Source organism: Micromonospora sp. CV4, from assembly GCF_003667455.1.
Taxonomy (GTDB): domain Bacteria; phylum Actinomycetota; class Actinomycetes; order Mycobacteriales; family Micromonosporaceae; genus Micromonospora.
Window position 1 is genome coordinate 56,868 of record NZ_RCVI01000140.1, and the last position, 53,407, is coordinate 110,274.

At 72.4% G+C, this 53,407-nt stretch carries 61 protein-coding genes, 3 tRNA genes and 2 pseudogenes (1 of these 66 running past the window's edge); 36 read left to right on the top strand and 30 right to left on the bottom strand.

The window, feature by feature from the left end; all coding sequences use genetic code 11:
• From EAD98_RS01980 to EAD98_RS01990, 3 genes are all read left to right on the top strand, one after another.
• Positions 1-220: the end of a class I SAM-dependent methyltransferase gene (locus EAD98_RS01980; protein WP_121652368.1), read on the top strand. The gene continues 614 nt to the left of window position 1, outside the view; only the last 220 of its 834 coding nucleotides appear in the window; its start codon lies off the left edge, out of view; the stop codon is at positions 218-220.
• A 4-nt stretch (positions 221-224) separates the two neighbouring features.
• A complete protein-coding gene (locus tag EAD98_RS01985; protein WP_121652369.1) occupies positions 225-1,043 on the top strand; it encodes an MOSC domain-containing protein in 819 nt (272 codons plus the stop codon).
• Between the two features lie 111 nt (positions 1,044-1,154).
• Positions 1,155-2,165 (top strand): expansin EXLX1 family cellulose-binding protein, encoded by a 1,011-nt coding sequence (locus EAD98_RS01990; RefSeq protein WP_233583680.1) that lies wholly within the window; start codon positions 1,155-1,157, stop codon positions 2,163-2,165.
• Positions 2,166-2,169: 4 nt separating this feature from the next.
• Here the strand turns inward: EAD98_RS01990 and EAD98_RS01995 are convergent, their stop codons facing one another.
• From EAD98_RS01995 to bcp, 4 genes are all read right to left on the bottom strand, one after another.
• Positions 2,170-2,706, bottom strand: coding sequence for a GNAT family N-acetyltransferase (locus EAD98_RS01995; protein ID WP_121652370.1), 537 nt, complete (start codon positions 2,704-2,706; stop codon positions 2,170-2,172).
• Between the two features lie 93 nt (positions 2,707-2,799).
• A tRNA-Leu gene (locus tag EAD98_RS02000) sits at positions 2,800-2,873 on the bottom strand.
• Positions 2,864-3,460, bottom strand: coding sequence for an HNH endonuclease (locus EAD98_RS02005; protein WP_199723233.1), 597 nt, complete (start codon positions 3,458-3,460; stop codon positions 2,864-2,866). Before EAD98_RS02005 ends, EAD98_RS02000 begins: the two co-directional genes overlap by 10 nt.
• Before the next feature lie 30 nt (positions 3,461-3,490).
• The gene (gene bcp, locus EAD98_RS02010; protein ID WP_121652371.1) at positions 3,491-3,967 is read right to left on the bottom strand and encodes a thioredoxin-dependent thiol peroxidase; all 477 of its coding nucleotides are present in this window, start codon (positions 3,965-3,967) and stop codon (positions 3,491-3,493) included.
• A 196-nt stretch (positions 3,968-4,163) separates the two neighbouring features.
• Between bcp and EAD98_RS02015 the strand changes: the two genes are divergently transcribed.
• The 4 genes from EAD98_RS02015 to EAD98_RS02030 are packed head-to-tail and all read left to right on the top strand — an operon-like array spanning position 4,164 to position 6,821.
• Positions 4,164-4,880: an energy-coupling factor ABC transporter permease gene (locus EAD98_RS02015; RefSeq protein WP_121652372.1), complete on the top strand. Its 717-nt coding sequence runs from the start codon at positions 4,164-4,166 to the stop codon at positions 4,878-4,880.
• On the top strand, positions 4,877-5,281 hold the full coding sequence (locus EAD98_RS02020) for a PDGLE domain-containing protein (protein WP_121652373.1): 405 nt from the start codon (positions 4,877-4,879) through the stop codon (positions 5,279-5,281). Before EAD98_RS02015 ends, EAD98_RS02020 begins: the two co-directional genes overlap by 4 nt.
• A 14-nt stretch (positions 5,282-5,295) precedes the next feature.
• Positions 5,296-6,066 (top strand): cobalt ECF transporter T component CbiQ, encoded by a 771-nt coding sequence (gene cbiQ, locus EAD98_RS02025; protein WP_121652374.1) that lies wholly within the window; start codon positions 5,296-5,298, stop codon positions 6,064-6,066.
• Complete coding sequence (locus EAD98_RS02030; protein ID WP_121652375.1) at positions 6,063-6,821, top strand: energy-coupling factor ABC transporter ATP-binding protein; 759 nt, start codon at positions 6,063-6,065, stop codon at positions 6,819-6,821. Before cbiQ ends, EAD98_RS02030 begins: the two co-directional genes overlap by 4 nt.
• 10 nt (positions 6,822-6,831) lie before the next feature.
• Here the strand turns inward: EAD98_RS02030 and EAD98_RS02035 are convergent, their stop codons facing one another.
• Genes EAD98_RS02035 through EAD98_RS02050 form a run of 4 tightly spaced genes read right to left on the bottom strand, consistent with a single transcriptional unit; the run spans position 6,832 to position 9,760 of the window.
• On the bottom strand, positions 6,832-7,908 hold the full coding sequence (locus EAD98_RS02035) for a hypothetical protein (RefSeq protein ID WP_121652376.1): 1,077 nt from the start codon (positions 7,906-7,908) through the stop codon (positions 6,832-6,834).
• Positions 7,905-8,621, bottom strand: a complete 717-nt coding sequence (locus tag EAD98_RS02040; protein ID WP_121652377.1) for a thioredoxin domain-containing protein — start codon at positions 8,619-8,621, stop codon at positions 7,905-7,907. The genes EAD98_RS02035 and EAD98_RS02040 overlap by 4 nt, the downstream gene beginning before the upstream one ends.
• Entirely contained in the window at positions 8,614-9,138 is a 525-nt protein-coding gene (locus EAD98_RS02045) for a MauE/DoxX family redox-associated membrane protein (protein WP_121652378.1), read from the bottom strand. Before EAD98_RS02045 ends, EAD98_RS02040 begins: the two co-directional genes overlap by 8 nt.
• Before the next feature lie 31 nt (positions 9,139-9,169).
• On the bottom strand, positions 9,170-9,760 hold the full coding sequence (locus tag EAD98_RS02050) for a sigma-70 family RNA polymerase sigma factor (RefSeq protein WP_121652379.1): 591 nt from the start codon (positions 9,758-9,760) through the stop codon (positions 9,170-9,172).
• A 107-nt stretch (positions 9,761-9,867) separates the two neighbouring features.
• Here EAD98_RS02050 and EAD98_RS02055 point away from each other — a divergent pair, with 107 nt between their 5' ends.
• From EAD98_RS02055 to EAD98_RS31425, 4 genes and pseudogenes are all read left to right on the top strand, one after another.
• Positions 9,868-10,503: a zf-HC2 domain-containing protein gene (locus tag EAD98_RS02055; RefSeq protein ID WP_158609759.1), complete on the top strand. Its 636-nt coding sequence runs from the start codon at positions 9,868-9,870 to the stop codon at positions 10,501-10,503.
• A 47-nt stretch (positions 10,504-10,550) separates the two neighbouring features.
• Positions 10,551-12,215, top strand: a complete 1,665-nt coding sequence (locus EAD98_RS02060) for a copper resistance CopC/CopD family protein (RefSeq protein WP_121652381.1) — start codon at positions 10,551-10,553, stop codon at positions 12,213-12,215.
• 17 nt (positions 12,216-12,232) lie between these two features.
• Complete coding sequence (locus EAD98_RS02065) at positions 12,233-12,973, top strand: YcnI family protein (protein ID WP_121652382.1); 741 nt, start codon at positions 12,233-12,235, stop codon at positions 12,971-12,973.
• A gap of 679 nt (positions 12,974-13,652) precedes the next feature.
• Positions 13,653-13,964, top strand: a pseudogene (locus EAD98_RS31425) (hypothetical protein); the annotation flags it as partial.
• A 260-nt stretch (positions 13,965-14,224) separates the two neighbouring features.
• Here the strand turns inward: EAD98_RS31425 and EAD98_RS02075 are convergent.
• A complete protein-coding gene (locus EAD98_RS02075; protein WP_121652383.1) occupies positions 14,225-15,493 on the bottom strand; it encodes a glycosyltransferase 87 family protein in 1,269 nt (422 codons plus the stop codon).
• Positions 15,494-15,565: 72 nt separating this feature from the next.
• On the opposite strand from EAD98_RS02075, the gene orn reads away from it, so the two are divergent.
• A complete protein-coding gene (gene orn, locus EAD98_RS02080) occupies positions 15,566-16,156 on the top strand; it encodes an oligoribonuclease (protein ID WP_121652384.1) in 591 nt (196 codons plus the stop codon).
• Positions 16,157-16,262: 106 nt separating this feature from the next.
• Positions 16,263-16,335, top strand: a tRNA-His gene (locus EAD98_RS02085).
• Positions 16,336-16,475: 140 nt separating this feature from the next.
• On the opposite strand, the gene EAD98_RS02090 is transcribed toward EAD98_RS02085, so the two are convergent.
• Together EAD98_RS02090 and EAD98_RS02095 are read right to left on the bottom strand one after the other, a co-directional pair.
• Positions 16,476-17,762: an Ig-like domain-containing protein gene (locus tag EAD98_RS02090; RefSeq protein ID WP_121652385.1), complete on the bottom strand. Its 1,287-nt coding sequence runs from the start codon at positions 17,760-17,762 to the stop codon at positions 16,476-16,478.
• Between the two features lie 253 nt (positions 17,763-18,015).
• On the bottom strand, positions 18,016-19,284 hold the full coding sequence (locus EAD98_RS02095; protein WP_121652386.1) for an Ig-like domain-containing protein: 1,269 nt from the start codon (positions 19,282-19,284) through the stop codon (positions 18,016-18,018).
• A gap of 187 nt (positions 19,285-19,471) precedes the next feature.
• On the opposite strand from EAD98_RS02095, the gene EAD98_RS02100 reads away from it, so the two are divergent.
• Together EAD98_RS02100 and EAD98_RS02105 are read left to right on the top strand one after the other, a co-directional pair.
• A tRNA-Lys gene (locus EAD98_RS02100) sits at positions 19,472-19,547 on the top strand.
• 241 nt (positions 19,548-19,788) lie between these two features.
• Positions 19,789-20,343, top strand: a complete 555-nt coding sequence (locus EAD98_RS02105) for a kinase (RefSeq protein WP_121652387.1) — start codon at positions 19,789-19,791, stop codon at positions 20,341-20,343.
• 32 nt (positions 20,344-20,375) lie between these two features.
• Here the strand turns inward: EAD98_RS02105 and EAD98_RS02110 are convergent, their stop codons facing one another.
• On the bottom strand, positions 20,376-21,392 hold the full coding sequence (locus tag EAD98_RS02110) for a J domain-containing protein (protein ID WP_121652388.1): 1,017 nt from the start codon (positions 21,390-21,392) through the stop codon (positions 20,376-20,378).
• 167 nt (positions 21,393-21,559) lie between these two features.
• Between EAD98_RS02110 and EAD98_RS02115 the strand changes: the two genes are divergently transcribed.
• Positions 21,560-22,774 carry an aromatic acid exporter family protein gene (locus EAD98_RS02115; RefSeq protein ID WP_121652389.1) on the top strand — a complete coding sequence of 405 codons (1,215 nt, stop codon included), beginning with the start codon at positions 21,560-21,562 and terminating at the stop codon, positions 22,772-22,774.
• Here EAD98_RS02115 and EAD98_RS02120 read toward each other — a convergent pair.
• From EAD98_RS02120 to EAD98_RS02145, 5 genes are all read right to left on the bottom strand, one after another.
• Positions 22,756-23,184 (bottom strand): nuclear transport factor 2 family protein, encoded by a 429-nt coding sequence (locus tag EAD98_RS02120; protein WP_158609760.1) that lies wholly within the window; start codon positions 23,182-23,184, stop codon positions 22,756-22,758. The two genes, EAD98_RS02115 and EAD98_RS02120, sit on opposite strands and share 19 nt — an antisense overlap.
• Before the next feature lie 46 nt (positions 23,185-23,230).
• Positions 23,231-23,353 (bottom strand): hypothetical protein, encoded by a 123-nt coding sequence (locus tag EAD98_RS02125; protein ID WP_233583681.1) that lies wholly within the window; start codon positions 23,351-23,353, stop codon positions 23,231-23,233.
• A gap of 141 nt (positions 23,354-23,494) precedes the next feature.
• The gene (locus tag EAD98_RS02135; RefSeq protein WP_121652391.1) at positions 23,495-23,917 is read right to left on the bottom strand and encodes a VOC family protein; all 423 of its coding nucleotides are present in this window, start codon (positions 23,915-23,917) and stop codon (positions 23,495-23,497) included.
• A gap of 78 nt (positions 23,918-23,995) precedes the next feature.
• On the bottom strand, positions 23,996-24,823 hold the full coding sequence (locus EAD98_RS02140; RefSeq protein WP_199723253.1) for a DUF72 domain-containing protein: 828 nt from the start codon (positions 24,821-24,823) through the stop codon (positions 23,996-23,998).
• Positions 24,824-24,852: 29 nt separating this feature from the next.
• Positions 24,853-25,719: a sigma-70 family RNA polymerase sigma factor gene (locus tag EAD98_RS02145; protein WP_121652393.1), complete on the bottom strand. Its 867-nt coding sequence runs from the start codon at positions 25,717-25,719 to the stop codon at positions 24,853-24,855.
• Positions 25,720-25,870: 151 nt separating this feature from the next.
• Here EAD98_RS02145 and EAD98_RS02150 point away from each other — a divergent pair, with 151 nt between their 5' ends.
• Complete coding sequence (locus EAD98_RS02150) at positions 25,871-26,335, top strand: carboxymuconolactone decarboxylase family protein (protein WP_199723235.1); 465 nt, start codon at positions 25,871-25,873, stop codon at positions 26,333-26,335.
• A 112-nt stretch (positions 26,336-26,447) separates the two neighbouring features.
• Positions 26,448-27,179 carry a Clp protease N-terminal domain-containing protein gene (locus EAD98_RS02155; RefSeq protein WP_121652394.1) on the top strand — a complete coding sequence of 244 codons (732 nt, stop codon included), beginning with the start codon at positions 26,448-26,450 and terminating at the stop codon, positions 27,177-27,179.
• A 10-nt stretch (positions 27,180-27,189) separates the two neighbouring features.
• On the opposite strand, the gene EAD98_RS02160 is transcribed toward EAD98_RS02155, so the two are convergent.
• Positions 27,190-27,705, bottom strand: coding sequence for a hypothetical protein (locus EAD98_RS02160; RefSeq protein ID WP_121652395.1), 516 nt, complete (start codon positions 27,703-27,705; stop codon positions 27,190-27,192).
• A 447-nt stretch (positions 27,706-28,152) separates the two neighbouring features.
• On the opposite strand from EAD98_RS02160, the gene EAD98_RS02170 reads away from it, so the two are divergent.
• Both EAD98_RS02170 and EAD98_RS02175 read left to right on the top strand, forming a co-directional pair.
• On the top strand, positions 28,153-28,635 hold the full coding sequence (locus tag EAD98_RS02170) for a DUF4396 domain-containing protein (protein WP_121652396.1): 483 nt from the start codon (positions 28,153-28,155) through the stop codon (positions 28,633-28,635).
• 88 nt (positions 28,636-28,723) lie between these two features.
• A complete protein-coding gene (locus tag EAD98_RS02175; protein ID WP_121652429.1) occupies positions 28,724-29,386 on the top strand; it encodes a GNAT family N-acetyltransferase in 663 nt (220 codons plus the stop codon).
• 252 nt (positions 29,387-29,638) lie between these two features.
• Here the strand turns inward: EAD98_RS02175 and EAD98_RS02180 are convergent, their stop codons facing one another.
• A complete protein-coding gene (locus EAD98_RS02180) occupies positions 29,639-31,093 on the bottom strand; it encodes a glycoside hydrolase family 3 N-terminal domain-containing protein (protein WP_121652397.1) in 1,455 nt (484 codons plus the stop codon).
• A 166-nt stretch (positions 31,094-31,259) separates the two neighbouring features.
• Between EAD98_RS02180 and EAD98_RS02185 the strand changes: the two genes are divergently transcribed.
• Complete coding sequence (locus EAD98_RS02185; RefSeq protein ID WP_121652398.1) at positions 31,260-32,435, top strand: ROK family transcriptional regulator; 1,176 nt, start codon at positions 31,260-31,262, stop codon at positions 32,433-32,435.
• A gap of 121 nt (positions 32,436-32,556) precedes the next feature.
• On the opposite strand, the gene EAD98_RS02190 is transcribed toward EAD98_RS02185, so the two are convergent.
• Both EAD98_RS02190 and EAD98_RS02195 read right to left on the bottom strand, forming a co-directional pair.
• A complete protein-coding gene (locus EAD98_RS02190; RefSeq protein ID WP_121652399.1) occupies positions 32,557-33,573 on the bottom strand; it encodes an ABC transporter permease subunit in 1,017 nt (338 codons plus the stop codon).
• Positions 33,570-34,577, bottom strand: coding sequence for an ABC transporter ATP-binding protein (locus tag EAD98_RS02195; RefSeq protein ID WP_121652400.1), 1,008 nt, complete (start codon positions 34,575-34,577; stop codon positions 33,570-33,572). The genes EAD98_RS02190 and EAD98_RS02195 overlap by 4 nt, the downstream gene beginning before the upstream one ends.
• A 131-nt stretch (positions 34,578-34,708) precedes the next feature.
• On the opposite strand from EAD98_RS02195, the gene EAD98_RS02200 reads away from it, so the two are divergent.
• Both EAD98_RS02200 and EAD98_RS02205 read left to right on the top strand, forming a co-directional pair.
• The gene (locus EAD98_RS02200) at positions 34,709-35,551 is read left to right on the top strand and encodes an ABC transporter ATP-binding protein (protein WP_121652401.1); all 843 of its coding nucleotides are present in this window, start codon (positions 34,709-34,711) and stop codon (positions 35,549-35,551) included.
• A 25-nt stretch (positions 35,552-35,576) separates the two neighbouring features.
• Positions 35,577-36,473 (top strand): ribokinase, encoded by an 897-nt coding sequence (locus EAD98_RS02205; protein ID WP_121652430.1) that lies wholly within the window; start codon positions 35,577-35,579, stop codon positions 36,471-36,473.
• A 10-nt stretch (positions 36,474-36,483) separates the two neighbouring features.
• Here the strand turns inward: EAD98_RS02205 and ftrA are convergent, their stop codons facing one another.
• The gene (ftrA, locus tag EAD98_RS02210) at positions 36,484-37,518 is read right to left on the bottom strand and encodes a transcriptional regulator FtrA (protein ID WP_121652402.1); all 1,035 of its coding nucleotides are present in this window, start codon (positions 37,516-37,518) and stop codon (positions 36,484-36,486) included.
• 70 nt (positions 37,519-37,588) lie between these two features.
• Between ftrA and EAD98_RS02215 the strand changes: the two genes are divergently transcribed.
• On the top strand, positions 37,589-38,047 hold the full coding sequence (locus EAD98_RS02215) for a rhodanese-like domain-containing protein (protein WP_121652403.1): 459 nt from the start codon (positions 37,589-37,591) through the stop codon (positions 38,045-38,047).
• Positions 38,048-38,086: 39 nt separating this feature from the next.
• On the opposite strand, the gene EAD98_RS02220 is transcribed toward EAD98_RS02215, so the two are convergent.
• Positions 38,087-38,815 (bottom strand): hypothetical protein, encoded by a 729-nt coding sequence (locus tag EAD98_RS02220; RefSeq protein ID WP_121652404.1) that lies wholly within the window; start codon positions 38,813-38,815, stop codon positions 38,087-38,089.
• Positions 38,816-38,893: 78 nt separating this feature from the next.
• Complete coding sequence (locus EAD98_RS02225; protein WP_121652405.1) at positions 38,894-39,376, bottom strand: DUF6232 family protein; 483 nt, start codon at positions 39,374-39,376, stop codon at positions 38,894-38,896.
• A gap of 115 nt (positions 39,377-39,491) precedes the next feature.
• On the opposite strand from EAD98_RS02225, the gene EAD98_RS02230 reads away from it, so the two are divergent.
• The gene (locus EAD98_RS02230; RefSeq protein ID WP_233583682.1) at positions 39,492-39,716 is read left to right on the top strand and encodes a hypothetical protein; all 225 of its coding nucleotides are present in this window, start codon (positions 39,492-39,494) and stop codon (positions 39,714-39,716) included.
• Positions 39,717-39,726: 10 nt separating this feature from the next.
• Here EAD98_RS02230 and EAD98_RS02235 read toward each other — a convergent pair whose 3' ends face one another.
• On the bottom strand, positions 39,727-40,206 hold the full coding sequence (locus EAD98_RS02235) for a DUF6232 family protein (RefSeq protein ID WP_121652406.1): 480 nt from the start codon (positions 40,204-40,206) through the stop codon (positions 39,727-39,729).
• Positions 40,207-40,304: 98 nt separating this feature from the next.
• On the opposite strand from EAD98_RS02235, the gene EAD98_RS02240 reads away from it, so the two are divergent.
• From EAD98_RS02240 to EAD98_RS02255, 4 genes are all read left to right on the top strand, one after another.
• Entirely contained in the window at positions 40,305-41,078 is a 774-nt protein-coding gene (locus tag EAD98_RS02240) for an enoyl-CoA hydratase/isomerase family protein (RefSeq protein WP_121652407.1), read from the top strand.
• Positions 41,079-41,194: 116 nt separating this feature from the next.
• The gene (locus EAD98_RS02245; protein ID WP_121652408.1) at positions 41,195-42,817 is read left to right on the top strand and encodes an acetolactate synthase; all 1,623 of its coding nucleotides are present in this window, start codon (positions 41,195-41,197) and stop codon (positions 42,815-42,817) included.
• Positions 42,818-42,988: 171 nt separating this feature from the next.
• A complete protein-coding gene (locus EAD98_RS02250; RefSeq protein WP_121652409.1) occupies positions 42,989-43,960 on the top strand; it encodes an ATP-binding cassette domain-containing protein in 972 nt (323 codons plus the stop codon).
• The gene (locus EAD98_RS02255) at positions 43,957-44,766 is read left to right on the top strand and encodes an ABC transporter permease (protein WP_121652410.1); all 810 of its coding nucleotides are present in this window, start codon (positions 43,957-43,959) and stop codon (positions 44,764-44,766) included. Before EAD98_RS02250 ends, EAD98_RS02255 begins: the two co-directional genes overlap by 4 nt.
• 14 nt (positions 44,767-44,780) lie before the next feature.
• Here EAD98_RS02255 and EAD98_RS02260 read toward each other — a convergent pair whose 3' ends face one another.
• The 3 genes from EAD98_RS02260 to EAD98_RS02270 are packed head-to-tail and all read right to left on the bottom strand — an operon-like array spanning position 44,781 to position 45,937.
• A complete protein-coding gene (locus EAD98_RS02260) occupies positions 44,781-45,191 on the bottom strand; it encodes a PLD nuclease N-terminal domain-containing protein (RefSeq protein ID WP_121652411.1) in 411 nt (136 codons plus the stop codon).
• A 27-nt stretch (positions 45,192-45,218) separates the two neighbouring features.
• Positions 45,219-45,548: a DUF202 domain-containing protein gene (locus tag EAD98_RS02265; RefSeq protein ID WP_121652412.1), complete on the bottom strand. Its 330-nt coding sequence runs from the start codon at positions 45,546-45,548 to the stop codon at positions 45,219-45,221.
• Positions 45,545-45,937: a YidH family protein gene (locus EAD98_RS02270; RefSeq protein ID WP_121652413.1), complete on the bottom strand. Its 393-nt coding sequence runs from the start codon at positions 45,935-45,937 to the stop codon at positions 45,545-45,547. Before EAD98_RS02270 ends, EAD98_RS02265 begins: the two co-directional genes overlap by 4 nt.
• A gap of 41 nt (positions 45,938-45,978) precedes the next feature.
• On the opposite strand from EAD98_RS02270, the gene EAD98_RS02275 reads away from it, so the two are divergent.
• From EAD98_RS02275 to EAD98_RS02290, 4 genes are all read left to right on the top strand, one after another.
• Positions 45,979-46,776 (top strand): GNAT family N-acetyltransferase, encoded by a 798-nt coding sequence (locus EAD98_RS02275; protein WP_121652414.1) that lies wholly within the window; start codon positions 45,979-45,981, stop codon positions 46,774-46,776.
• Entirely contained in the window at positions 46,773-47,186 is a 414-nt protein-coding gene (locus EAD98_RS02280; protein WP_121652415.1) for a hypothetical protein, read from the top strand. The genes EAD98_RS02275 and EAD98_RS02280 overlap by 4 nt, the downstream gene beginning before the upstream one ends.
• A 199-nt stretch (positions 47,187-47,385) precedes the next feature.
• Complete coding sequence (locus tag EAD98_RS02285; protein WP_121652416.1) at positions 47,386-48,165, top strand: electron transfer flavoprotein subunit beta/FixA family protein; 780 nt, start codon at positions 47,386-47,388, stop codon at positions 48,163-48,165.
• Positions 48,166-48,180: 15 nt separating this feature from the next.
• Entirely contained in the window at positions 48,181-49,140 is a 960-nt protein-coding gene (locus EAD98_RS02290; protein WP_121652417.1) for an electron transfer flavoprotein subunit alpha/FixB family protein, read from the top strand.
• A 104-nt stretch (positions 49,141-49,244) separates the two neighbouring features.
• Here EAD98_RS02290 and EAD98_RS02295 read toward each other — a convergent pair.
• Positions 49,245-49,816, bottom strand: a pseudogene (locus tag EAD98_RS02295) (anti-sigma factor).
• Positions 49,770-50,372 carry an RNA polymerase sigma factor gene (locus EAD98_RS02300; protein WP_121652418.1) on the bottom strand — a complete coding sequence of 201 codons (603 nt, stop codon included), beginning with the start codon at positions 50,370-50,372 and terminating at the stop codon, positions 49,770-49,772. The pseudogene EAD98_RS02295 and the gene EAD98_RS02300 overlap by 47 nt, the downstream one beginning before the upstream one ends.
• A gap of 230 nt (positions 50,373-50,602) precedes the next feature.
• Between EAD98_RS02300 and EAD98_RS02305 the strand changes: the two genes are divergently transcribed.
• From EAD98_RS02305 to EAD98_RS02315, 3 genes are all read left to right on the top strand, one after another.
• Complete coding sequence (locus EAD98_RS02305; protein WP_121652419.1) at positions 50,603-51,433, top strand: DUF4397 domain-containing protein; 831 nt, start codon at positions 50,603-50,605, stop codon at positions 51,431-51,433.
• Positions 51,430-52,092: a class F sortase gene (locus EAD98_RS02310; protein ID WP_121652420.1), complete on the top strand. Its 663-nt coding sequence runs from the start codon at positions 51,430-51,432 to the stop codon at positions 52,090-52,092. Before EAD98_RS02305 ends, EAD98_RS02310 begins: the two co-directional genes overlap by 4 nt.
• 154 nt (positions 52,093-52,246) lie before the next feature.
• Positions 52,247-53,407 (top strand): cysteine desulfurase family protein (locus EAD98_RS02315; protein ID WP_147457317.1); only part of this gene is annotated, 1,161 nt, incomplete at its 3' end.

Consider the following 53,407-nt stretch of genomic DNA (forward strand, 5'->3'; position numbering starts at 1 on the left):
CTTCCTGCACGACAGCGACCACAGCCGGGCACACGAGAAGCGCGAGTTCGACGCGGTGGAGCCGAAGCTCGCCCCCGGCGCGATCCTGCTCACCGACAACGTCACCAGCACCAATGTGCTCGCCGAACACGCCGAGCGCACCGGCCGGCGGTTCCTCGCCTACCGGGAGAGCCCCGCCAACCACTGGTACCCCGGCGACGGCATCGGCGTGGCATGGTAGCCCCGTGCGGCTGACCTCGATCCACACGTACCCCGTCAAGGGCTGCCACCGGCTCGACCACGACGACGCCCTCGTGCGGCCGTGGGGCCTGGCCGGCGACCGCCGCTGGATGGTGGTGGACGCCGACGGCGTCGGCGTCACCCAGCGGGAGACCACCCGGCTGGTCGGCCTGCGCGCCACCGTGCGCCCCGGTGGTCTCACGCTGCGCGCCGACGGTCAGCCCGACCTCGACGTGCCCGAGCCGGCCGACGGTGACCCGGTGGACGTGCGCACCTTCCGCAACCGGAAGCTTCCGGTGCCCGCGCTGCCCGCCGGCCCGGCGGCCGACGCCTGGCTCGGCGCGCTGCTCGGCCGGCCGGTCCGACTGGTCTGGTTCGCCCGGCCGACCCGACACCTCGCCGCCGCGGATCGCGAACACGACACCGGCGACCAGGTCAACTTCGCGGACGCCTACCCGCTGCTGCTGACGAACTCCGCCTCCCTCGACGCGCTCAACGACTGGCTCGCCGAGGCCGGGGAGGAACCGGTGCCGATGGCCCGGTTCCGGCCCAACCTGGTCATCGGCGGGGCCGCCGCGTGGGCCGAGGACGGCTGGGTCGGCCGGTCGCTGCGCATCGGTGACCTGCAGTTCCGTGCCGCCGGGCCATGCGACCGCTGCGTGGTGACCACGACCGACCAGGAGACCGGGGTACGCACGAAGGAGCCGCTGCGCACGCTCGGCCGGCACCGCAACGTCCACCAGAAACTCCTCTTCGGACTGCACCTCGTGCCCGTGCACGGCGGGCCCGTGGCCGTGGGCGCCCCGGTCGTCCCGGAGGTGTGACCGGTCCAGGGCTCGCCCGGGGTGAGCACGGCGATCACCGTCCGTCGACACTGTCTTAGCTTTCGCTTAGCCGGCTTGTCCGGTCGATGGCGGTTCGGGCAGCATCGCGGCGTGACGGACGGAAGCGCTCCCGGCGGCGTCGACATCGACATCGACCTCGATCTGGACCGGGCTCCGGACGACCGGCCCACGCCCTCGTCCGGCCCGATCCCCTGGCTGGTCGCCAGCGGCGTCACCGTCCTCGCGGCGGTGCTCGGGCTCACCCTGGCGCTGCGCTCCGGCTCCACTCCGGCCTGCGCCGCCGGCCGCGCGCTCGCCGCCCCGCCCACCGGCACCGCCACGCACAGCGGCAAGGCGACCTTCTACGACTCGAACGGCGCCGGCGGCAACTGCTCGAACCCGGCCGCCCCGGCCAACCGGCTCTACGTCGCGCTCGGTCCGACCGAGTACGCCGCCGGCGCCGCCTGCGGCGGGTTCCTCGACGTGACCGGTCCGAAGGGCAGCGTCCGCGTCCTGATCATGGACCAGTGCCCGGAGTGCGCACCCGGGCACCTCGACCTGTCCCGCGAGGCGTTCACCCGGATCGCCGACCCGGTCCAGGGCCTCGTACCGATCACCTACCGCGCGGTGGTCAACCCGCCGCTCCCCGGCCCGCTCACCTTCCGGATCAAAGAGGGCGCGTCGCAGTTCTGGTTCGCCGTCCGGATCGGCAATCACGGCAACCCGCTGCGCGCCGTCGAAGTCCGGCAGCGCGACAGCGGCCCGTGGCAGTCGACCGCCCGGCAGGACTACAACTACTGGCTGATCCCCTCCGGCGCCGGCGCCGGCCCGTTCACCATCCGGCTGACCGACGTGTACGGCAATCGGGCCACCGTCGCCGGCATCCGGATGGCGCCCGGTCAGATGCAGACCAGCACGGTCCGCATGTACGGGCGCGGCGCGGCAACCGCCACCTCGCGTCCGTCCGCGTCGGCGCGGCCGTCCGCCAATCGACCCGCGGCTACGCCGACGCCGGCCCGCCGCCCGGCCGAGGTGGCGAAGGCGAGCGCGTCGGTCACAGCGGTGGCCAACCCGCCGGGCACCCGGCCGGCCGGGGCCACGGCCCGCTGGTGCGCGAGCTGACCGCTCAGTCCGTGGACGTCAGGTCCAGCCACATCAGGACCTCGTCCCGGTCGTCACCGGGCGCCACCCGCAACGCGCGCGGCAGGCGACCGATCTCCCGGTACCCCAGCCGGCGGTAGAACCCGTCCAACCCCAGCCCGTCCCGCACCGTCACGTGCAGCGCCTCGTGGCCCAGCTCCCGGCCCAGCCGGGCGGCCTCGCGCATCAGCGCCGAGCCGTGGCCGGCACCCTGGGTGTCCGGGTGGACCATCACCCGCTTCAGCACGCACCAGTGCGCCTTGAGCGGGAACCGGTTGTCGCAGAAAATCGCTACACCCACCAGCCGGTCGCCGTCATATCCGACCAGCAGCCGGTCCGGTCCGTCGGCGATGCCGGCGAAGGTCGGATCGGCGGTGGCGCGGACGTCGGCCGCGGTGACCGGGGGTACGAAGCCGACCGCGCCGCCGGCGTTGCTGACATCCACCCAGAGGGCGACGATCTCGGCGCGCAGCTGCGGGGTCAGCTCGGGATCGAGGACGAAGCGCAAACTCACGCCCGCCATCCTGACCCCGCGACCAGGGCGCCGGCCCGTGATCGTGACATGCACGACAGGGCGCTTTGATCGAGCTGGGTGCCTCGTCCCGCGACGATGACGTGGGGCCGACGGGATTCGAACCCGCACTGGTACGGACCTAAACCGTATGCCTCCTGCCGTTGGGCTACGGCCCCTTGATGCTGTACTCCACCAGCGTCCACGGCCATTCTTGCCGACGAGGCAGTCGTCTGCCTATCGGGAAGCCGGTTGGAGTGACAGCGTCAGGATCGTAAACCACCCCGGGCTCCACGAGGGCGGGCCGTCGCTGACCAGCGTAGGTGGAGGTCTGGCTGTGACAGTTAGGGCACAGCAGCCGGAGGTTTCGTGGGCGGTTGTCGAGGAAGTCGCCGTTGATGTGATCCACGTGCAGCGTCAACTTGCCTCCTTGCCACGTCGAGCCGGTGCCGCAGACCTCGCAGTTCTCGGGAAGACCGATCGTGGCGAGAGCGCGCCTCAGGCGAACACCAGGGATTCGGCGGGAGCCCTCGGGAAGCACCACCAGCAACTCTTCCGGCGATGTCCGCCGCCAACGGACGCCTCGATTGTGCGCCTGGCCGGTGAAGTGGGACGTGTCGACGCCGAATCGTTTTAGCTGCCGACTGATGTGCGCGTGCGAGCCGCCGCTGACCCGGATGCCGAGCAGCCGCATCACCTCGGTGATGTTGCGAGCCGCAGCCGCCGCCGCGGCCAGCGCCTCGGGCGTGTACTTGTATCGAACCACTGACGGAACGTAGCCGCCCGGTACGACAGGTCAGTCGAGGCCGAGGTCGCGGCGGAGCTTGGCGACGTGCCCGGTGGCCTTGACGTTGTAGAGCGCCCGCTCGATCTTGCCGTCGGCGTCGATGACGAAGGTCGAGCGGATCACGCCGGTCACGGTCTTGCCGTACAGCTGCTTCTCGCCGTACGCGCCGTACGCGGTCAGCACCGCCTTGTCCACGTCCGACACGAGCGGGAACGTGATGGCGTCGCGGTCGCGGAATTTCGCCAGCTTCTCGGGCTTGTCCGGGGAGATGCCGACCACCTCGTAGCCGGCGGCCTGGAGGGAGGCGAGCGAGTCGCGGAAGTCGCAGGCCTGCTTGGTGCAGCCGGGGGTCATGGCCGCCGGGTAGGCGTAGAGGACCACCTTGCGGCCTCGCAGGTCGGCGAGGGCGAGCTGGTCGCCGGTGTCGGTGGGGAGGGTGAACTCGGGTGCGGGGTCACCGGGGGAGAGGCGGTCGGGCGCGGTCATGGCCCGACGATACCGCCGGGCGAGCCGGTGCCGCCGCAGGCGACGCGCGGAGCGGTCGCGGCCGCCGGTCGGCGGCGCCGGTCCCGAATGGTGATCAACAACATGCCTTGTTGCCAGGGTATGGCAACAACAGGGTTCGGGAAATAGGCTGACTTCCGCCGGCCCCGGACGGGTCCGCTGACGCGTGGGAGGTCGCGTGGAAACCCTGGCGATGCACATCTCGAACGGGATCATCGATGGTCCCGTCGCAGCGGTATTCGCGGCGCTCGCCCTGGCCGCGCTCACCGGCTGCGTCCTGCGCGGTCGGCGTGACCTCGACGACCGCCTGGCCCCGATGGCCGGCCTGGTGGCCGCGTTCATCTTCGCCGTCCAGATGCTCAACTTTCCGATCTTCACGGCCGGGGTGAGTGGTCACCTGCTCGGTGGCGCGCTCGCCGCGATGCTGGTCGGCCCGTGGGTCGGCGCGCTCTGCGTGTCGGTGGTGCTGGTCGTGCAGGCGCTGGTCTTCGGCGACGGGGGCGTGGCGATGCTCGGCCTCAACATCACCAACATGGCGCTGCTCGGCACCGCCGCGGCGTACGTGCTGATCGCCGTGCTGCTGCGGGTGCTGCCCCGCACGCCCGCCGGCCTGGCGGTCACCGGGTTCGTCGCCGCGATGCTCAGCGTGGTGGTCGCGTCCCAGGGCTTCGTTCTGCAGTACTGGCTGGGCGGCACCACCGACCTGGGCGGCAATCTGGCCAGCCTGGCCGGCACGATGGCCGGTGTCCACCTGCTGATCGGCATCGGTGAGGGTCTGATCACCGCCACCACCGTGGTCACCGTGGCGAAGGTGCGCCCCGACCTCGTCTACGCGCTGCGCGGGCTGCGTCCCGCGACCGTACCCACCGTTCCCGCCGTCGGAGGTGTCCGATGAAGAACCGCTCCTGGGCCTTCCTGGCCGGTGGCCTGCTGGTCGCCCTGCTGCTGGCGGGGGTGGTGAGCAACTACGCCTCGTCCCACCCGGACGGGCTGGACTCGTCGCTGCTCAAGGGATGCACCGTCGACGCCGATGACAACATCGTCGGCGGAAGCTGCCCTGCCCAGCAGGCCCGGGACCACGAGTTGGGGGACAGCCCGCTCGCCGACTACGGGGTGCGGGGCGTGGAGAACAGCTTCCTCTCCACCGGCCTCTCCGGGGTGCTCGGCGTGCTGCTCACCTTCGCGGTCGGCGCCGGTGGCTTCTGGCTGCTGCGCCGCCGTGGCACCACGACGCCCGCCGAGGGCGATGCCGCGACGTCCACCGACGACCGGCGCCACGCCGACGCCAACGGCTGAGCAGGGGTACGCGGATGGGAGCCGGTCACGGGCACGTGCTGTACCGGGAGTCCGACTCGCCGGTGCACCGGCTCCCACCCGAGGTCAAGATCGTGGCGATGGTGGTCTTCACGGTCGCCGTGGTGGCCACCCCGCGCGCCGCGTTCTGGGCCTTCGGCGCGTACGCCCTGCTGGTGGCGGTGGTGGCGGCGCTGGCCCGGGTGGGGCCGCGGTGGCTGCTCAGCCGGGCGCTGATCGAGCTGCCGTTCGTGCTGTTCGCCGTCGCGTTGCCGTTCCTCGGTGCCGGCGAGCGGGTCGAGGTGCTGGGCCTGCGGCTGTCCGAGGATGGGCTGCACGGCGCGTGGAACATCGTGGCCAAGGGCACCCTGGGCGTCCTCGCCTCGCTGCTGCTTGCCGCGACCACCACCACCCGGGACCTCATCGTCGGGCTGGACCGGCTGCACTGCCCGCAGGTGCTCACCCAGATCGCGACGTTCATGCTGCGCTACCTCGACGTGCTGGTCGGCGAGGCGCGGCGGATGCGGGTGGCCCGGATCTCCCGGGGTGACGATCCGCGTTTCCTGTGGCAGCTGCGCGGCTTCGCCGCCGGGATCGGGGCGCTGTTCCTGCGGGCGTTCGAACGCGGTGAGCGGGTCTACCTGGCGATGCTGTCCCGGGGTTACTCGGGGCGGATGCCCGAGGTCTGGCAGGGCGACGGCGCGGCGACCACCGGCCAGTGGCTGGTCGCCGCGACCGTGCCGGTGGTGGCGGCCTCCATCGCCGCCACCGCCGTCGTGCTGACATGATCGGTGTCGTGCAGACCGCTGTCTCGCTGGACGTTCGTGGCGTTCGGTACGCGTACCCGGACGGGCATGTCGCCCTGCAGGGGGTGGACCTGACCGTGCCGCGCGGGGGCCGGGTGGCCTTGCTCGGGCCCAACGGCGCCGGTAAGACCACGCTGGTGCTGCACCTCAACGGCATCCTCACCCCGACCGAGGGCACGGTGAGCGTCGGCGGCCTGACCGTGACGCCGGACCGGGCCACCCTGTCCGAGGTGCGCCGCCGGGTGGGCATCGTCTTTCAGGACCCGGACGACCAGCTCTTCCTGCCCAGCGTGGCGGAGGACGTCGCGTTCGGGCCGGCCAACCTGGGTCTGCGCGGGGCGGAGTTGGCCGCCCGGGTGGACGAGGCGCTCGCGGCGGTGGGGATGAGCGAGCACCGGGACCGGGCGCCGCAGCACCTGTCGTTCGGGCAGCGCCGCCGGGTGGCGGTGGCCACCGTGCTCGCCATGCACCCGGAGATCCTGGTGCTGGACGAGCCGTCGTCGAACCTGGACCCGGCGGCCCGGCGTGAGCTGGCCGAGATTCTGCGCGAGCTGCCGGTGACGCTGCTGATGGTGACCCACGACCTGCCGTACGCGGCGGAGCTGTGCGAGCGCTCGGTGATCCTGGACGGTGGCCGGATCGTCGCCGACGCCCCCACGCTGGACCTGCTGGCCGACTCCACGCTCCTGGCCAGCCACCGCCTCGAACTTCCGTACGGCTTCGCTCCGCGCCCCTGACCGGCGCGGGTCAGGTCTGGGCGGGGGCGGCGGTTCGGGAGGCGGCGTGCAGGCGCAGGACGCCGGCGGCGGTCGCGCCGGCGCCGGTGATCAGCACCAGCGCCACCATCACCCGGGCGACCTCGGCCGGCCAGGGCACCGGCGCGACCGACCGGGCGAACACCGCGGCGTTGGCCACCCCGGCGAAGAGCGCCAGACAGGCCCCGGCCAGCGCCACCGCGAAGTCGGCAGCCGGGCGGCGGGCCAGCGCGTAGCAACCGGCGGCGATCGCGCCGACGCCGGTGAGCAGCGACCAGACCTGTCCGGACAGCAGCCCGACCAGCACCCCGCCCATGCCCTGGGCGCCGGCGTCCAGCTCCCGGCCCACCGGGTAGAGCACGGCGACGACGCCCCCGGCGACCAGCAGCACGCCCAGCGCGGACAGCGCCCGGGCACCGGCGGGCGCGGCGGCGGCGAGCAGGCCGAGCGCGCCCACCGCGAGCAGCCCCACGATGGTCACCGCCCACCAGGTGTACGCGTCCGGCGGCGGCAGCCAGTCCAGCGTGCCGCGGATCTGCGCCGGTTCGGCGCCGTCGCGCAGCGGGATCGTCCAGTCCCGGACGCGGTGCTCGCGGTCCGGGGCGGCGCGTACCGCGTCCGGCGGTGCCGACTCCCGCCACAGCGCGCGCTGGTCGTGCCAAAGGGCCGTGGTCCCGTCGGAGATCCGCTGCCAGGACGGCGCTGCCGCCGGGTCCGCCTCGGCGGGCAGCGTGGTGTCCCCGGCGATGGTGCGGTTCAGGTACGTGGCGGGGGAGCGGGTGTTCTCGAAGATCCCGTCCGGGCCGATCCGCAGGTACGGCTCACCGGAGTAGCCGATCACCTCGATCGGGCGGCCGGTGCGGTTGGTCAGCTCCAGTCGGGCGCCCGCCTCGACCACCCGTACCTCCAGCCCGGGTCGGGCCGGGGTGACGCCGGTGGTCCGGGTGCGGTAGTCGCTGCCGTCCGGGGCGTCGGCGCCGTGCGCGGCGGCGGGCGCCGCGGTGAGCAGGGTGGCCGCGCAGGCGGCGGCGGCGACCAGGCCGGCGCGGGCCAGCAGGGTACGGATCACCTGCCGGCCGCCGCCACGGCCGCGGTGAGGCCCTGCGGGCTGCGGTCGGCGAGTGGCTGACCGTTGACCAGGATGGTCGGTGTGCCGGTGACGTCGCTCCGGCTCGCCTCGTCGGTGACGTGCTCGGTCCACGTCCGGTACGTGCTGTCCTTGACGCAGACGCCGAACGAGCCCCGGTCCAGCCCCACCCCGGCGCCGATGTCGATCAACTGGTCGTCGGTGAGCCCGGCGCTGCCTTCCGGCGGCTGCTGGTCGAAGAGCGCCTTGGCGTACTCGCGGAACTTGCCGCCGGCCGCGGCGCAGCCGGAGGCGGCCGAGGAGCGGGTGGAGTATTCGGTGGTGGAGAAGCGGTTGAGGTACGCCACCGGGTGGTAGACCACCTTCGCCTTGTTCTCGGCCACCAACTGCTCCAGGGTCGCCCCGCTGGTCTGCTCGAACTGTTTGCAGGCCGGGCAGAGGAAGTCCTCGTAGACGTCGACGGTGACCGGCCCGCCGCCGGTGACGATGCCGGTGCCGTCCGCGTTGGCGCCGGGCGGGGTGGTGAAGTCGTCCGAGCGCTGGCTGGACCAGACACTCCAGCCGATCAGGCCGGCGATGACCAGCACGGCGACGGCGGCGGCGGAGACCCAGAGGGTGCGGCGGCGGCGCCGCTCGCGGGCCAGCTGCTGGCGGACCACCCGGGCCGCGTCCCGCTGCCCCTTGCGACTACTCATCCTCGTCCTCCACGGCGGGTTCACCGGACAACCACCCGTCCACTGAGACGGGCGTACGCGGCCAGATCAGCAGAAAACCAGCCAGCACCAAGAATCCCAGGTCGCGCAGGATCTCCGGGAGGTAACTGGGTGCCTGCCCCTCGGCGAGCTGCCCGCCGCTGCCGAAGCAGCCACAGTCGATGGCCAGGCCACGCGCCCAGGCCGAGGCGATCCCCGCGACGAAGACCACCAGCAGGGCCGCCGAGACTCCCGCGCTGAGCCGGGTGGCCAGCCCGAGCAGCAGCAGCACGCCCAGCGCCAACTCGACGAAGGGCAGCGCGGCGCCGACCACGGTCGCCACGTCGTACGGCAGCACCTGGTAGGCGTTCACGGCCCGGCCGGAGGCGGCCAGGTCGCCGACCTTCGACGCGCCGGCGACCAGCCAGACGGCGGCGAGGCCGAGTCGGGCCGCGACACCGAGCCAGGGCCGGACGGCGGCCCAGCGACCGGCGCGGGTCCAAGGTGCTGTCACGGTCATTGGTCGTCCCGTCGTCGCCGGAAGTTCCCGCTCAGCCGGTCAGGGCGTCGCCGACCGCCTCGACCAGGTCGTCGCGGGCCCGGGCGACCCGGGATCGGATGGTGCCCACCGGCACCCCCTCGACGGCGGCGGCCTCGGCGTACGACAGGCCGAGCAGTTGGGTGAGCACGAACGCGGCCCGCCGCTCGGCGCTCAACCGGCGGACCAGGTCGGCGGCGCCGAGCTGCCCGGCCGGGTCCGGGTGCGGGCGGTCGGTGTACGCGTTCGCCGCGAGCCGCTCGTCGAGCCGTCGACGGCGGATCACCGTGCGCAGGTGGTCGGCGCAGGTCCGTCGGGCGATGCCGAGCAGCCAGGTGCGGGCGCTGGAACGACCCTCGAACGCGGGCAGCGCCCGGAACGCCCGCAGGTAGGTCTCCTGCGTCAGATCGTCGGCGCTGTCCGGGTCCACCAGGGCGGCGGTGAAGCGCCAGACCTCGGCCTGGGTCGACCGGACGAAGGCCGCCTGGGCGGTCGGGTCGCCGTCGCGCGCGGTCAACGCCCACTCGGTGGCCGGATCCCGGGCACCGCCTTCCGCCGGGTCGGCCGGACCGGCGGCACCGGTGTCACGCGGGACGGGGATCACGACAAACCAGGTTACGCGGCGCCCGGGGCGTCGGCGGAGCCCTTGGGCTCATGAATGTTCTGCGCCACGTCGGGAACTTTTCCCCGCCATGGGCCGACTACCCCGTCATGACTTGCGACCACGTACGCGCGGCGCTGTCGGCGCGCCTGGACGGGGAGGACCCGCAGGCGTCCCCGGCGGCGCTGGACGCCCACACCGCCACCTGCGCCGGTTGCCGCGCCTGGCTGGCGAGCGCAGAGCAGGTGACCCGGCTGGTCCGGGTGCAGCCGGTGGAGGTGCCCGACCTCACCGCGGCGGTGCTGGCCGCGGTCGCCGCCGATTCCGCCCACCGGAGCCCGGCCGCCGTCCGGCGGGCCCGCCGGCAGGTGCTGCGGATCGCGGTGGCGGTGGCCGCGGTGGCGCAGTTGGCCATCGCGCTGCCGATCCTGCTCGCCGGGCTGGGCGTGTCGGTGGACCCGCACACCAGCCGGGAGATGGCCTCGTTCGACGTGGCGCTGGCCGTGGGCTTCGCACTGGCCGCCTGGCGGCCCGAGCGGGCACGAGCGTTCCTGCCGGTGGCTCTGGTGCTGGCGGTCTGCCTGGCCGGCACCAGCGTGGTGGACATCGCCAACTCGACCACCGCGCTGATGCACGAGGTCGGCCACCTGGCCGCCGTGGTGCAGGCGGGTCTGTTGTGGGCGCTGGTTCGTACCGGCGGGGAGGACCGGCCGCTCACGCCGGTGCTGGCGGTGGGACGCGGCTGAATGACTCAGCAGACTCGGGTCGCCGAGATCCACTCTCGTCGGCGAGCATGGCCAGCATGACTGTCGCCCCCCGCCGCTGGCTCGCCCGGTTGGCCGCCACCGCCGGCCTTCTGGTCACCGTCGTCCTCCTCCTGATCGCCCCGGCCACTCCCGCCAGCGCCCACGCGGTGCTGCAGAGCAGCAGCCCGGCCGCCTCGTCGGTGGTGCCGACCGGGCCGGCCGAGGTGGTCCTCACGTTCAGCGAGTCCGTCCGCAAGGTTCCTGGCAAGATCCGCGTCATCGCGCCGGACGGCTCCCGCGCCGACCGGGGTGAGCCACGTTTCGACGGCGGCACCGTGACCATCCCGGTCGATCCGGCCGGCGAGCGCGGCACCTACCTGGTCAGCTTCCGGGTGATCTCCGCCGACAGCCACCCGGTCTCCGGCGCGTTCACCTACTCGGTCGGCGCGCCCTCGACACCGCCGGCCGACACCGGTGACGACAGCCGGGCCAACCCGGTGGTGGGCAACGCGGTGAAGGTGGCGCGTTTCCTCGGGTATGCCGGCCTGGTGCTGCTGGTCGGCCCGGCGCTGGTGCTCGCCGCGCTGTGGCCACGACGGCTGTCCCGGCGGGGACCGGCCCGCCTGGCCTGGACCGGCCTCGGTCTCGTGGCGGTCGCCACCCTCGCCGACCTGTGGCTGCAGGTGCCCTACACCGCCGGCGGTGGCCTCTTCGAGGTGACCGGCGAGGGGTTCGGCAGCGTGTTCGGCAGCGCTTTCGGCGCCGCCCACCTGGTCCGGCTCGGCCTGCTGGCGGCCGCGGCGTTCCTGCTCCGGCCGTTGCTGACCGGGCCGTCCGGGCGCACCGACGCGATCATCCTGGCCGTGCTCGGCGGCGCGGCCCTGCTGACCTGGCCGCTGGCCGGGCACCCGGCGGCCTCCCCGGCCCCGGCGGTCTCCGTGGTGGTCGACGCGGTCCACCTGGGCAGCATGGCCGTCTGGCTGGGCGGCCTGTTGATGCTCGCGGCCTTCCTGCTGCGCCAGGCCGACGAGCGGGAGCTGGGCGCGATCCTGCCGATCTGGTCGCGCTGGGCGGCGCTCGCCGTCTCGGCGTTGCTGCTGGCCGGCACCGTCCAGGCGCTGATCGAGGTGGCCACCCTCGACGCCCTGATCAACACCACGTACGGGCGGCTGCTGCTGGCCAAGATCGGGCTGTTCGCGCTGGTGATCGCCGTGGCCGCGTACTCCCGGCAGTTGGTGCGCCGACGCACCGCGGCGCAGCGACCCGTGCCGGTGCGCCGGGCGGTCCTGGTGGAACTGGCCGTCACCGTGGTGGTGCTCGGCCTGTCCGCGACCCTGGTGCAGACCACGCCCGCCCGCACCGCCGTGGCCGAGCCGTCCGGCACCCAGGCCGGTCTCTTCTCCACCACCCTGTCCAGCCCGCTCTTCACCCTCCAGGTCGAGTTGGACCCGGCCGAGCGGGGCAACAACTCGATGCACCTGTACGCGTACACCAAGGACAACCAGCCGCAGCCCGTGGCGGAGTGGCAGGCGACCGCCGCGCTGCCCTCGGCCGGGATCGAGCCGATCGAGGTCCCGTTGCTGCCGCTGACGGACAACCACGCCTACGGGGACGTCAGCCTGCCTGCCGCCGGCGACTGGCAACTGAAGATCACCGTTCGCACGTCCGACATCGACCAGGCCACGGTGACCGCCACCGTGCCCATCCGTTAGAGAGGCTCCCGAAACCCATGACCCGTCTCCGGCGTACCGCAACCGCCGCCACCGCCCTGGCGTTCACCGCCGTCGCGACCGCCGTGCTCGGCTTCGCCGGGCCGGCCTCCGCCCACGTCACGGTGAACCCGAAGGAGGCGACCCAGGGCGGGTACGCCCGGGTGGCGTTCCGCGTGCCCAACGAGAGCGACAGCGCGTCGACCACCAAGCTGGAGGTGGTGCTGCCGGAGAACGCCCCGGTCGGCTCGGTGTCGACCATGCCGGTGCCCGGCTGGACGGTGGCCGTGGAGAAGCGCAAGGTCGACCCGCCGATCGAGGTGCACGGCAGCCCGATCACCGAGGCGGTCTCCAAGCTGACCTGGACCGCGACCGGTGACGCGGGTGTGAAGCCGGGCCAGTTCCAGGAGTTCCCGGTCTCGATGGGGCCGCTGCCGCAGGTCGACTCGATGATCTTCAAAACCCTGCAGACCTACTCGGACGGCAACGTGTCGCGCTGGATCGACGAGCCGACCGCGGGGGGCGAGGAGCCGGAGCACCCGGCGCCGGTGCTCACCCTGACCGCCGCCGCGCCGTCGGGGTCGGCTGCGCCGTCCGCCCCGGCCGCGGCAGCCGCGGCGACGACCGACGATGACGACGACGAGGGCGAGGGCGTCGCGGTCGGCCTCGGCGTCGCCGGTCTGGTCGCCGGCCTCGCTGGGCTGGTGCTGGGCGGGCTGGCGTTCGTCCGCACCCGTCGGGAGCCGGTCGCCAAGTCCTGACCCACCGCTCACCCGCTGGCCCGCCGGAGAATCCGGCGGGCCAGCGTGCTTTCCCCGGGACGGGGCCGACCGTGCGGCGGATATCCCCTGATCAGACGGTGTACGTCGGTAAGGTCGGCCGGGTATCTGGCTACGGAGGGGGACGGTGCGAATGCGTTTCGTGCGGGGGATCGCTGGGGTGCTGCTGTTGGTCATCGGGATTCCGGCGCTCTTCGCCGGTGGCGCGCTCTGGCTCGTGACCCGGCACGCCGACCCCGGTGGGACCTTCGCCGCCCGGTTCGAGACCGTCCGCACACCCGGCCACGCGGTCGTGGTCACCGACCTCGACCGCCTGCTGCGCCAGGAGGCGCCGTTCGCGCGCACCGCGCAGACCCGGCTGGAGTTGGACGCGCGCACGCCGGACGGCCCGGCCTTCGTGGGGTTGGCGCCCACCGCCGAGGTGCGCCGCTGGCTGGAGCCGGTGCCGTACGCCTCGGTCCGCCGGGTGGCACTGGCGCGGGGTCCGCTGCCCGTCCGGCTCGACCCCGCCGGCCCGGCCGCCGGCGCCCCGACCACCGCCGGGCCGGTGACCCCCCTTGGTCGCCCGTTCTGGGTACGCGAGGGGATCGGCTCGCTGGAGTGGAGTGCGGACGACCTGGCCGGCGAGCCGATGAGCCTCGTGGTGATGCGGCCGGACGGCGGCGGCGACCTGGCTCTGGATCTGCGCGCCGAGTTGCGGGCCGGGTGGACCACCCCGGCCACCTGGGGGCTGCTGGCGGTCGGGGTGCTGCTGGTGGTGGGCGCGGCGGTGCTCCTGCTGCGCCCGCCGCGCCCCCGCGAGGTGGTCTTCGTGGTCGAGCCGGATCAGGTGCCGGTGCTCGCCGGTCGGCTCGGGGTCAGTTCGTTGAGTGGACTGGGCACCGCACCCGCCCCGGACGTCGCGGTGGCACGCTCGCTGCCGGCCGGGCGGCAGCTCACCCCGGTCGGTTCCGGCGCGGACGCGCGGCCCCGGTCGGCGATCGGCGCCGAACCTGCCCGGCCGAGCACCCTCGCCGACCTGGAGGCGCCGGCCCGGCTGCCCCGTCCCCCGGAGGTGGCGTTGAGTCTGGCCTGGCCGCCGGCCACCGCGGCGCCGACGGCCCGACCGGTCACGGTGGACGAGACGGCGAGCGGCCCTCCGCGCTGCCGACGCGGAGGGCCACCCTCACCGGGGGATCGGTGCTACCCGAGCGACGCTTGAGGTAGATGAGGTCAGATTAGCGCCAATGGTGGCTAGTGGGGAGGCCTGTCCATTTGGTGCGATTTTTCCTCAAGGTGCTTGGAGTGCACCGGTAGCGCGGCCAGCAGCAGCAGGCTGAGCAGCACGTACCCGTTCTGCAGGACGAAGTCCACCGGATCGCCGGTGCGGACCACTGCCGTGCCCCACTTCTGGAACGTCACCATTCCGTAGATGATCACTGCCGTGGTTACCAGCGCCAGCCCGGCCAACCACCGACGCCGGCGTGCCTCGTCCGGGCGGTCGGCACTCAACGCGGCGTCCGCGAGCAGCACCACCGCCGGCACGAACCAGTAGATGTGGTGGGTCCAGGTGATCGGGCTCGCCAGGGAACCGACCAGCCCGGTCAGGGTGAGGCCGGTCAAGGCGTCGCCGGCCCGGGCCGCGCGGGCCGCCCGCCACAGCCCGTACACGGCGACCACGGCGACCACCAGCAACCAGAGCAGCCGCTCCGGCTTCTCCGGAGCGGTGAACCGGCTGAGCAGGCCGAACAGCGACTGGTTACCGACGTAGTCGGTGCGCCCGACCCGATCGGTGTCCCACAGCTCGTGGGTCCAGAACCGCCACGAGTCGCTCGGGGCGATCGCCGCCGCCAGCAGAGTCGCCGCCGCCGCTGTCGCGCTCGCCACCACCGCGGCCCGCCACCGCCGGGTGGCCAGCAGGTACACGATGAAGATGCCGGGAAAGAGCTTGAGCGCCGTCGCCAGGCCGATGCCCACCCCGGCCCAGCGTCGCGCCTGCGGCACCGCGAACAGCAGGTCGGCCAGGATCAGGACGACCAGCAGCATGTTGATCTGGCCGAAGGTGAGCGTCTCGCGGGTGCTCTCCACCGCCAGCACCAGCAGCACGGCGACGCACAGGGTGAACGTTCGCGGCAGGTTGTGCCGGGCGATGACCGGCATCACCAGCCACCGGGTGGTCAGCACCACGGCCAGAACGGTGAGCACCGTGAAGATCGTCACGGTGGTTCCGAGCTTCAGCAGCCCGAACGGCCACAGCAACAGAGCGCTGAACGGCGGGTACGTGAAGTACAGCTCGCCCTGCACCCGGTCGGGTTGGACGTAGTCGTAGAGCGGGTGGCCGACCCGCCACCAGTCCATCGCCGACATGTAGATCTTCAGGTCGAAGAAGTTGTGCACCAGGCCGGGCAGGTAGAGCGCCGGCAGCACGGCGATCAGCGCCACCACCGCGACGAGCCGACGGACCGTACGGCCGCCGGGATCGTCGTCGGTGACGGCGGGCGGTGCGACGGGTTCGGCTGGCACTCCGAAACCCTAGCGGGCCGCTCGGTCGAGAGCGCGCAGCCGCGGGTCGTGGGCGGCGCGTAGGCTGTCCCGGTGGCTGATCTCCTCGTCTGGATCGACTGTGAAATGACCGGTTTGGACCTCGGCAGGGACAAGCTGATCGAGGTTGCGGCACTGGTCACCGATCCTGACCTCAACGTGCTGGGTGATGGCGTCGACGTGGTGATCCACGCCGACGAGGCCGCGCTGGAGGCGATGCCGGAGATCGTCCGGACGATGCACGCCAAGTCCGGCCTCACCGAGGAGGTGCGCCGCTCCGCGGTGACCCTGGCCGAGGCCGAGGACCGGGTTCTGGAGTACGTCAGCGGCTTCGTCAAGGATCCGCGTACCGCGCCGCTCTGTGGCAACTCGATCGCCACCGACCGGGGCTTCATCGCCCGGGACATGCCCCGCCTCGACGCGCACCTGCACTACCGGATGATCGACGTGTCGTCGATCAAGGAGTTGTGCCGCCGCTGGTACCCCCGCGTGTACTTCGGCCAGCCGCAGAAGGGCCTGGCGCACCGCGCGCTGGCCGACATCCGGGAGAGCATCCGGGAGTTGGAGTACTACCGGCGGACCATCTTCGTCCCGCTGCCCGGCCCCGACGTGGAGACCGCCAAGGGAATCGCCGCCGACCTCTGACCTGTCGCCGGGGTGAGCCGGCAACCCGCTGGACGGGGTCCGGCGCGGTGTGGCTATTATTGGTCCGCACCCCGCCCGGGGCGATCGACCGGGCGACGGCGGCATGGTGGCTGTAGCTCAGTTGGCAGAGCACCGGGTTGTGGTCCCGGTTGTCGTGGGTTCAATTCCCATCAGTCACCCAGCTAGTGGATCTCAGGCCCCCTCCCACGAGGGGGCCTGAGCCGTTTGTGGGGACTGACGGTCAGAGGACCACGGGCGGATCGGCGCAAATACGAAAGCCCCCTCCGCCGCGGAGGGGGCTTTCGTCGTTTCGGCTGCCTCAGGCGGTCGGCGTGGGCGTCGGGGTGCCGGCGTCCGGGGTCGGCGAGGTGTCCGGGTCGGCGGGCGGCTCGTACGGCAGCGCGCTGCCCTTGACGTACTCGTCCCAGCTCATGTTCCAGTCGGTCCAGCCGTTGCCGTTCTGGAGCTTCCGCTCGGTGCCCTTGACGGTGATCGGGTCACCGACCCGGGTGTTCTTGAACAGCCAGTCGCCGTTGGCCATCGACACGTTCACACAGCCGTGTGAGACGTTCGTGGTGCCCTGCTGCCCCTCGGACCAGGGCGCGGCGTGGATGAACTCCCCGCCCCAGGTGAGCCGCTGGGCGAAGTCAATCTTGGTGCGGTAGCCCTCCTCGGGGCCCAGCTCCTCCATGGTGTCGAAGACCGTCTTGCGCAGCTTCTCGATCACCACCATGGTGCCGCTGGACGACGGGGTGCTCTTCTTGCCCAGGCTGACCGGGATGGTCTTCACCACGGAGCCGTTCCGGGTCACCGTCATCCGCTTGGTCTTGTTGTCCACGGTCATGACCACCGCTGCGCCGATCTTGATGTCCACGGTCAGGTCGGCGCGGCCGTACCAGCCGTCCCCCATCGGCAGGCCGCCGGCCTGCACCCGGTAGGAGACCTTGCTGTCGGCCTTCCAGAACTGCTTCGGCCGGTACCGGATCTCGGTGGGGCTGACCCAGTGCCAGATGCCCTCCTGGGCCGGCGTCGAGGTCACCGTCATCCGGCGCTGCACGTCGTCGCGGTAGTCCTCCGGGATGGCGCGGCTGAACTTCACGATCAGCGGCATCCCGACCCCGACCACCTGGTTGTCGCCGAGGAAGCTGCTCACCCGCACCTGGTTGCCCGGCTTGGCCATGGTGGTGAAGGTGCTGGTCGCGGTGGCCGGACGGCCGTCGTCGCCGGTGGCGGTCACCGTGGCGGTGTAGCTCGTGCCGTACTCCAGTGCCCCGGCCGGCAGCCAGGTCTTGCCGTCCGCGCTGACGGAGCCCTCGACCGCCTTGCCGGCCGCGTCCTTGAGCTCGACGGCGGTCTCGACGGCGTCCTTCGTGGTGAAGGTGATGCCGGTGGACGCTGGCACGTCCTTGGCGTCGGTCGCCGGTTCGCTGATGGTCGCCGCCGCCTTCGGCGCCGGACTCTCGCTGCCGCCCTGCCACGAAGACGGCTTACCGCCGTCACCGTCGGTACAGGCGGAGGTGAAGGCCAGTGCCACGGCGAGAAGCCCCGCCGCGAACACGCGGCGTCGCCCACCGGGCCGGATCAGCTGGTCCTGGCTAGCTCGCATGATTCCCTCACAGTCGTGGTCCCTGACCCATCGTCTCCTACTGACGCACCAGGACCGGCCCTGGTTGCACAGGGTGAACCGGAACACGCCGACGATGATGCCGGAATTTTGTTAAAATCCGGCGTTTCGTGAGTCTGGCTCGTCTCCGTGCCGGGACTGAGGGGTCGCCGCGGGCGCCGTCGCGCCGCGGGCAGTGCAAGGGTACGCGCCGGCCCGCGCGGTCGCACGGGCCGGCGTGGGGCCGGAGTACGGCTCAAAGCGCCGGGCCGGACCCACCCGCGGGCACCGGCAGCGCACTGCCCTTGACGAACTGCGACCAGCTCAGGCTCCACGCCGTCCAGCCGTTGCCGGCGGCGAGCCTGCGCTCGGTCCCCTTCACCGTGATCGGGTCACCGATCCGCGTCTTGCCGAACAGCCACCGGGCGTTCGCCGTCGACACGTTCACGCAGCCGTGCGAGACGTTCTGCCGCCCCTGCACGTGCTCCGACCAGGGCGCGGCGTGGATGTACTCGCCACCCCAGGTGAGCCGCTGGGCGAAGTCGATCTCGGTGACGTAGCGGTTGGCCGGGTCCGGGTCGTCGCGGGTGTCGAAGACCGTGGACTCCTTCTTCTCCATCACCACCATCGTGCCGCTGGACGACGGGGTGCTCTTCTTGCCCAGGCTCACCGGCACGGTGCGGACCAGCGCGCCGTTCTCGTACACCGTCATCTTCTTGGTGGCGTTGTCGACCTTCATCACGAACGACCGGCCGATCTTGGCGGTGGCCTTGCGGTCGACGTCGCCGTAGCGGCCGTTGCTCAGCGGCACCCCGGCCAGGGCGATCCGTACGGTGAGCGTCGTGCCCGGCTTCCAGTACTCCGGCGCCCGGTAGTAAGCCTGCGTGCCGTTGTCGACCCAGTGCCACGCCCCCGGCTGCGGCGGGTCGGTGCGGACGAACATTCGTTTCTGCACCGCCGCCCGGTCCTTCTTCGGGATGCCCGGGTGGAACTCGGTGACCACCGGCATGGCCACGCCGTAGCTCTTGTCGTCGAAGAGGTAGAGGCCGGACCCGACGGTCGACCGAGGCTTGGCCATCGTGGTGAAGCTGCTGGTGCCCTGGCTGCTCGTCCCGTCGGCCCCGGTCGCCGTCACCGTGGCGGTGTACCTGGTGCCGTACTTCAGCGGGGCGTTCGGCACCCAGGCGGAGCCGTCGGTGCGCAGCGTGCCCGCGACCGCGCCGCCGCTCGCGGCGGTCAGGGTGACCGTGGACACCTTCGCGCCGTCCGGGAGCTTCGCGCTGATCTCCGTACTCACCGGCTTGTTCTTCGTGCCGTCGCCCGGGCTCAGCGCGAGCGCGGGCCCGCTCGGCGCGGCCGGCGTCGTCGGCTCCGCCGCGCCGGGCTCGGCGCTCGCGCTTGCGCTCGGCTCGGACCCGCCGACGAACTCCGGGTTCTTCTGCTCGTCGCCGCAGGCGGTCAGTGCCAGCGACGCCACCAGGGCCAGAGCGCCCACCACCGCCCCGGCTCGCGTGAACCGTGCCATCCCCACCTCTGTTCTCGCGTACCTGGCGGACATCGTGCCGCATCACCGCCTTGGCAGACGGTCCCGTCCTCGTCGCGCGGACCGTTTTGAGACCTTTTGCCCGCTAAGCTCGACCGAAGGGGGGACCCGGGCAACCGGATTGGAGCCCGGCTCGGCGGGGTGCTAATGTTCTCTCCGTTGCCGACGAGCGCCGCTAGCTCAACTGGCAGAGCAGCGGACTCTTAATCCGCGGGTTCGGGGTTCGAGTCCCTGGCGGCGCACCAGCAATAATCTGGGCATTCACCCTCACGGGTGGGTGCCCAGATGTCGTTTCGGGGTGAGTGACGCGGGTCCGGGGGCGTGGTCGCCAGGCACCCTCATACCTCAGAGTCATATTTATGCCTCAGAGGTATACGACTCTGTGCCAACTGTCCCGCCCCCCGCGGAAGGGAAGCCAAGACCTGCGCAACGTCGGAGAAATGGTTGCCTCGGCATGTCGGGCTCTCCGCTGTCGTGGCTGATCCCATGCGTACCGGCACCCCGGACACGATCCTCGTCTGCGTCCGAGGCAACTCCGGCTCGGGCAAGAGCAGCATCGCCCGGGAGCTGCGCCGCCGCCACGGCCGGGGCTGCGCACTGGTCGAACAGGACTATCTACGGCGCATCGTGCTCCGGGAGCGGGACCGGCCGGGTGGCCTGGCGCCGGCGTTGATCGAGCAGACCGTCCGTTTCGCGCTCGACCACCGCTACCACGTGGTGCTGGAGGGCATCCTGTTCTCCCGTCACTACCGGAGCATGCTGACGTCGCTCCGCGACGGCCATCGGGGGCGGTCGCTGCTCTGCTACCTAGACGTGTCGTTGCCGGAAACTCTGCGTCGGCACCTCACGCGTCCGCAGGCCGGGGAGTTCACCGCCGAGGACATGAGCGGTTGGTACGTCCCGCACGACGTCCTGGGCTGGCCCGACGAACTCGTCATCCCGGAGACCACCGGCCTGGAGGACGCCGTGGCGTTCATCGCTGCGGCTGCTGGACTGCCCCAGGCCGGCTGCGACGACGACGTGCTCCCGATGGTCCCGTGACTCGCGCCGGGCAGGGTGCTCTTTCGAGACGTTCAACGCAGCCAGCGGACGCGCTCTTCGATTCCGCCGATCGCTGTCCGCCACACAGCGCTGAACAGCCCGCCCTGGAGGGACGCGAGTTGGCGACGGGCGCCCCAGCCGGCGACTGGCCGGTCGGCGACCCGAAACAGATCATCGAGGTAATCCAGGGGCGAACCCACGGCCAGATGCTTCAGCACACCGTCGAGCTCGAACGCCTCCGAGATCTCCCGAATGAGGTCACGGTTGGCGATGAACAATGTCGGGACCCACTGCGCCGGCGGAAACCTCAGGCTGTAGGTGATGAGGTCGAAGTCGAAGGTGTGTTCGTCGTCAGGCTCCGTCGCAGTGCTGCCCATGCCGTCCAGGAAGCTTTCCCACCCCTCGATGGAAGCCAATTCATGGGCTTCGGTCCTGGCCACATACTTGCGCATGGATTCCGCGGATCTGAATAGGAGCAGGTGACTCTGAGCGCCGAGGAATGCCGCGTCGGTCTGTTGGTCGTCGAGGTGCGCGCGAAGCGTGTATCCCCTTTCGCCGGACCGAAGTGTGATGGCAATCGGGTGAATAGTTGAACGCGGGTCAGCTGAGGTGGCCGACCGGCTCGCGCCCGGGAAGCCCGGGTGCGTCCACTGTGCTCTGGGATTCTCGCGTTCGCGGGTCTCGCGTTCCCGTTCCTGACGTTCCCGGGCTTCCCGTTCGCGGCTCTGACCCTCGCGCTTCTGACGTTCGCGGTCCTGGCGTTCGCGGTCCTGGCGTTGGCGGGTGTCGCGCTCGCGGTCCCGGCGTTCCCGGGTCTGACGCTCGCGGTCATGATGTGCGCGAGTGTGGACATCTGTAAGGTGCTGGTACGCCGCGTTGATCCGCTGCATTTGCCGGGTGACTTCCTCCCGGACCTTCGCAGGGCTCGACTGATGCCTGTCCGGATGCCAGATCTGCGCGAGAACGAGGTAACGTTCCCGAATCTCCGCGACCGACGATTCACGTGTCACGCCGAGAAGCGTGTACGGATCCTGTCCGTCAGGAAACATGGTATCCACCGGATCTTATAAACAATCGGGGCGCGTGCCCGTTGATCATAACAGCAATTGTCGATACTTACGCGCCCCGGCTCCACCGCCCGCGGCGAGTCGTTACCGCTGTCCGTGGGAGTGCATCCGCGCCGGATAGGTTCGCGTGTGGTGGGTAGACGGCGCGCGTGCCCGCGAACCAGGAGGCGACAGCCGCCGTCGACCCGGCGCCGCAGCGGCGGTCCCTGGTTGGCCGGAGGTTGGCTGGCCTGCGGAGACGTGGGCAACGCCTGGTACGCGCCCGCGCCTGGCGGTTACGCCTGTTCGGTCTGCTCGCTGTGCAGGCCGGCATCGCGGCGGCGATCGCCTGGTTCGTGGCCTACCAGTTCCTGGACAACTCCAGCCCGGTCTTCGCACCGACCACCGCGGTCGGCATCGTGGCCGCCGCGATGGGCTCACGCCTGCGCCGTACCGCTGAGCTGCTGGCCGGGGTGGTCCTCGGACTCGCTGTCGGTGACACGCTCATGCCGCTGTTCGGCATCGGGCCCTGGCAGACCGGCCTGGTGGTCGTGTTGGCGATCATCGTCGCCATCCTGCTCAAGGGCGGTGGTTCACTGCTCACCCAGGCTGGTGGTACCGCCGTGCTCATCGCCACCCTGGAGCCGCCGGTGCGTGACCTGTCCGTTCCCCGCTTCGTCGACGCCGCGGTCGGAGGGCTGATCGGGCTGGCGGTCGGTCTGCTGCTGGTGCCCATCCACCCGCAGCGGACGGTGCAGCGGCTGGCCGAACCCGTCCTCGATCCGGGTATGGCCGCCATGCACGACCTGGCCGCCGCGCTACGCGCGCGTGATCTCGGTGAGGCTCAGCGGAGCCTACGACGACTGCGTGACCTCGACCCCCGGTTGACCGCGCTGGAGGAGGGGCTCAGCGCGGCCCAGGAGGTGGTGCGGTTAGCGCCACTACGCTGGCGCGACCGCACCTCCCTGGCCTTCTACACCGAGGCCGTCCGGCATCTGGAGCGCACCCTGCACAGCTGCCGGTCGATCGCACGCCGACTCACGACAGCCCTCAAGGATGATGAACCGATACCCGCCGAGCTGCCGGCGGCCATCGACCTGCTCGCCAACGGTGTGCAGACCCTGCGGTCCAGCATCCGTGCCCGCGAGGGGCCCCACAAGGCGCGCGAGCAGATCCTGATGGCCGTCGAGCTGGTCGGACGGGCGCAGGGAGAAGCGGGGTTGGACCCCACCCGCCCGCACACCCACCGGTTGGGCTACTCCGGGCTGATCGTCGTGGGTGAGTTCCGGACAGCCGCGCACGACCTGCTCATCGCCAGCGGGTTGGACGCCGAGCGGGCGGCCGACCTGGTGCGGCGGGCCGTCGATCAGGACGAGCAGGACTGAGCCGCGGGGGCTGGCTCGAACAGGCCGGCGGGCGGCAGGTGGCGGCCTTCCCTGACGTGCGAGTAGTCGCGAGCCTCGGCCACGAGGCCAGCCTCGTCGAAGCGCAGCAGGGTGCAGCCCGAGATGGTCGTGGCCGCACCCTTGACGTAGATCACCGACCAGTACTCCACGGCGGCCGCCTGCCCGTCGACCTGCGGCTCGGCGAACCACACCTCCGCGGGGTCGGACTCCTCGGCGAAGCACTCCGTCAGGTAGGCACGGAGGCCGGAACGCCCCCGGTACGGGCGGAACATCGAGGCCCAGTGGTCGCCGTCCTCACTCTGCAGGGCGGCGATCGCCTCGACGTCCCGGACCGGCCAGGCTTCGGTCCACGTCCGGGCCCACCGCTGGGCCAGCTCTCGAGTGTCCACGACCGTCTCCTTCGCCCACCCGCATTCCCGCGTCACCGCAGTGGTATCAGGGACCCCTGACATCCCCACGGGGCACGGTCCGCGCCTGATCCGCGAGCCGCGCGACCGTCCGGGCCAGGATCTTCGCCCGCGTCTCGGGTGTGCGGGCATTGAGCAGCGGCAGGATCACGGCGTACCGGCCGGAGCGGCCGAGCTGCTCGAAGGCGGCGTCGCTTGGCGATCCGCAGCCAGGCCTCGCCCCGCACGTCGTGGTGCGCGGCGAGCCAGGTCTCCCATGCCGTGGCGTCGGCGAAGTCGAGCACCTCGTACGTCACGCCGACCTCATGGACGAGAGGACGTCGAGGTAGTGCGGGTTGCTCATGACGCCGAGCACGTTGCCGAACGGGTCGACCACCGCCGCGGTGACGAACCCCTGGTCGCCGTGCGGAGTGATCGGCTGGTACTCCGTGGCGCCCAACGCCAGCAGTCGCTCGACGGTCGCGTCGAGGTCGTCGACGTGCCAGTGCATGACGGCGCCGCCGGGGCCGGTCGCGCCGGGCGGCGCGTACCGGCGGTCGATGATGCCCAGCTCCGCCTGGTAGTCGCCCACGCGGAACTCGGCGTAGGCGGGGCGTCCGTCGGGGCCGGTGCGCAGGAAGTACGCCTCCAGTCCCAGGAACTCCGCGTACCAGTCGGTCGCCGCTGCCACGTCGTCCGCCCAGATGTTGAGTGTGGCGAATCCTCGCAGGCTCATCAGTTTCCCCTCGTCGATGGGTTCTGCGGCCACGCTATCGGCGATTGCGGAAGCTCCCGTTCCTCAATGGCAGCCTCGTCAGAACAGGGTCAGGGGCCCGACCGGTATCGGCTCGGGTAGGGCTTCGAGCTCCGGTACGCGCGCTCGTACCTCATCGTGGAAGCGGCGCGCGAGCACGGGCGCGTCGGCGTTGTCCGGGGTGTGGACGAACATCGTCGGTGAGCGACCCTCGCGCAACCATCCGGCGACGACGTCGACCCAGCGCTGCCACCCTTCGACCGTTCGCGTGGTGTCGTCCCGCCCGAGGTAGCGGACGATCGGCCGGTCGGTCAGGGCCAGCGAACGGAGCGGCACGCGCGGCTTCTTGAGCCAGGCGTCCCGCTCCGCGTCGCTGGTCGGTGGGCTGGCGAAGAACGCGGTGGTGTCGAAGGGGACCCACTCCGCGGCCGCGGCGGTGAGGGCCTCGGCCAGGAGCCGGGCCGCGCGCGGTTCGGTGAAGAACGCGGGATGGCGGACCTCGACGGCGTACCGGTGGGAGCGGGGGAGCCGGCCCAGGAAGCGGCTCAGGGTGGGGACGTCGGCGGGCGAGAACGACCCGGGCAACTGGATCCACAGCGCATGGGCGCGTGGGCCGAGCGGCTCGATCGCGTCCAGGAACGCACGCAGCGGCTCGTCGGCGTCGGTGAGCCGGCGTTGGTGGGTGACGATCTTGGGAAGCTTGAGGACGAACCGGAAGTCGGGATCCGTCTGCGCGGCCCAGGACGCCACGGTGTCCCGGGACGGGGTGGCGTAGAACGTCGTGTTGCCCTCGACGGCGTCGCACCAGCTGGCGTAGTGCCGTAGGCGCTCCTGCGGCGGAAGTGGATGCGCCAGCAGCCGGCCCTGCCACGACCGGTTGGTCCACATCGCGCACCCCACGTGCAGACGCACAGCGGCTATCCGACGATCAGGTCGAGGGTGGCGAGGTCTGCCGGGTCGGCCACCACCTCGATGCCGATGATCCGGTCGGTGACGATGAAGCTGAGCGCGAGCCGGACGTTCCCGCCGCGCTCCACGACCGCCCCTGGCAGGCCGTCGACGTACGCCGGAGTCGCGCCCTGGGCCCGGCCGTTGAAGAAGCCGGCGATGGTGGCCGAGCCGTGCGACTCGGCGACCGACCCCAGGCTCGCGGCCACCGGATCGGCGCGCATCACGACGTGCGGGTCGAGCAGGCTGACCAGGTCGTCGAACCGGCCCTCGCGCGAGGCGGCGAGGAAGGCCTCGACCAGTCGCCGTTGACGTGCCGGGTCCGCCTCCCGGACGGTCCCGCCCTGGTTGACCCTGCGGCGGGCCCGGCTGGCGATCTGGCGGACGGCGGCGGGACTGCGGTCGACCACCGCGGCGATTTCCTCGAACGAGACCGCGAACATGTCGTGCAGGACGAAGACGAACCGTTCGGTCGGCGCGAGGGTGTCCAGGACGACCAGGAGCGCCCGGCCGACCGACTCGGTCAGCAGCGCCTCACGCTCGGGGTCGACCGGGGCGCCGTCGGTCGGGTCGGGCTCCGGTGCGGCGGTGTCCCATGGCTGCTCCGGACGGGCGGTACGCGTGCGCAGCCGGTCCAGGCAGACCCGGCCGACCGTGGTCGTCAACCATCCCGGCAGGTTGTCGATGCCCGCGACATCCGCTCGACTGAGCCGCAACCAGGTGTCCTGGACGGCATCCTCGGCCTCCGTGCCGGAGCCCAGCATCCGGTGGGCGACCGCCCGTAGCCGCGAGCGGTTCTCCTCGAAGCGCCGGGCCAGCAGATCCGCCTCGATCATGATCTCCCCACCCCCGGGCGCTCCATGAGTGCGTTGTGACCGCCGCCACATCTGTCACGCCGTCGGCTGCCCGGCCGACATCCCAGTGACAACCGGGACGGCCTCGTACCGCGACGCACGCCGGGCAGCCTAACAAGACGGGACGACCGACATGATCATCGAACCGCGCATCCAGAACCCCGCCAGCCTGCTGCCGGACATCGTGAAGGCGATCAATCTGCTCTACAAGGCCGCGCATTCGGCCGGGGTGCCGGGCAGCACGTTGGAGCTGGTGCACCTGCGGGTCAGCCAGATCAACGGGTGTGGCGCCTGCGTCGACTCGGGTGCCCGGGGCGCCCGGAAGGCGGGCGAGACCGAGGAGCGGCTGTTCGCGGTGGCCGCCTGGCGGGAGACTCCGTACTTCACGGAGGCGGAGCGGGCCGCGCTGGCGCTCGCGGAGGCCGCCACCCGGCTGGCCGACCGGGCCGACGCGGTGCCGGACGACGTCTGGGCCGAGGCGGCCCGGCACTTCGGCGAGAAGGAGCTCGCCGCGATCGTGGTCTGGGTGGCCACCAGCAACTTCTTCAACCGGCTCAACGTCACCACCCGCCAGCCGGCCCCGCAGAACTGGGGCTGACCGCCGCTGGGCTCGGTCACCTGATGCTCGATGTTCCGAGCATCAGGTGACCGGTCGCTCTGATCGTCAACTTGTGGTTGACGCCAAGATGGCGTCAACCTATGGTTGACGCATGACGGATCCTCTTCAGATGACCAACCCCGTTCGCCTCGACGACCTGATCCAGGCGATCAAGAAGGCGCACAGCGACGCGCTCGACCAGCTCACCGACGCGGTGATCGCCGCCGACCACCTCGGTGACGTCGCCGACCATCTGATCGGTCACTTCGTCGACCAGGCCCGGCGCTCGGGCGCCTCCTGGACCGACATCGGCCGCAGCATGGGGGTCAGCAAGCAGGCCGCACAGAAGCGCTTCGTGCCGAAGGCCTCGACCGAGGCGGCGGCGCTCGACCCGAACGCCGGCTTCGGTCGGTTCACCACCCGGGCCCGCAATGTGGTGATGGCCTCCCAGGAGGAGGCCCGCGCCAGTGGCCATGCCGAAATCGGCCCCGAGCACCTGGTGCTGGGCCTGCTGGCCGAGCCGGACGGGCTGGCCGCCAAGGTGCTGGTCGGCCGGGGGGCCTCCCCGGAGGCGGTACGCGAGGCGGTGGGTGCCGCCCTCGGGCCGCCGGCCGACCAGGTCCCGGACCTCATCCCGTACGACGCGCGCGGCAAGAAGGCGCTGGAGCTGACCTTCCGGGAGGCGCTGCGGCTCGGGCACAACTACATCGGCACCGAGCACATCCTGCTGGCCCTGCTGGAGCAGGAGGGCGGCGCGGGCGTGCTCACCAACCTCGGCCTGGAGAAGGCGGCCGTCGAGGCAGACCTGTCCGCCGCCCTCGCCGCGGCCGTCGGGCAGAAGTGACCTCCCGCGATCAGGGCGTCGGGAAGCCGTAACGGAGGGCGTGCTCCGGATCGGTCGGGTCGATCTGGCGCACGCCCGCGTCGGCGAGGCGCTTGTTGACCTCGTCGAGCTGCTCGCGCACCAGCCGGGCCTCCTCCTCGGTGACCCGTCCCCGGTGTGGTTTGCCGGCGTGGTCCAGCGTCCCGTAGTCGATCTTCTCGGCGCCCCTGCGGGCCTTCGGCGGGCGGACCCGCTCGGCCGTCTTCAGCAGTTGCGCCATCGGCACGTCGGTGGCCATCGCGTCGAACTCGCTGGCGGTCAGCACCACCCGGCGCGGCTCGCCGCCACCGTGCCGGTCGTGGATCTCGACCACCGCGACGTCCAGCGCGGCGTCGTCGATGTTCTCCACCTCGGTCGGGGTGGCGTCCAGTTGCACGGGCCCGGCGACCAGGTCCGGGTGCTCCAGGACGACGACGCGGACCACCTCGTCGTCGTCCTGCAGGACCGTGCCGGTGAAGTCGGAGACGTGGATCGTCTTCTTGCCCATGCGCGGAGATTCTCCTGTCGAAGGCCGGATTTCGGACCAGAAGAAGTTACCCGACAGGTGTGCGAAAGCCCGCGTTGGACAGCCCGGGTGTGTCGTGGCCGGCGCCGTGGTGGGTCAGCGGGTGTTGAGCCCCCGCCGTGCGGAACTGCCGGCCGGCAGCTTGTTCAGCTCTGACCAGGACAGGGCGTCCGCGCCTCCCGTCGTACGGGTCCCGCGGTACCGCGGCTGGGCCGGGAAACGGCCAGCGGGCTCCGTTGCCCGCCAGAGTCGCTCGGGGTCCTGGTGGTAGCGGTCGTTCGGCTGAATCGGCATGACCATACCGTCCCAAACAAAGGTGTCCATGTATGGAAATACCTATGACGGTCGATCAGTGCCGAGGGTTCCGGGTGCGCGAAAAGTGATCCACGTCGCTGGAGCATATACCCCAGGGGGGTATATGGTGCCGTCATGGAGAACGCGAATCCCACTCGACTGGCCATCGCTGCGACCCTGCACTGCCTCACCGGCTGCGCCATCGGTGAGGTGCTCGGCATGGTCATCGGCACCGCGCTCGGCTGGTCCGACCTGGCCACCATCGCCCTCGCCGTCGCGCTGGCGTTCGTCTTCGGCTACGCGTTGACGGTCCGCCCGGTGCTCCGTTCCGGCCTGCCGCTGGCGCAGGCGATCCGGGTGGCCCTGGTCGCCGACACGGTCAGCATCGCGGTGATGGAGCTGGTGGACAACGGCGTCATGCTCGCCGTGCCGGGCGCCATGCGGGCCGGCCTCACCGACCCGCTGTTCTGGGGCAGCCTGGCCGGCGCGTTGGCGGTGGCCTTCGTGGTCACGGTGCCGGTGAACCGGGCCCTGATCGTCCGCGGCAGAGGGCACGCGGCGGTGCACCAGCACCACCACCACGGTGGGCAGCACCACGACGCTCCGGCGGCGTCGTAGCCCGGCCCGGCCCTTGACGGATCGCCCGCCCGCCCGGGCCGCCCGGCGTACGGTGATCCACGACGGGCCGGCTGACGGGGAGGTGCGCATGCTCGACCGGCGGCTCCAGCTGCACCTGGCCACCTGGCTCGGTCAGTGGCCGGCCGGGCCGGGGCTGCACGTGGTCGCCTCGCACCGGCGGGCGCAACCGGCCTGGGACGGCCGGCTGCGCCCGGCGCTCGCCGTGGACACCGGGCAGAGCGCCGTGCTCTCCGTGCCGCCGGACCGGTTGGCGGCGGTCCGCGCTCTGGTCCGGCGTACGCCGGACCGGCTGCTTCCGGCGCTGCCGGAGACTGTCGGGCTGCCCGACTGGTGCGTGCACGACGGCCCCTTCCGGTGGACCCTCAATCCGGCGCCGCTGCCGGACGTGGGGGAGTGGACCGAGTCGACGGCCCCCGGGCTGCCGCCCTGGCTGCGGCTGTTCGACCGGCCGGTGCTGGTGGTCCGCGACCCGGACGGCAACTACCTGGCCGGGGCCGGGATGAAGCGGCACGACGCGTACGGGCGCGAGCTGGCCGTCGGCACCGTGCCCGCCGCGCGCGGGCGCGGCCTCGCCCGCCGGCTGGTGGCGCAGGCGGCCCGGCGCGTGCTCGACGAGGGTGCGGTGCCCACCTACCTGCACGAGCGGGACAATCACGCCTCGGCCCGGGTCGCGGAGGCGGCCGGCTTCCCGGACCGGGGCTGGCGTGCCTACGGGGTCTATCCGCGCTGAGATCGCTGTCGCAGGGCGCGGACCGTGGATCCCGGGCCGGATCCACGGTCCGCAACCTTCCCCCAGGTCCCGGTTTTCGGGCGACCGACCGCGGTGGACGGGCCGGTATGTGCCGATCACGCTACGTATCGAAGGGGCTCGGTGCAAGGTGCGAGCTGTCGGTTCGGAGTGTCGAATAGCGGACTTGACCTGGATCGGAGCTCGCCGAGCGGTCGGTGCGGTGTGGTGACACAGAGTGCAGGTAGGTCTGTCTCAGCCGGCCAGGCCGAGTGCCTCCGCGGCCGCGCGACCGTTGGCGTGACTCGCGCCGTACGTGGTGACGAAGGCGCGTACGCCGGCCGGCCGCCACTGCGCCGGCCAGCCCATCTCCACCACGGTCACCGGATGCTCCGCGGCCAGGCCGGCGATCAGCTCCGGGCCGCCGGGCAACCGGTGCAGGTGCCGCCCGACCAGCACGATCGGTCGGTCACCAGCCAGCTCCCGCAGCGTCGCCCGGTCGGTCTCGGCGGCGATCACCCGGATCTCCTGCACGCCGTTCAGGTGCGGGCCGAGGCCCCACGGCACCCGCCCCTCGGCGATGGTGGACTCGGTGTGCAGCTGCACCACCAGCGGCCGATCCAGGCCGGTGAGGATTCCGTCCACCTGGACCGCCCGGCGGGCCGCCGCGTACCCCAGGTTCGTGTCCGGGACGGCCGGCGACTCGCCGGCGGTCCGGGTCCAGGCGGCGAGCGCGGCGGCGCGGCCGGCCGCCTCCTCGACACGCGAGGTTGCCAGGCGGCCGTCGGTGAGCGCGTCGACGATCTCGGTGGCCACCCGCTCGACCAGTTCAGCGTCGACCTTCGCGCCGATGCAGAGCAGGTCGGCGCCGGCGGCCAGGGCCCGGACCGCGGCGGGGCCCACGCCGCCGGCGGCCACCGCCGCCCCCTTCATCTCCAGCGCGTCGGTGATGACGGTGCCGGTGAAGCCGTACTCGGTGCGCAGCAGGTCGACGAGGACGGCGCGGCTGAAGGTGGCCGGGCCGGCGCCGGTCAGCGCCGGCACGCGGATGTGCGCGGTCATCACCGCTTGCGCCCCGGCGGCGACGACCGCGGCGAACGGCGGTAGGTCCCGCTCACGCAGCAGGGCGAGTGGAACGTCCACGGTGGGCAGCTCGTGGTGGGAGTCGGTGACGGTGGCGCCGTGGCCGGGGAAGTGCTTGGCGCAGGCGGCGACGCCGGCGGCCTGCAGGCCGGCCACGGCGGCCGCCGAGTGGGCGGCCACCCGCACCGGGTCCGCGCCGAACGACCGCGTACCGATCACCGGGTTGTCGTCGGCGGTGTTCACGTCCACCGTCGGGGCGAGGTTGACGGTGACGCCGAGGGCGGCGAGCTCGCCGCCGATCGCCTGGTAGACCCGCCGGGTGAGCGCGACGTCGCCGATCGCGCCGAGGGCGGCGTTGCCGGGGTACGGGCTGCCGGTGGCGTGGGCCAGCCGGGTCACGTCGCCGCCCTCCTCGTCGATGGCGATCAGCACGTCCGCCCGGCCGGCGCGCAGCGCGGCGGTGCTCGCCGCCACCTGGGACGGGTCGTGCACGTTGGTGCCGAACAGGGTGTGCCCGGCGAGCCCTTCGGCCACCAGGTCGACGGCCCAGTCCGGGGGGACCGGTCCCGGGTACGCGGCGAGCAGCGTGCCGAGCGCGAGCCGGCGCAGTCCTGGATCGAGCCCCACGTGATCTCCCCCTTCGGTGCCCACGGGTACGAATGTCGTACCGGCGGTGGTCATCGCCCTGCCGAGTCGGCCGAGCGCTCCGCCTCCGGGTGGCCGTTACGCTACGGCTACCCGTTCGCAGGTCGGTTTACAGTTAGCAAAGTTTACTAAAACTAGAGGACGTGGCATGAGTGCGACCCGGCTGCCCGGCACCCCCCGCCTGTTGCGGGCGCTCAACGACCGCGCCGCGCTGGAACTGCTCCTCGAACGAGGCCCGCTGACCCGGGCCCGGCTCGGCGAGCTGACCGGGCTGTCCAAGGTCACCGCCTCCCAACTGGTCGAGCGACTGGAGGAGCGCGGCCTGGTCACCCGGGTCGGCGAGCAGGCCGGCGGGCGCGGCCCGAACGCCCAGCTCTATGCGGTACGCCCGAGCAGCGCTCACGTGGTCGGTGTCGACGTCGGGCCGGACCGGGTGGTGGCCGCCTGCGCCGACATCACCGGCGCCGTGATCGGTCGGGTGGAACAGTCCACCCGGGACACCGACGACCCGGTGGGCGTGGTGCACAACGCCGTGGTGCAGGCCGCGAGCAGCGCCCAGGCGCAGCTGACCAGCGTACGGCGGATCGTGCTCGGCACGCCCGGTCTGGTCGACCCGCACACCGGCGACATCACCTTCGCCTTCAACCTGCCGCGCTGGCACAGCGGCCTGCTCGCCGCGCTGCGCGACGACCTGCACACCCCGGTGGTCTTCGAGAACGACGTCAACCTGGCGGCGGTGGCCGAGGCGCAGTCCGGCGCCGCGCAGGGGCTGACCGACTTCGTGCTGGTCTGGGTGGGCGCCGGCGTCGGCCTGGCGATCATGCTGGGTGGCCGGCTGCACCACGGCAGCAGCGGCGCGGCCGGTGAGATCGGCTACCTGCCGGTGCCCGGGGCGCCCATCCCGCGGGACGTCTCCCGTCGCGCGAAGCCGGCGTTCCAGCAGTTGATCGGCGGGGACTCGGTGCGCGCGGTGGCCCGCGAGCACGGCTACCCGGACACCGACGCCGCCGAGGCGGTGCGCGCGGCCGTGGCCGACGGCGACGCCGGCGCGCCGATGCTCGACGAACTCGCCCGCCGGCTCGCGCTGGGCGTGGCCAGCACCTGCGTGGTGCTCGACCCGCCGCTGGTGGTGCTCGCCGGGGAGGTCGGGCAGGCCGGCGGCGCCGCGCTCGCCGACCGGGTGCAGCAGGAGGTCGCCGCGATCACGCTGGTGCGGCCCCGGGTGGTGCCCACCGGGCTGACCGAGGAGCCGATCCTGCGCGGTGCGCTGCGCACCGCACTGGACGCCGTCCGCGACGAGGTGTTCGGCTCGACCGTCGGCTGAGCCCGCTGGGGCGGTCATGTGAAGGAATTCTTCACCGCTGGCCGGCCTGCTGCAACCTCCTGCCGTGGCAGCCCCGGCCCGCCGGGCCGCCCGCGCCACGGCGGGCGGCCCGAGCCGTGAGTCAGATCAGGTCGCGGCGGCGGAACACGGCGAACGCCGCCGCGGTCAGCCCGCCGGTGAGCACGAGCAGCACCACCAGCCCCGGCGCCCAGGACATGGTGTAGAAGCCGTCGCAGTACCGGCCGATCTCCGTGCCGGTGCAGAGCTGGCTGTCGTAGAACCGCGCCTCACCGCTGAGCCACGCCCCGATGTAGCTGGAGAGCATCAGCTGGTCCGGACGGCGGGCGTCCACGATCTCCAGCACCAGCCGGGCGCCCAGTTCCCAGACCACCGCGTACGCGGCGACCGCGCCGAGCGCCGCGGAGGTGTGCCGACCCAGCGTGGCGATGGCGAAGCCCAGGGCGCTGGCCAGCAGCACCAGCACCATGCCACGGCCGTGCACCGCGCCGAGGGAGCGCCAGAAGTCACCGCCCAGCTCCCCGCCCAGCCCGGCGGTCTGCCCGATCACCCAGAACGTCGCCAGATAGAACACCGAGGCGACCACGGCCAGCGTCAGCACCCCGCCGAGCAGGGTGCCCAGCTTCGCGCCGAGCACCGTCAGCCGGCGCGGTCGCCAGAGCAGCAGGTTCACCACGCCGCCGGAGTTGAGGTCGGCGCCGATGTAGGAGGCGCCCACCAGGAACCCGAACAGCACCAGGAACGCGATGAGGAAGTAGAGCAGCGGGCGTGCCTGCTGGGCGAAGCTGAACACACCGGGGAGGAAATCGGCGGCGATCGGCAGCCGGTCCCGCAGCGTCGGATCGATCTCCGAGCAGTCGGAGGGGAAGTACTGCTCGCTGTCGCTCGGCGGGAGCGTGCCGTTCTGTCGGGCCAGGCACTGCTGGAAGGTGTCCTCCATGCTCTGCCGCGCCTCGGCGGCCTGGCTCCGCGCGGAGCTGAGCTCCTCCGCGGTCGGCTTGTGCGAGCCGGCCAGGGTGGTCGCCGCGGTGACACCGAACGCCAGCACCAGCAGGACGACCATGAGTTGCACGAAGCGACGCGCGGACAGCCGCTCCACCTCGGCACGGACCAGGTTCACGCGTCCACTCCCCGTACGTCGAGATCGATCTCAGCATCGCCCGCGCCCGGCGGCCGCCCCGAGTCGTCCACCTGCCGGGGCACCGACGGATGCCCGCCGGCGCCGGTCAGCTCCAGGAAGACGCTCTCCAGATCCGGCCGCAGCGGGGTCAGCTCACCCACCCACAGTCCCTGTTCACCGAGCACCCGACTGATCACCGTCGGGTCGGCCACCCCGCCCACCACCAGCGCAGCGCCGTCCACGCTCGCCGTCAGCTCGGCCTCGTGCAGCAGCTCCACGGCGCGCTCCGGCTCGGCCACCCGGACCAGGAACTCGTGCCGGTCGTGACCGGCCAGCACCTCGTCCACCCGGCCGGTCGCCACCCGCCGGCCCCGCGAAATGATCGTGACATGGTCGCAGATCAGCTGGATCTCGCCCAGGATGTGACTGGACACCAGCACGGTCACCCCGGCCGCCGCCAGCTCCCGCATCAGGTCCCGCATCTCCCGGATGCCGGCCGGGTCCAGCCCGTTCGCCGGCTCGTCCAGGATCAGCAACTGCGGGTCCTTCAACAGTGCGGACGCCACCGCCAGGCGCTGCTTCATGCCCAGCGAGTAGCCCTTCACCCGCTCGTCGCCCCGGTCACGCAGGCCCACCGTCTCCAGCACCTCGTCCACCCGCGTGATCGGCACCCCGCCGGCCCGGGCCAGCAGCCGCAGCGTGCGGTAGCCGGTGAAGTTGCCGAAGAACTGCGGGCTCTCCACGATGGCGCCGACCCGGCCGGCCACCCGGGGCAGCCGCTGTGGCGACGGCTCACCGAGCACGCTCATCCGCCCGCTGTCGGCCCGCACCAGCCCGAGCAGGGCACGCAACGTGGTGGTCTTGCCGGAGCCGTTCGGGCCCAGGAATCCGTGGACCTGACCCGCCTCGACCAGCATGTCGAACCCGTCGACCGCGATCCGTCGGCCGTTCCGCAGGCTGTGGAAGGTCTTGCGCAGACCCTCGATCTCGATGACCGCGCTCATCCGCGCGGCTCCGTACCTCGACGGGGCATGGACCGTCCTCCGAGTATGGTGATCAACGACACGGCGCCTCACCCTATGACCGGGACGCCGCCCGTGGGGGGCAACGCGGCGCTGCGTGGTTGGATGGTCCGGTGACTGGTGACCTGATCCCCGGCGCTGCCGGCGCCGCGCCTGCCGCCGCACCCGTGGACCCGGATCTGGTGGTCAGCCTCGACGGCGTCGGCGTACGCCGGTCCGGCACCGCCCTGCTGCAGGATCTGACCTGGCGCGTCGAACTGGACGAGCGCTGGGTGGTGCTCGGTCCCAACGGGGCGGGCAAGACCACCCTGCTCAACCTCGCCGCCGGCCGGCTGCACCCCACCACCGGTGTCGCGCACGTGCTCGGCGAGCGGATCGGGCGCACCGACGTCAACGAGCTGCGTACCCGGATCGGGCTCTCCACGGCCGCGCTCGCCGAGCGGCTGCCCGCCGAGGAGCGGGTCAGCGACGTGGTGGTGACCGCCGCCTGGTCGGTGGTCGGCCGTTGGCGCGAGAGCTACGACCGCGGCGACGAGGCGCGGGCGCGGGCCCTGCTGAGCCAGCTCGGCATCGGCGGGCTCGCCGAGCGCCGCTACGGCACCCTCTCGGAGGGTGAGCGCAAGCGGGTGCAGATCGCCCGCGCGCTGATGACCGACCCGGAACTGCTGCTGCTCGACGAGCCCGCCGCCGGCCTCGACCTGGGCGGACGGGAGGACCTCGTGGCCCGGCTGGCCGAGCTGGCGTACGACCCGGACGCCCCGGCCCTGGTCCTGGTCACCCACCACGTGGAGGAGATCCCACCCGGGTTCACCCACGCGCTGCTGCTGCGGGAGGGCGGGGTGGTCGCCCAGGGTCTGCTCGCCGAGACGCTGACCGGCGACAACCTCTCCAAGACCTTCGGCCTGCCACTGGTGGTCGAGCGGTCGGGCGATCGTTACACCGCCCGCGCCTCCTGAGCGTGGGACCGGGCGGGAGGTGACCGTGCTGCAGACCCGGGTGGTCGTGGTGGGCAGCGCCAACATGGACCTGGTCGCGATGGCGCCCGGGCTGCCCCGGCCGGGCGAGACGATGCTCGGCACCGACTTCGTGATGGTGCCCGGCGGCAAGGGCGCCAACCAGGCGGTCGCCGCGGCCAGGGCCGGCGCCTCCAGCACCTTCCTCGGCGCGATCGGCTCCGACGCGTTCGGCGTCACCCTCCGGGCGCGGATCACCGCGGCCGGCGTGGACACCAGCCACCTGCGGGTGGTCTACGGCGCCTCCGGGGTGGCACTGGTGATGGTCAACGCGCAGGGGGAGAACGCCATCGTGGTGACCCCCGGCGCGAACGACGCGTTGACCGGCCTCACCGAAGAGGAACTGGCCACCGTACGCGGCGCGGACGTCCTGGTCGCCCAGCTGGAGATCCCGGTGCAGACCGTGGCGGCCGCCGCGGTGGCCGCCCACGCCGCCGGCACCCGGGTCGTCCTGAACGCCGCCCCGGCCCGTGATCTCCCACCGGAGCTGCTCGCCGCCGTGGACCTGCTCGTCGTCAACGAGGGTGAGGCGCAGGCGTTCACCGGCCGGGGTCGGGACGAGCCACGGGCGCTGCTCGACCTGGTGCCCCGGGCCGTGCTCACCCTCGGTGGCGAGGGCGCCTGGTACGTCGACCGCGAGGGCACCGAGGTGCACGTGCCCGCCGTCCGGGTCGACGTGGTCGACTCCACCGCCGCCGGCGACGCGTTCACCGCCGCGCTGGCCGTGGGCTGGGGCGAGGGACGGGACCTGGTCGACGCGGTGCGCTGGGCGTCGGCGGCCGGCGCGGCCTGCGTCCGCCGTCTCGGCGCCTCGGTGGCGCTGCCCCGCCGCGCCGAGATCGACGAGCTGTACGCCCCGGGCTGACCCCGCCGCCCTACGCCGGTCGGCCGTGCGTCGCCCTGGTGCGAAAGGCCCGGCGGTACGCCGACGGCGAGGTCGACATGACCCGGCCGAAGTGGTGCCGGTAGGTGACCGGGGTGTCGAAGCCCACCGCCCCGGCGATCTGCTCGACCGGGGCGTCGGTCTCCTCCAGCAGCGCCAGACTGGCCCGGACGCGCTGGTCGATCAGCCAGCGAATCGGGCTGGTCCCGGTCGCGCGGGCGAAGTGCCGCAGGTAGGTCCGCGGCGACATGTGCGCCTGCCCGGCGAGCCGGGCCACGGTCAGCGGTTCGGCGAGGTGCGCGAGCGCCCAGTCGATGCTGCCGGCGATCCGGTCGTCGTCCGGGTCGGTGGGCACCGGCACCTCGACGAACTGGGCCTGCCCGCCGTCGCGGTGCGCCGGGATCACCAGGCGGCGGGCGACCGCGTTGGCGATCGCCGCGCCGTGGTCCCGCCGGACCACGTGCACGCAGAGGTCGAGCCCGGCGGCGCTGCCGGCGCTGGTGAGCAGGTCGCCGTCGTCGAGGTAGAGCACGTCCGGGTCCACCTCGACCCGCGGGTACCGGCGCGCCAGCAGCTCCGCGTACCGCCAGTGGGTGGTGGCCCGTCGGTCGTCCAGCAGCCCGGCGCCGGCCAGCGCGAACGCGCCGGAGCAGATGGACATGATCCGTGCGCCGCGCTGGTGCGCCTGGCGCAGTGCGGTCACCAACTCCGGCGACGGGTCGGCGGTCACGTCCGGCACACCGGGCACGATCACCGTTTGCGCCGCCGCCAGCTCCGCCAGGCCGTACGGGGTGTGCAGGCTGGCCCCGCCGACCACCGGCACCGGCCCGGGCTGCTCGGCGCAGACCACCAGGTCGTACCAGTCGACGTCGAATTCGGGCCGGGGCAGCCCGAACACCTCGGTGACGATGCCGGTCTCGAACACCGACATTCCCGGGTACGCGAGCACGGCGACCCGGTGACCGGCGGCCGGGCGCCGGGAGGTGGGCACCGGAAGCGGCTCGGTCGCCACCGCGGGGGTCGGCATGGCGGGATGTTAGCGCAGGACGTCGCTCTCGCCACTCGTTCCGGGTGGTGACGCCGGCCAGGATCGGTCCATGACCTTCACCTTCGCCGTCCCCGCCGCCGGTCCGGCTGCCGCCGCCGCCCACTTTCTCGCCCGGCTCAGCGTCGAGACCGACGTCAGCGACGTGCACGCCGACCTGTCCGCCCGTACTCCCGGCCTGGTGGTGGTCGACTCCCGCGGGGAGGCCGCCTGGAAGCAGGGACATCTGCCGGGGGCGGTGCACCTGCCCACCGCCGAGATCGCCAGCCGGGCGGCCGAGCTGATCCCGGCCGGCTCGGCCGTGGTCACGTACTGCTGGGGGCCTGGCTGCAACGGCGCGACCCGGGCCGCGCTGGAGTTCGCCCGCCTCGGCCACCCGGTCAAGGAAATGCTCGGCGGGTTCGAGTACTGGGTGCGGGAGGGACTGCCGGTGATGACCGGGACCGGGCTGACCCGCCGCCCGGTCGACGACCTGACCGCGCCCCGCGCCACGATCACCTGCGACTGCTGACCAGGCCGAGCAGCACCACTCCGGTCGTCGTCCGGGCGTTCAGCCGACCAGGTCGTCGCTGAGCTTCTCGCCCCGCCGGCGCAGCATGCCCAGCCCCGGGATGCCGGCGACGGCGAGCTTGAGGTCGCGGGTGACGTCGAGCAGGTCGTGCAGGTCGGGCCCGACCCGGTCCAGGGTGGCCAGGATGGGCAGGATGTCCGCCGTCAGGTGCTGCTTGAGCTTGGGCAGCTCGTCGATCAGGCGGATCGCCGCGGTGACCTCCTCGTGGCTCAGCTCCCCGACGAAGCGGTCCGCCATCGGCGCGGCCCGCCGCAGCGCCGGCTCGTACGCCGCCAGCAGCTCGGCCGCCGTGGCCGCCGCCTCGGCCGCGGCGCCCACGGTGGCCGCGGCCCGTCCGGCGACCGTCTCGGCCTCGGCGACCACCCTGCCGGCCAGGCGAGAGACCTGGTCGGCCTCCCGGACCACCACGGCTGCCGCCGTCGCCACCTCGGTGGCGGTGTCGATGGCGGTGGTCGCGGCGGCGCTGATCACGGCCACCTCGCGGACCGCCGTCTCGGCGTCGGTGAGCACCCGGTCGGTCCGGTCCAACGTCGTCTCGATCCGGTCCACCACGCCGTTGATCCGGGCCAGCAGCGCCTCCACCCCGTCCAGCACCGCGAACGCGCGGACGGGCACGGCGGCGAACGAGGCGGCCGAGCCGAGCGCCTGGTCGAGAGCGGAGCGGGTCAGGCCGACCACCGCGGAGGGTGTGGGGAGAGGAATCGCCATGGGATCAAGTGTGCGCCGACCGCACCACAACCGCCCGACGGCGGCCGGCCGGCGCGGTGGCCTCCGCCCGGCGGGTGGTCATCGGTGGTCCCCCTGCTGCTCGACGGCGCGCTGCACGGCCCGGTAGATCTGCCCGAACCGCAGCGCGTCCGGGGTACGCAGCAGCAACTGCTCACGGCCGTGGTGCTGCACCCACAACTCGTGCACGTGGCTGCCGCGCTCGTAGGAGCGGTCCAGCCAGCCGAGGGGGATCTCCAGGAACGGGGTCAACGCCAGCGCCCCCACCGCGCAGGCCGCGAGGATGATCAGCGCCATCTTCCAGTTGCCCCGGTCCTGCGCCGTGTAGGCCAGCGAGAGCACACAGACCAGCGCGACCAGCGGCGGCAGCGAGAGCAGCAGGACCAGGACGCCGCGACCGAGCACCCGGCCGCGTACCGCGAGCGTCTTCGGGCCGCGCGCGTGCCAGACGTACGTCACGTCGGAGAGGGCGACCAGGTGACCCCCCGCCCGGATCGACTCGGAGGTCACCTGCACCGCGTCGTCCCGGTAATAGAGGGTCATCACTAAGCCTAACCACCCGCCGGCAACCCACCCGTCCGATGCGTTCCGCTCAGATCTTGGACAGTTGCCGTCCGCGCCGATCGACAAGTGTCCAAGATCTGAAAGCTGGACAACGGTGCGTCGCGCGCACGCGTCCGACGGGTGGCTTGTCGAGGACCGAGTCGTCGTCTCGCTGGCGCAGACCTACCGGCGGGACGCCACCGGCGCCACCGCCGTGCAGAACGCCTGCAAGATGTACCGGCTGGCGCAGAGCCGGATCGTCGAGTTCTGGGGCGAGCAGGACCTGTACGGCCTGCTGCGCGGGCTCGACCTGGTTCCGGACGAGCCGATCCGGTTCTGAGCGCGGACCGCTATCGGCGGCTGGTCGGGCGGGCCGGCTGGCTGCGCTCGACGGCGCGCTGCACGGCCCGGTAGATCTGACCGAAGCGCAGCGCGTCGCCGGTACGCAGCAGCCGTACCGGCTGGCCGCGCCAGCGCGCCCAGATCTCCAGTTGCCGGCTGCCCCGGGCGTACGAGCGGTCCAGGTGTTCGAAGAGGAAGTCGGCGATCGGGCCGACGGCCAGCCCCACCAGCACCGACGCGCCGACGATCGCGATCGTCACGGTGGTGGAGCGGTGCAGCCAGACGGCCACGCCGATGCCGAGCACGGCCGCGACCAGCGGACCGGCCAGCGCGGCGCCGATCGCACCCCGCCCGACGAGCACCCGCCAGGAGCGGCTGCCCCGGCGGTGCCAGATCATGGTGATGTCGGCCAGCGCGTAGCTGCGGCCGTCCACTCGGACGGCGGTGGAGGTGACCTGCACCGACCTGTCGTCGTAATAGGTGATCATGGCTGGACTCCCGCCCGCGGGGCTGACACCAGACTACTTACCCCAACGAGCCGGGTCGTAAGGTTGGCACGCGACTTCGACGAGGAAGTGAGGGCAGCGTGGGCGAGTTCGTTCGGCTGGAGACCAAGGACGGCATCGGCACCATCCGGCTGGAGCGGCCGCCGATGAACGCGCTCAACACCCAGGTGCAGGAGGAGTTGCGCGCCGCCGCGTCGGCGGCCACCGCCGACCCGGAGGTCCGCGCCGTCATCGTGTACGGCGGAGAGAAGGTCTTCGCCGCGGGTGCGGACATCAAGCAGATGGCCGAGATGTCCTACGTGGACATGGCCGACCGGGCCGCGAACCTGTCCAGCGCGCTCGGCGCGATCGCCCGGATCCCCAAGCCGGTGGTCGCCGCGATCACCGGCTACGCCCTCGGTGGCGGCTGCGAGCTGGCGCTGGCGTGCGACTGGCGGGTGGTGGCCGAGGATGCCAAGCTCGGCCAGCCGGAGATCAAGCTGGGCATCATTCCCGGAGCGGGTGGCACCCAGCGGCTGGCCCGGCTGGTCGGCCCGGCCCGCGCCAAGGATCTGATCATGTCCGGGCGGATGGTGGACGCCCAGGAGGCGTTGCGGATCGGCCTGGCCGACCGGGTTGTGCCGGCGGCCGAGGTGTACGAGGCGGCGGTCGCGCTGGTGCAGCCGTACGTGACCGGGCCGGTGCAGGCGCTGCGCGCGGCGAAGCTGGCGGTCGACGGCGGCCTGGACATGGACCTGAACTCGGGCCTGGCCTGGGAGAGTCAGCTCTTCGCGGCGCTGTTCGCCACCGATGACCGCCGCGAGGGCATGGCGGCGTTCGTCGAGAAGCGCAAGCCGGGCTTCACGGGCCGCTGAGGGGCTCGGGCCGGCGGTCCGCGCCGCCGGCCCGACAGTGAGCCGAGAACGGTTCACATTCTGCCTACCGGCCAGTAGCGTGGGCCTCCGATCTGAAGCGACGAAGGGGAGCGGCGATGACGGAGCGGGTCGAAGGTCACGGCGGGGAGCTCGCGCTCGCGGCGCTGCGGGCGCACGGGGTGCGCGAGATGTTCACCCTCTCGGGCGGGCACGTCTTCCCGCTCTACGACGCCGCGCACAAGACCGGCTTCCCGATCTACGACGTCCGGCACGAGCAGTCCGCCGTCTTCGCCGCCGAGGCGGTGGCCAAGCTCCAGCGTCGTCCCGGCCTCGCCGTGCTCACCGCCGGTCCCGGCGTCACCAACGGCATCTCGGGCATGACCAGCGCCTTCTTCAACGCCTCCCCGGTGCTGGTGCTCGGTGGCAGGGCACCCGCGTTCCGCTGGGGCTCGGGCAGCCTCCAGGAGATGGACCACCTGCCGCTGGTGGCCCCGGTCACCAAGCACGCCGAGACGGTGTTCAGCACCGACGACATCCCCCGCGCGGTGGGCGCGGCGCTCACCGCGGCGCTCACCCCGCACCGCGGCCCGGCCTTCCTCGACTTCCCGCTGGAGACGGTCTTCTCGGTCGCCGAGGCCGACGTGTCCGCCCCGGCCGGCATCGACCCGGTCGAGCCGGACCCGGAGGAGGTCGCACGGGCCGCGACGCTGATCGCCGGGGCGCAGCGGCCGGTCATCATCGCCGGCTCCGACGTGTACGCCGGCGACGCGGTCGCCGCGCTGCGTGAGGCGGCCGAGGCGTTGCAGGTGCCGGTCTTCACCAACGGGATGGGTCGCGGCTCGCTCCCGCCGGAGCACCCGCTCGCCTTCGCCAAGGCCCGCCGGGCCGCGCTCTCCGGCGCCGACGTGGTCGTGGTGGTCGGCACCCCGCTGGACTTCCGGCTCAGCTTCGGTGACTTCGGTGACGCCAAGGTGGTGCACATCGTCGACGCGCCGAGCCAGCGCGCCGGGCACGTGCAACCGGCCGCCGCACCCGCCGGCGACCTGCGCCTGATCCTCTCCGCGCTGGCCGACCACACCGGTGACCGCGCCGACCACACCGACTGGATCGCCGACCTGCGCATAGCCGAGGACGCGGCCCGGGCTCGCGACGCGGCCGAGATGGCGGCCGAGACCGACCCGATCCGTCCAGCCCGGATCTACGGCGAGCTGCGTCGGGTCCTGGCCCGCGACGCGATCACCATTGGCGACGGCGGTGACTTCGTCTCGTACGCCGGTCGGTACCTGGAGCCGGCGCAGCCCGGCACCTGGCTGGACCCGGGCCCGTACGGCTGCCTGGGCACCGGCATGGGCTACGCGATGGGCGCCCGGGTCAGCCATCCGGACCGGCAGATCTGCGTGCTGATGGGCGACGGGGCCGCCGGCTTCTCGCTGATGGACGTCGAGTCGCTGGTCCGCCAGAAGCTGCCGGTCGTGATGGTCGTCGGCAACAACGGCATCTGGGGTCTGGAGAAGCACCCGATGCGGGCCATGTACGGCTACGACGTCGCGGCCGACCTCCAGCCGGAGCTGCGCTACGACACGGTGGTCAGCGCGCTCGGCGGGGCGGGGGAGACGGTCGCCAAGGCCGCCGACCTCGGGCCGGCCCTGCAGCGGGCGTTCGACGCCGGAGTGCCGTACCTGGTCAACGTGCTCACCGACCCGACCGACGCGTACCCCCGGTCGTCGAACCTGGCCTGAGTCGCACCCGCAGCCGCGCCGTCGCCCCAGCGGGGCGGCGGCGCGGCGTCGTCCGGCAGCTAAATCAGCGGAATGTCGGCGCCGGTCGTCGTAACGTCAGCCGGGGATCGGCGGGGATGTCAGACCTGTCGCCCATGGTGGTGTCACCACCGGAGACGACAGGGAGTTGCGATGGACTACGCGATCCGCGCCGAGGGCCTGGTGCGGCGTTTCGGCGCCACCACCGCCCTCGCCGGCGTTGATCTGGCGGTTCCGACCGGGACCGTCTTCGGCCTGCTCGGGCCGAACGGCGCCGGCAAGACCACCGCGGTGCGGGTGCTCGCCACCCTGCTGCGCGCCGACGAGGGCCGGGCCACGGTCGGCGGCTTCGACGTCGTCCGCGACGCCCATCAGGTGCGTCAACTGATCGGCCTGACCGGCCAGTACGCATCGGTCGACGAGACCCTGACCGGCGCGGAGAATCTGCTGCTGATCGGCCGGCTGCTCGGGCTGAGCAGGGCCGACGCCAAGCAGCGCGCCCGTCAACTGCTCGCCGACTTCCAGCTCAGCGACGCCGCCGACCGGGCCGCCAAGACCTTCTCCGGCGGCATGCGGCGCCGGCTGGATCTCGCCGCCAGCCTGGTCGGCCGGCCGCAGGTGCTCTTCCTCGACGAACCGACCACCGGCCTGGACCCGCGCAGCCGCAACGACCTGTGGGACATCGTCCGCGCCCTGGTCTCCGACGGGGTGACGGTGCTGCTCACCACGCAGTATTTGGAGGAGGCCGACCAGCTCGCCGGGGAGATCGCGGTGGTCGACCACGGCCGGGTGATCGCGCAGGGCGCGCCGGAGGAGCTGAAGGCCAAGACCGGCGGTCAGTCCCTCACCGTGCGACCGGCCGACCTCGCCGACCTGGGCGCCGTGACCGCCATCGCCCACGCGGTGTCCGGCGCGTCTCCCGAGGTTGCCCAGAACGCGGTCACCGTCGCGGTGAACGATCCCGGTGTGCTGCCCGCGGTGGTGAGCCGGCTCGACGCGGCCGAGATCGCGGTCGCCGAGCTGGCGTTGCGCGGCGCCAGTCTGGACGAGGTCTTCCTCTCTCTCACCGGCCACCGGGCCGAGGACGCCCCGGCCGGTACCGACCTGGAAAGGACGCCGGCATGACCGCCGCCACTCTCGCCCCTGCGCCGACCCCGGCCCGCCGGCTCAGCCCGGTCGCCGGGTTGCGGCACACCTTCACGCTGGCCTGGCGCAGCCTGGTGCAGATCAAGCACAACCCGATGGAGCTGCTCGACCTGAGCATCCAGCCGGTGATGTTCGTGCTGCTGTTCACGTACGTCTTCGGGACCGCGATCGCCGGGTCCTCCGGCGAGTACCTCACCTTCATGCTGCCCGGCATCATGGTGCAGAACGCGCTCTTCGCCACCATGACGACCGGGTTCGGGCTGAACAACGACCTCACCAAGGGCGTCTTCGACCGGCTCCGGGCGCTGCCCATCGCCCGGTGGGCGCCGCTGGCCGGCCGGATCCTCGCCGACACCGTCAAGCAGGCCTGGTCGATCGCGCTGCTGCTCGGCGTCGGAGCGATCCTGGGCTTCCGGGTCGGCAACGGGCTGCTCGGGGTGGTCGGGGCGTTCGCGCTGCTGCTGGCGTTCACGCTGGCCGCGTCCTGGATCTCGGTGCTGGTCGGGGTGCTGGTGAGCGAGCCGGACAAGGTGCAGATCTTCGGCTTCATGGTGATCTTCCCGCTGACCTTCACCAGCAACATCTTCGTGCCCACCGACCGCATGCCCGGCTGGCTGCAGAACTGGGTGGAGGTCAACCCTGTGACCGTGGTGGCCGACGCGCTACGCGGCCTCCTGGTCGGCGGTCCGGTCGCCGGCCCGGTGCTTCAGACGCTGCTCTGGGGCGCCGGCATCGCGGTGATCTTCGCTCCGCTGGCGGTGCGTGGGCTCAAGCGTCGGGTGTGACCCGCGGGCGGGTCTCACACCTCCGGCCGGTCACCCTCGCGCGGCGGCTCGCCGTCGCGGTGGCGCAGGTCGTCCTCGCGCCGGCGCAGGTCTTCCTCCCAGCGGCGGAAGAGTTCCTGGTCCTGCTGCTGCGAGCGCTCCTGCACGGAGCGGAGGAACTCCGGGTCGTCGTCGGGGGCGACCGGGCGGTGGCGCTCGGCGGGGCGGTTGCCGGTCGGCCAGGCCTTGCGGGCGCCGGGACCGGGCTCCCGGCCGGCGACGAACCAGGCGATCGAGCCGACCAGCGGGAAGAACAAGATGATCAGCACCCAGGCGATCCGGGGCAGGGCACGGATCTGGCCCTCCTCGGCGGAGAGACAGCTGATCAGCGCGCAGACGGCGAGGACGATCTGCACCAGGAAGAGGAGTACGTACAGCCGGGCCATGCACCCATCATGGCGCACCCGGTCCCGTCACCACAGTCCGCGAACCACCAACAGCGCACCGAGCAGCGCGAGCCCGGCGATGGCCAGCGCGACCAGGGGCAGCGTCCGACCGCCGGTGCGCGCCGGCCCCGTGCCGGTGCCTCGCGGCCAGCACAGCACGAGCACGGCCCCCCAGAGCAGCACGGCGGCGCCGGCGATCAGCGCGCCGCTCGGGTCGCCGGTCGACCCCAGCCGGACGGCCAATGCGGTCACCACGGTCAGCGCCAGCGCCGTCCGTCGCCAGGCCAGCCGGGTCCGCTCCGGTTGCAGCCCGGGGTCGCGCCCGCCGTGCACCGCCCGGCCCGGCTCGCCGGTCACGATTCGCCGATCGCCCGGACCAGCACCGCGACCACCAGCAGCGCCGCGCCGGCGCCGACGGCGAGGGCGAGGATGGCGGGGAAACGGGAGGCGGGCAGCTCCTGACCGAGCCGGATGGCCCGTTCGGTCCGCGCCCAGTGGTCCACCGCGCGGACGGCGACGGCGCCGCCGAGCAGCAGCAGCGCGACGGAGATCGCCTCCCGCAGGTGGGCCAGCGGCAGCGGCGGCAGGAACTGCGCGGTGGCCAGGCCGCCGCCGACCAGCGCCAGGCCGGTGCGCAGCCAGGCGAGGAAGGTGCGCTCGTTGGCCAGGGAGAAGCGGTAGTCGGGAGGTTCGCCGACCGAGCGTAGGTCCGCCGGGTCGAACCACCGCCTGATCGCTTCCCGCACGCTGCCGATTATCCGCTTGTCCTGCCGCTTAACCTGAGCCGGTGACCGACCTTGACGTGATGACCTTGCGCGCCGCCTACGACAACCAGCTCCGCCCGGAGATCCCGGACCCGGTTCCGGCCGGGGTCACGGTGGAGCGGGACGGGCCGTTGGTCCGGATCATCGGGCTCGACGCCGGTGGCTTCCTCACCTACCGCGACCTGGGGGGATTGACCGGCGACGCGCTGGACGAGCTGATCGCCCGTCAGGTGGAGCTGTTCCGCCAGCGGGGCCAGTCGGTGGAGTGGAAGCTCAACGAGCACGACGAGCCGGCGGACCTGGCGGACCGGTTGCGCGCCGCCGGCTTCGTGGCCCAGGAGCGGGAGACCGTCGTGGTCGGGCCGGTCGCGCCGCTGGCCGCCGCGCTGCCGGTCCCACCCGAGGGGGTACGCCTGCGTGAGGTGACCTCCCGGGCCGACCTGGAGCGGATCGCCGCCATGGAGGAGGAGGTCTGGCAGGAGGACCGCTCGCACCTCGTCTGGGGGCTGGCCAAGGAGATCGACGCCGACCCGCACTCGATCACCGTGGTGGTGGCCGAGACGGACGAGACGGTGGTGAGCGCCGGCTGGGTGCGCTTCCCGGCGAACACCGGCTTCGCCACCCTCTGGGGCGGGTCGACCCTGCCGCAGTGGCGTCGCAAGGGCATCTACCGGGCGCTGGTCACCTACCGGGCGCGGCTGGCCGACCAGCGGGACCGGACGCTGCTGCAGGTCGACGCGTCCGAGGACAGCCGGCCGATCCTGCAGCGGCTCGGCCTCGTCCCGGTCACCACCACCACCCCGTACGTCTACACTCCGTGATCATGGAGCAGCGGTTGACGGACGAGGAGCGGCTGATTCTCAAGACAGGCGCGTTCGGGGCCGTCTTCCTGGTCTCGAACGCCGATCCGGGCATGCTGGGCGTGATCCGGGAGAGCCTCGCGGCCTCCGGCGCGTTGGCCGACGCCAGCGGCGTGGTCAAGGAGGCGTTGACCAGCGGTCCACTGCCCCGGCTGCCCCGGGATTCCCAGTTGGAGATCGAGTCGGTGGTGCTGCCGGCTCTCGACCGGGCGATGCGGATCCTGCGGGAGAAGTCACCGGCGGACGTGGACGCGTACCGGGCGGTGGTGTTGACCGCGGCGGACCGGGTGGCCCGGGCACACGACGGGGTGGCCCCGGAGGAAGCGGCGGTCATCGACCGGATCCGGGGCGCGTTGGCCGACCCGGCCTGACCGGCGCGTGCCGCTGTCGGCATCGGTGAGCTGTGTCACTCTGAGTGCCCCGGGGGCTGCAACCTACTGGCAGGTAACATTGCGCCGTGGGCAACCGCACAGCAGCCTGCGGTTGACCGGGCGTCGACCGACGCGCGAGGCTGCGCCCGAGACCGGGCGAGCCAATCGCAACACCACACAGGAGGGTCGTCGAAGCGCGATGAATATCGTCGTACTCGTCAAGCAGGTGCCTGATTCGGGCGCGGACCGCAACCTGCGCAATGACGACAACACCGTCGACCGCGGTTCGGCGAACAACGTGATCAACGAGATGGACGAGTACGCCATCGAGGAGGCGCTGAAGATCAAGGAAGCGCACGGTGGCGAGGTCACCATCCTGACCATGGGTCCGGACCGGGCGACCGAGTCGATCCGCAAGGCGCTCTCCATGGGCCCGGACAAGGCCGTGCACGTGGTGGACGACGCCCTGCACGGTTCCTGCGCGGTGGCCACCTCGAAGGTGCTCGCCGCCGCCCTCGGTCAGCTCAACGCCGACCTGGTGATCTGCGGCGCCGAGTCCACCGACGGCCGGGTCCAGGTCATGCCGCACATGATCGCCGAGCGGCTCGGCGTCGCGGCGCTCACCGGCGCCCGCAAGCTCACCGTCGACGGCGCCACGCTGACCGTCGAGCGGCAGACCGAGGAGGGCTACGAGGTCGTCACCGCCTCCACCCCGGCCGTGGTCTCCGTCTGGGACACCATCAACGAGCCGCGCTACCCCTCCTTCAAGGGCATCATGGCGGCCAAGAAGAAGCCGGTGCAGTCGCTCTCCCTGGCCGACCTCGGTGTCGCACCGACCGAGGTGGGCGTCGACGGCGCCACCAGCGCCGTGATCGAGCACACCAAGCGCCCGCCGCGCTCCGGCGGCGCCAAGATCACCGACGAGGGCGAGGGCGGCGTCAAGCTGGTCGAGTTCCTCGCTACCGAGAAGTTCGTGTGAGAGCGGGGTCTGGACATGTCTGAGGTTCTCGTCGTCGTCGAAGCCACCAAGGAATTCGGCGTCAAGAAGGTCACCCTGGAGATGCTCACCCTCGCCCGCGAGCTGGGCACCCCGAGCGCCGTGGTGCTCGGCGGCGCCGGCGCCGCGGAGGCGCTGAGCGCAAAGCTGGGCGAGTACGGCGCGGAGAAGATCTACGCCGCCGAGGGTGACGAGATCGACGGCTACCTGGTGGCTCCCAAGGCCACCGTGCTGGCCGAGCTGGTCAAGCGGGTGCAGCCGGCCGCCGTGCTGCTGGCGTCGGCGCAGGAGGGCAAGGAGATCGCCGCCCGGCTCGCCGTCAAGCTGGACAACGGCATCCTGACCGACGTTGTCGGCCTGGACGCCGACGGCACCGCCACGCAGGTCGCGTTCGCCGGCTCCACCATCGTCAAGTCCAAGGTCACCAGGGGTCTGCCGCTGGTCACCGTCCGGCCCAACTCGGTCAACCCGACCCCGGCGGCGGCCACCCCGGCGATCGAGCAGCTCACCGTGTCGGTCACCGACACCGACAAGCTGGCGAAGGTCGTCGACCGGGTCGCCGAGCAGAAGGGCTCCCGCCCCGAGCTGACCGAGGCCGGCGTGGTCGTGTCCGGTGGTCGCGGCGTCGGCAACGCCGACAACTTCAAGCTGGTCGAGGAGCTGGCCGACCTGCTCGGCGGCGCCGTCGGCGCGTCCCGCGCCGCGGTCGACTCCGGCTTCTACCCGCACCAGTTCCAGGTGGGCCAGACCGGCAAGACGGTCTCCCCGCAGCTCTACGTCGCACTCGGCATCTCCGGTGCCATCCAGCACCGGGCCGGCATGCAGACCTCGAAGACGATCGTCGCGGTCAACAAGGATGGCGAGGCGCCGATCTTCGAGCTGGCCGACTTCGGCGTGGTGGGAGACCTGTTCAAGGTCGTCCCGCAGGCTGCCGAGGAGATCCGCAAGCGCAAGTGACGCGTACCGACGAAGCCGCCGCCCGTGCTCCGGGCGGCGGCTTCGTCGCGTCATGTGGGAAAGGGAGCTGATCGGCGGGCCGGGGAGCTGATCCGGCCCGCCGATCAGCCCGTCAGGGTGCCCCTCAGCAGGCTGTCGCCGGAGTGGGCGGGCTTGTTGTCGTACTGCTCGGCGGAGACGTCGACCACCGAATAGCTGCGCAGGTCGACGTTGGGGGGCAGTGGGAGCAGGGCGTCCGAGCCGCCACCGAGAGTGCCGACCGAGAACATCTGCATCGTCGTCGGGTTGATGAGCCAGACCTCGTAGTACCCCGGCACGCGCGGGAGATTCGCCACGTGCAGATGTAGTTGGCCGTTCTGGAAAACCCGGGCGTCACCCTCGGCCGTCGGTGGCGTCGATCCGTACGCCGCCAGCGGCGCACTGGCCACCACCGCCTGCGTCGGTGCGGGCGTCGGCTCGTCCGATCCCAGCACGGCGACCGTGCCCAGCACACCGATCGCCGCGGCGGCGGCCGCGGTCGCCGCGGTGGCCGCCCAGCGGGACCGGCCACCTGCTGGAGAATCTCCATCTCCAGCCGGCAGTGCGCGCAGGTGTCGAGGTGGGTGCTCTCCCCGTTGGCCGCCTCGCTCTCACCGAGCGCCAGAAAGACCAGCCGGTCGTGGTCCAGGTGCTGCACCGTCCACCTCCCATCTGCGTTTCAAGCTCGCCATGCCGCGCCGGATGTGACTCTTCACGGTGCCCAGTGGCACGCCCGTCACCGTGGCTATCTGCTGGTGTGTCAGGTCGTCGTAGAACGCCAGCTCCAGCATGCGTCGTTGGTCGTCCGGCAGGCGAGCCAGCTCGTCCGCGACCACCAGCCGATCGACCACCCGGTCCGGATCGGGACCGGTCTGCGCCGGCTCGGGCAGCTGACGGACCGTCTCGACCACCCGGGTCTCCCGGGCCGCGGCCCGCATCCGGTCGATCACCTTGCGCCGGCCGATGCCGAGCAGCCAACCGATCAGCGAACCCTTGGCCGGATCGAAGGTCTCCCGCCCCAGCCAGGCGGCGACGAACGTCGCCTGGGTCACGTCCTCGGCGTCGCTGCGGTTGGCCAGCATCGAGGTGGCCAGGTGCAGCACGGCCCGGCCGTACCGGTCGTACGCCGCGCGGAGCGCGACCTCGTCGCCAGCACGAAACCGGAGGGCGAGGTCGTCCACCGGGGGGTCCGGTTCCTGTCCTGACGCCGTCATCGGGCAGCTCGCCTTCGATGGGGCATGCCCGACTGTAACTCCCACAGCCTCCGCCCCACTCTCCCCGTCGATGTCATCTCACCCAGCTCTTCGTCCGCCGGGGGCCCTGCGGATGCGGACGGGGCCGGAAAAGAAATCACCTCCGGGTCGCATCCAGCCGTCGCGGAGCCGGCGTAACCCGTTCTGCAAGCCAGGCCTGACGAATCAGCACCAATCACCAGGAGGCAGACATGCAGCTCTCGTACTTCCGTCGGGTCGCCGCAGGCGGCGCCGTCGCCGCGCTGGCATTCACCGGCGTCGGCGCGTTCACCGCCACTCCCGCCTACGCCGCCACGTCGAAGGTCTCCGTCGTGCACGGCATCCCGGACACCCCGGTGGACGTCTACGTCAACGGCGAGAAGACCCTGGACAACTTCAAGCCCGGTGACGTGGCCGGCCCGCTCAACCTGGAGGAGGGCGAGTACGACATCGCGCTCACCAAGCCCGGCGAGCCGGTCGGCAGCGCGATCCTCAAGGTCGACAACGCCGCGGTTCCGGGTGGGGCGAACATCAGCATCGCGGCCCACCTCGACGCCGCCGGCCAGCCGAAGATCACCCCGTTCGTCAACGACGTCTCGAAGGTCGACGCCGGCAAGGCCCGGCTGATCGTCCGGCACACCGCCGCCGCCCCGGAGGTGGACGTGCGGGCCGGTGGCACCCCGGTCTTCGAGGGCCTGACCAACCCGAACGAGGCCAAGGGCGACGTCGACGCGGGCCGCGTGCAGGCGGACGTGGTGCTGGCCGGCACCGACACCGTGGCCATCGGCCCGGCGGACCTGAACCTCAAGGAGGGCACCGCGACGATCGTCTACGCGATCGGCTCCGCCGAGGGCAAGACCCTCGACGTGGTGGCCCAGACCATCACCGGCCTGCACTCCGCCCCAGGCGGCGTGCCGAGCGGTGACGGTGGGCAGGCCGGCACGGGCGTGGACACCTGGTGGTACGTGCTCACCGGTGCCGGCGTCCTGCTGCTGCTCGGCGGCGGTGTGCGGATGGCCTCCGCGCGGGCCGGCCGCAAGTGACGGTGCGCAACCGCGGCGCGCTGGCGGCCATGGCCGCCGGCGTTGCCGCGCTCACCGTCGCGACCCTGGTGGCGTGCGGCTCCCAGCCCGCCGACGACGTGGGCACCGAGGAGGCGACCGCGCTGGCCAGCGCCACTCCGAGCCCGCCGGCCGCCGCCGCTGTCCCGTCCGTCCCGGTGACCACCGGGGAGTTGCCGGCCGACGCGGCGACCGTCCCGCCGGTCCGGCTGGTGATCCCGCAGCTCGACGTCACCGCCACGGTCAACGCGGTCGGCATCAACGAGCGGACCAACGAGTTCGAGGTGCCGCCGAGCGTCGACCAGATCGGCTGGTACCGCTACGGCCCCGGCCTGGAGGCGGACGCCGGCTCGGTGGTCATCGCCGGTCACGTGGACAGCGCCAAGCAGGGCAAGGGGGCGTTCTTCCGGCTGCGCGAGCTGGACCAGGGCGACACCCTGACCGCCACCGGCAGCGACGGCAGGGCACGTCAGTACCGGGTCGTCGCCCGGGAGGAGTACGCGAAGTCGAAGATCCCGTTGGACCGGTACTTCGCCCGGGACGGCAAGCCGCGCCTGACCCTGATCACCTGCGGTGGGCCGTTCGACGCGGCGACGCGCCGGTACCGCGACAACATCGTCGTCACCGCGGTTCCGGCCTGAGCCCGGACGCCTTCTCACGTGCCTGCCGGGGCGGGGCGGGTTGTGCCCTTCCCGCCCCGGCATCACCGCGTCGAGCGCGGGCCGCGGGCCCGCCGTTCACCGGGGTCCCCTCCGCCATCCGGTCCCCGCCCGGTCAGCCGTAGGCTGAACGGTGATGGCTTACCTGGATCACGCGGCGACCACTCCGATGCTCGACGAGGCACTGGAGGCGTACGTCGCCACCGCCCGCGAGGTCGGCAACGCGTCCTCCCTGCACGCGGCGGGTCGCCGTGCCCGCCGCCGGGTCGAGGAGTCGCGCGAGCGGGTGGCCGCGGTGCTGGGCGCCCGGCCGTCCGAAGTGATCTTCACCGGTGGCGGTACGGAGAGCGACAACCTCGCGGTCAAGGGCATCTTCTGGGCGCGGCGCGGAGCCGGCCCCGACCGCCGGAGGGTGGTCTCCAGCGCCGTCGAGCACCACGCGGTGCTGGACGCGGTGGACTGGCTGGCCCAGCACGAGGGGGCCGAGGTCGGCTGGTTGCCGGTGGACGCCGCCGGTCGGCTCGACCCGAACGACCTGCGTGCCGAGCTGGCCGCGCACGCCGACCGGGTGGCCGTGGTCACGGCGATGTGGGCGAACAACGAGGTGGGCACCGTCCAGCCGGTGGCCGAGCTGGCCGCCGTCGCCGCCGAGCACGGTGTGCCGTTCCACACCGACGCCATCCAGGCGGTCGGGCAGGTGCCGGTCGACTTCGCCGCGAGCGGGGTCGCCGCGCTGACCGTCACCGGGCACAAGCTGGGCGGCCCGACCGGGGTGGGCGCGCTGCTGCTCGCCCGGGACGTGGCGGCCACGCCGCTGCTGCACGGCGGCGGGCAGGAACGCGACGTCCGCTCCGGCACCCTGGACACCGCCGGCATCGTCGCCTTCGCGGTCGCCGTCGAGGCGGCGGTGAAGGGCCAGCAGGAGTACGCGGCCCGGGTGGCCGCGCTCCGCGACGACCTGATCGAGCGGGTCCGCCGCGCGGTGCCCGAGGTGGTCTACAACGGCGACCCGGTCGACCGGCTGCCCGGCAACGCGCACTTCTCCTTCCCCGGCTGCGAAGGCGACGCCCTGCTGCTCCTGCTCGACGCCCAGGGAATCGCCTGCTCGACGGGTTCGGCCTGCTCAGCAGGGGTGGCCCAGCCCTCGCACGTGCTGCTCGCCATGGGCGCCGACGACGACCGCGCCCGCTCCTCGCTGCGCTTCACCCTCGGCCACACCAGCACCCAGGCCGACATCGACGCCCTCATCGCGGCCCTCCCGGCCGCCGTAGACCGCGCCCGCCGAGCCGCCGCCCTC

Coding starts and splice junctions, on each gene's coding strand:
- EAD98_RS02185 (WP_121652398.1), top strand. CDS start 31,260: ATGAGTGCGACCCGGCTGCCCGGCACCCCCCGCCTGTTGCGGGCGCTC.
- EAD98_RS02095 (WP_121652386.1), bottom strand. CDS start 19,284: ATGGCACGGTTCACGCGAGCCGGGGCGGTGGTGGGCGCTCTGGCCCTG.
- EAD98_RS02150 (WP_199723235.1), top strand. CDS start 25,871: ATGATCATCGAACCGCGCATCCAGAACCCCGCCAGCCTGCTGCCGGAC.
- EAD98_RS02245 (WP_121652408.1), top strand. CDS start 41,195: ATGACGGAGCGGGTCGAAGGTCACGGCGGGGAGCTCGCGCTCGCGGCG.
- EAD98_RS02300 (WP_121652418.1), bottom strand. CDS start 50,372: ATGACGGCGTCAGGACAGGAACCGGACCCCCCGGTGGACGACCTCGCC.
- EAD98_RS02250 (WP_121652409.1), top strand. CDS start 42,989: ATGGACTACGCGATCCGCGCCGAGGGCCTGGTGCGGCGTTTCGGCGCC.
- EAD98_RS02255 (WP_121652410.1), top strand. CDS start 43,957: ATGACCGCCGCCACTCTCGCCCCTGCGCCGACCCCGGCCCGCCGGCTC.
- EAD98_RS02235 (WP_121652406.1), bottom strand. CDS start 40,206: ATGATCACCTATTACGACGACAGGTCGGTGCAGGTCACCTCCACCGCC.
- EAD98_RS02160 (WP_121652395.1), bottom strand. CDS start 27,705: ATGGGCAAGAAGACGATCCACGTCTCCGACTTCACCGGCACGGTCCTG.
- EAD98_RS02110 (WP_121652388.1), bottom strand. CDS start 21,392: ATGTTTCCTGACGGACAGGATCCGTACACGCTTCTCGGCGTGACACGT.
- bcp (WP_121652371.1), bottom strand. CDS start 3,967: ATGACCGCGCCCGACCGCCTCTCCCCCGGTGACCCCGCACCCGAGTTC.
- EAD98_RS02140 (WP_199723253.1), bottom strand. CDS start 24,823: ATGTGGACCAACCGGTCGTGGCAGGGCCGGCTGCTGGCGCATCCACTT.
- EAD98_RS02285 (WP_121652416.1), top strand. CDS start 47,386: ATGAATATCGTCGTACTCGTCAAGCAGGTGCCTGATTCGGGCGCGGAC.
- EAD98_RS02020 (WP_121652373.1), top strand. CDS start 4,877: ATGAAGAACCGCTCCTGGGCCTTCCTGGCCGGTGGCCTGCTGGTCGCC.
- EAD98_RS02225 (WP_121652405.1), bottom strand. CDS start 39,376: ATGACCCTCTATTACCGGGACGACGCGGTGCAGGTGACCTCCGAGTCG.
- cbiQ (WP_121652374.1), top strand. CDS start 5,296: ATGGGAGCCGGTCACGGGCACGTGCTGTACCGGGAGTCCGACTCGCCG.
- EAD98_RS02090 (WP_121652385.1), bottom strand. CDS start 17,762: ATGCGAGCTAGCCAGGACCAGCTGATCCGGCCCGGTGGGCGACGCCGC.
- ftrA (WP_121652402.1), bottom strand. CDS start 37,518: ATGCCGACCCCCGCGGTGGCGACCGAGCCGCTTCCGGTGCCCACCTCC.
- EAD98_RS02060 (WP_121652381.1), top strand. CDS start 10,551: ATGGCCAGCATGACTGTCGCCCCCCGCCGCTGGCTCGCCCGGTTGGCC.
- EAD98_RS02175 (WP_121652429.1), top strand. CDS start 28,724: ATGCTCGACCGGCGGCTCCAGCTGCACCTGGCCACCTGGCTCGGTCAG.
- EAD98_RS02145 (WP_121652393.1), bottom strand. CDS start 25,719: ATGATCGAGGCGGATCTGCTGGCCCGGCGCTTCGAGGAGAACCGCTCG.
- EAD98_RS02220 (WP_121652404.1), bottom strand. CDS start 38,815: ATGGCGATTCCTCTCCCCACACCCTCCGCGGTGGTCGGCCTGACCCGC.
- EAD98_RS02135 (WP_121652391.1), bottom strand. CDS start 23,917: ATGAGCCTGCGAGGATTCGCCACACTCAACATCTGGGCGGACGACGTG.
- EAD98_RS02260 (WP_121652411.1), bottom strand. CDS start 45,191: ATGGCCCGGCTGTACGTACTCCTCTTCCTGGTGCAGATCGTCCTCGCC.
- EAD98_RS02195 (WP_121652400.1), bottom strand. CDS start 34,577: ATGAGCGCGGTCATCGAGATCGAGGGTCTGCGCAAGACCTTCCACAGC.
- EAD98_RS02055 (WP_158609759.1), top strand. CDS start 9,868: ATGACTTGCGACCACGTACGCGCGGCGCTGTCGGCGCGCCTGGACGGG.
- EAD98_RS02065 (WP_121652382.1), top strand. CDS start 12,233: ATGACCCGTCTCCGGCGTACCGCAACCGCCGCCACCGCCCTGGCGTTC.
- EAD98_RS02155 (WP_121652394.1), top strand. CDS start 26,448: ATGACGGATCCTCTTCAGATGACCAACCCCGTTCGCCTCGACGACCTG.
- EAD98_RS02170 (WP_121652396.1), top strand. CDS start 28,153: ATGGAGAACGCGAATCCCACTCGACTGGCCATCGCTGCGACCCTGCAC.
- EAD98_RS02030 (WP_121652375.1), top strand. CDS start 6,063: ATGATCGGTGTCGTGCAGACCGCTGTCTCGCTGGACGTTCGTGGCGTT.
- EAD98_RS02040 (WP_121652377.1), bottom strand. CDS start 8,621: ATGAGTAGTCGCAAGGGGCAGCGGGACGCGGCCCGGGTGGTCCGCCAG.
- EAD98_RS02305 (WP_121652419.1), top strand. CDS start 50,603: ATGCAGCTCTCGTACTTCCGTCGGGTCGCCGCAGGCGGCGCCGTCGCC.
- EAD98_RS02045 (WP_121652378.1), bottom strand. CDS start 9,138: ATGACCGTGACAGCACCTTGGACCCGCGCCGGTCGCTGGGCCGCCGTC.
- EAD98_RS01995 (WP_121652370.1), bottom strand. CDS start 2,706: ATGGCGGGCGTGAGTTTGCGCTTCGTCCTCGATCCCGAGCTGACCCCG.
- EAD98_RS02290 (WP_121652417.1), top strand. CDS start 48,181: ATGTCTGAGGTTCTCGTCGTCGTCGAAGCCACCAAGGAATTCGGCGTC.
- EAD98_RS02105 (WP_121652387.1), top strand. CDS start 19,789: ATGCGTACCGGCACCCCGGACACGATCCTCGTCTGCGTCCGAGGCAAC.
- EAD98_RS02215 (WP_121652403.1), top strand. CDS start 37,589: ATGACCTTCACCTTCGCCGTCCCCGCCGCCGGTCCGGCTGCCGCCGCC.